The sequence below is a fragment of the Paenibacillus sp. FSL k6-2145 genome (assembly GCF_037976585.1).
Classification (GTDB): domain Bacteria; phylum Bacillota; class Bacilli; order Paenibacillales; family Paenibacillaceae; genus Paenibacillus.
This window is the reverse complement of the sequence record NZ_CP150267.1, coordinates 6,631,990-6,689,660: the sequence shown is the minus strand read 5'-3', so window position 1 is coordinate 6,689,660 and position 57,671 is coordinate 6,631,990. Positions and strand designations below refer to the sequence as shown.

53 protein-coding genes (2 of these 53 only partly in view) are annotated in these 57,671 nt (G+C 43.9%); 49 read left to right on the top strand and 4 right to left on the bottom strand.

Going from position 1 to position 57,671, the window contains the following annotated elements; all coding sequences use genetic code 11:
* The 4 genes from NZ043_RS29595 to NZ043_RS29580 form a co-directional block, all read left to right on the top strand.
* Nucleotides 1-465, top strand: partial view of a DUF2953 domain-containing protein gene (locus tag NZ043_RS29595; RefSeq protein ID WP_249913479.1) — the 3' portion only. 267 nt of this gene lie to the left of the window's left edge; only the last 465 of its 732 coding nucleotides appear in the window; its start codon lies off the left edge, out of view; the stop codon is at nucleotides 463-465.
* A gap of 147 nt (nucleotides 466-612) precedes the next feature.
* A complete protein-coding gene (gene ytfJ, locus NZ043_RS29590; RefSeq protein ID WP_036607830.1) occupies nucleotides 613-1,095 on the top strand; it encodes a GerW family sporulation protein in 483 nt (160 codons plus the stop codon).
* Between the two features lie 161 nt (nucleotides 1,096-1,256).
* Nucleotides 1,257-1,679, top strand: a complete 423-nt coding sequence (locus NZ043_RS29585; protein ID WP_133385391.1) for a phage holin family protein — start codon at nucleotides 1,257-1,259, stop codon at nucleotides 1,677-1,679.
* The gene (locus NZ043_RS29580) at nucleotides 1,679-2,446 is read left to right on the top strand and encodes an N-acetylmuramoyl-L-alanine amidase (protein ID WP_339309942.1); all 768 of its coding nucleotides are present in this window, start codon (nucleotides 1,679-1,681) and stop codon (nucleotides 2,444-2,446) included. Before NZ043_RS29585 ends, NZ043_RS29580 begins: the two co-directional genes overlap by 1 nt.
* 29 nt (nucleotides 2,447-2,475) lie before the next feature.
* Here the strand turns inward: NZ043_RS29580 and NZ043_RS29575 are convergent, their stop codons facing one another.
* The 4 genes from NZ043_RS29575 to NZ043_RS29560 form a co-directional block, all read right to left on the bottom strand.
* Entirely contained in the window at nucleotides 2,476-2,664 is a 189-nt protein-coding gene (locus NZ043_RS29575; protein WP_339309941.1) for a hypothetical protein, read from the bottom strand.
* A gap of 187 nt (nucleotides 2,665-2,851) precedes the next feature.
* Complete coding sequence (locus NZ043_RS29570) at nucleotides 2,852-3,079, bottom strand: hypothetical protein (protein ID WP_339309940.1); 228 nt, start codon at nucleotides 3,077-3,079, stop codon at nucleotides 2,852-2,854.
* A gap of 175 nt (nucleotides 3,080-3,254) precedes the next feature.
* A complete protein-coding gene (locus NZ043_RS29565) occupies nucleotides 3,255-3,524 on the bottom strand; it encodes a hypothetical protein (RefSeq protein WP_133385387.1) in 270 nt (89 codons plus the stop codon).
* A 183-nt stretch (nucleotides 3,525-3,707) separates the two neighbouring features.
* On the bottom strand, nucleotides 3,708-4,448 hold the full coding sequence (locus NZ043_RS29560) for a GT-D fold domain-containing glycosyltransferase (protein WP_339309939.1): 741 nt from the start codon (nucleotides 4,446-4,448) through the stop codon (nucleotides 3,708-3,710).
* A gap of 190 nt (nucleotides 4,449-4,638) precedes the next feature.
* Between NZ043_RS29560 and NZ043_RS29555 the strand changes: the two genes are divergently transcribed.
* From NZ043_RS29555 to NZ043_RS29335, 45 genes are all read left to right on the top strand, one after another.
* Nucleotides 4,639-5,298 (top strand): hypothetical protein, encoded by a 660-nt coding sequence (locus NZ043_RS29555; RefSeq protein ID WP_339309938.1) that lies wholly within the window; start codon nucleotides 4,639-4,641, stop codon nucleotides 5,296-5,298.
* Nucleotides 5,276-6,367 carry a glycosyltransferase gene (locus tag NZ043_RS29550; RefSeq protein WP_339309937.1) on the top strand — a complete coding sequence of 364 codons (1,092 nt, stop codon included), beginning with the start codon at nucleotides 5,276-5,278 and terminating at the stop codon, nucleotides 6,365-6,367. The genes NZ043_RS29555 and NZ043_RS29550 overlap by 23 nt, the downstream gene beginning before the upstream one ends.
* On the top strand, nucleotides 6,351-6,989 hold the full coding sequence (locus tag NZ043_RS29545) for a hypothetical protein (protein ID WP_339309936.1): 639 nt from the start codon (nucleotides 6,351-6,353) through the stop codon (nucleotides 6,987-6,989). The genes NZ043_RS29550 and NZ043_RS29545 overlap by 17 nt, the downstream gene beginning before the upstream one ends.
* Before the next feature lie 252 nt (nucleotides 6,990-7,241).
* Entirely contained in the window at nucleotides 7,242-8,063 is an 822-nt protein-coding gene (locus NZ043_RS29540) for a hypothetical protein (RefSeq protein WP_133385382.1), read from the top strand.
* Between the two features lie 128 nt (nucleotides 8,064-8,191).
* Nucleotides 8,192-8,671 (top strand): hypothetical protein, encoded by a 480-nt coding sequence (locus tag NZ043_RS29535; RefSeq protein WP_076331342.1) that lies wholly within the window; start codon nucleotides 8,192-8,194, stop codon nucleotides 8,669-8,671.
* A gap of 20 nt (nucleotides 8,672-8,691) precedes the next feature.
* Entirely contained in the window at nucleotides 8,692-9,024 is a 333-nt protein-coding gene (locus NZ043_RS29530; RefSeq protein WP_223199730.1) for a hypothetical protein, read from the top strand.
* 67 nt (nucleotides 9,025-9,091) lie between these two features.
* Nucleotides 9,092-12,913: a hypothetical protein gene (locus NZ043_RS29525; RefSeq protein WP_339309935.1), complete on the top strand. Its 3,822-nt coding sequence runs from the start codon at nucleotides 9,092-9,094 to the stop codon at nucleotides 12,911-12,913.
* Between the two features lie 23 nt (nucleotides 12,914-12,936).
* A complete protein-coding gene (locus NZ043_RS29520) occupies nucleotides 12,937-13,587 on the top strand; it encodes an S-layer homology domain-containing protein (protein ID WP_339309934.1) in 651 nt (216 codons plus the stop codon).
* Nucleotides 13,588-13,702: 115 nt separating this feature from the next.
* Nucleotides 13,703-15,040: a hypothetical protein gene (locus NZ043_RS29515; RefSeq protein WP_339309933.1), complete on the top strand. Its 1,338-nt coding sequence runs from the start codon at nucleotides 13,703-13,705 to the stop codon at nucleotides 15,038-15,040.
* Between the two features lie 15 nt (nucleotides 15,041-15,055).
* Nucleotides 15,056-18,196 carry a M23 family metallopeptidase gene (locus NZ043_RS29510; RefSeq protein WP_339309932.1) on the top strand — a complete coding sequence of 1,047 codons (3,141 nt, stop codon included), beginning with the start codon at nucleotides 15,056-15,058 and terminating at the stop codon, nucleotides 18,194-18,196.
* On the top strand, nucleotides 18,196-18,612 hold the full coding sequence (locus NZ043_RS29505) for a hypothetical protein (RefSeq protein ID WP_133385377.1): 417 nt from the start codon (nucleotides 18,196-18,198) through the stop codon (nucleotides 18,610-18,612). Before NZ043_RS29510 ends, NZ043_RS29505 begins: the two co-directional genes overlap by 1 nt.
* A gap of 18 nt (nucleotides 18,613-18,630) precedes the next feature.
* On the top strand, nucleotides 18,631-19,041 hold the full coding sequence (locus NZ043_RS29500) for a hypothetical protein (RefSeq protein ID WP_339309931.1): 411 nt from the start codon (nucleotides 18,631-18,633) through the stop codon (nucleotides 19,039-19,041).
* Between the two features lie 11 nt (nucleotides 19,042-19,052).
* Complete coding sequence (locus tag NZ043_RS29495; protein WP_339309930.1) at nucleotides 19,053-20,972, top strand: hypothetical protein; 1,920 nt, start codon at nucleotides 19,053-19,055, stop codon at nucleotides 20,970-20,972.
* 13 nt (nucleotides 20,973-20,985) lie between these two features.
* Complete coding sequence (locus tag NZ043_RS29490) at nucleotides 20,986-22,122, top strand: hypothetical protein (RefSeq protein WP_036607790.1); 1,137 nt, start codon at nucleotides 20,986-20,988, stop codon at nucleotides 22,120-22,122.
* 101 nt (nucleotides 22,123-22,223) lie between these two features.
* Entirely contained in the window at nucleotides 22,224-28,022 is a 5,799-nt protein-coding gene (locus NZ043_RS29485) for a hypothetical protein (RefSeq protein ID WP_339309929.1), read from the top strand.
* A 45-nt stretch (nucleotides 28,023-28,067) separates the two neighbouring features.
* The gene (locus tag NZ043_RS29480) at nucleotides 28,068-32,714 is read left to right on the top strand and encodes a hypothetical protein (RefSeq protein WP_339309928.1); all 4,647 of its coding nucleotides are present in this window, start codon (nucleotides 28,068-28,070) and stop codon (nucleotides 32,712-32,714) included.
* 16 nt (nucleotides 32,715-32,730) lie between these two features.
* Complete coding sequence (locus NZ043_RS29475; RefSeq protein ID WP_339309927.1) at nucleotides 32,731-33,864, top strand: hypothetical protein; 1,134 nt, start codon at nucleotides 32,731-32,733, stop codon at nucleotides 33,862-33,864.
* Between the two features lie 59 nt (nucleotides 33,865-33,923).
* Complete coding sequence (locus NZ043_RS29470; RefSeq protein ID WP_339309926.1) at nucleotides 33,924-35,690, top strand: hypothetical protein; 1,767 nt, start codon at nucleotides 33,924-33,926, stop codon at nucleotides 35,688-35,690.
* Between the two features lie 13 nt (nucleotides 35,691-35,703).
* Entirely contained in the window at nucleotides 35,704-36,033 is a 330-nt protein-coding gene (locus NZ043_RS29465) for a hypothetical protein (protein ID WP_339309925.1), read from the top strand.
* A 12-nt stretch (nucleotides 36,034-36,045) separates the two neighbouring features.
* Complete coding sequence (locus NZ043_RS29460) at nucleotides 36,046-37,104, top strand: hypothetical protein (RefSeq protein WP_133385369.1); 1,059 nt, start codon at nucleotides 36,046-36,048, stop codon at nucleotides 37,102-37,104.
* A 3-nt stretch (nucleotides 37,105-37,107) separates the two neighbouring features.
* A complete protein-coding gene (locus tag NZ043_RS29455; RefSeq protein ID WP_339309924.1) occupies nucleotides 37,108-38,061 on the top strand; it encodes a hypothetical protein in 954 nt (317 codons plus the stop codon).
* A gap of 16 nt (nucleotides 38,062-38,077) precedes the next feature.
* Nucleotides 38,078-38,869, top strand: coding sequence for a hypothetical protein (locus tag NZ043_RS29450; RefSeq protein WP_133385367.1), 792 nt, complete (start codon nucleotides 38,078-38,080; stop codon nucleotides 38,867-38,869).
* A gap of 14 nt (nucleotides 38,870-38,883) precedes the next feature.
* Nucleotides 38,884-39,444 carry a hypothetical protein gene (locus NZ043_RS29445; RefSeq protein WP_133385366.1) on the top strand — a complete coding sequence of 187 codons (561 nt, stop codon included), beginning with the start codon at nucleotides 38,884-38,886 and terminating at the stop codon, nucleotides 39,442-39,444.
* Nucleotides 39,441-39,836 (top strand): hypothetical protein, encoded by a 396-nt coding sequence (locus NZ043_RS29440; RefSeq protein ID WP_076331360.1) that lies wholly within the window; start codon nucleotides 39,441-39,443, stop codon nucleotides 39,834-39,836. Before NZ043_RS29445 ends, NZ043_RS29440 begins: the two co-directional genes overlap by 4 nt.
* A gap of 15 nt (nucleotides 39,837-39,851) precedes the next feature.
* Nucleotides 39,852-40,763 carry a hypothetical protein gene (locus tag NZ043_RS29435; RefSeq protein WP_133385365.1) on the top strand — a complete coding sequence of 304 codons (912 nt, stop codon included), beginning with the start codon at nucleotides 39,852-39,854 and terminating at the stop codon, nucleotides 40,761-40,763.
* A 157-nt stretch (nucleotides 40,764-40,920) separates the two neighbouring features.
* Nucleotides 40,921-41,244: a hypothetical protein gene (locus NZ043_RS29430; RefSeq protein WP_133385364.1), complete on the top strand. Its 324-nt coding sequence runs from the start codon at nucleotides 40,921-40,923 to the stop codon at nucleotides 41,242-41,244.
* Nucleotides 41,213-41,410 (top strand): hypothetical protein, encoded by a 198-nt coding sequence (locus NZ043_RS29425; protein ID WP_133385363.1) that lies wholly within the window; start codon nucleotides 41,213-41,215, stop codon nucleotides 41,408-41,410. The genes NZ043_RS29430 and NZ043_RS29425 overlap by 32 nt, the downstream gene beginning before the upstream one ends.
* Before the next feature lie 234 nt (nucleotides 41,411-41,644).
* Nucleotides 41,645-42,061: a Na-translocating system protein MpsC family protein gene (locus NZ043_RS29420; RefSeq protein ID WP_036607758.1), complete on the top strand. Its 417-nt coding sequence runs from the start codon at nucleotides 41,645-41,647 to the stop codon at nucleotides 42,059-42,061.
* 599 nt (nucleotides 42,062-42,660) lie between these two features.
* Nucleotides 42,661-43,227 carry a sigma-70 family RNA polymerase sigma factor gene (locus tag NZ043_RS29415; protein ID WP_133385362.1) on the top strand — a complete coding sequence of 189 codons (567 nt, stop codon included), beginning with the start codon at nucleotides 42,661-42,663 and terminating at the stop codon, nucleotides 43,225-43,227.
* Between the two features lie 135 nt (nucleotides 43,228-43,362).
* Nucleotides 43,363-43,749: a hypothetical protein gene (locus tag NZ043_RS29410; RefSeq protein WP_339309923.1), complete on the top strand. Its 387-nt coding sequence runs from the start codon at nucleotides 43,363-43,365 to the stop codon at nucleotides 43,747-43,749.
* Between the two features lie 78 nt (nucleotides 43,750-43,827).
* The gene (locus tag NZ043_RS29405; protein ID WP_339309922.1) at nucleotides 43,828-44,202 is read left to right on the top strand and encodes a hypothetical protein; all 375 of its coding nucleotides are present in this window, start codon (nucleotides 43,828-43,830) and stop codon (nucleotides 44,200-44,202) included.
* Nucleotides 44,199-44,414, top strand: coding sequence for a hypothetical protein (locus tag NZ043_RS29400; protein WP_339309921.1), 216 nt, complete (start codon nucleotides 44,199-44,201; stop codon nucleotides 44,412-44,414). Before NZ043_RS29405 ends, NZ043_RS29400 begins: the two co-directional genes overlap by 4 nt.
* 63 nt (nucleotides 44,415-44,477) lie before the next feature.
* Complete coding sequence (locus tag NZ043_RS29395; protein WP_339309920.1) at nucleotides 44,478-45,179, top strand: lytic transglycosylase domain-containing protein; 702 nt, start codon at nucleotides 44,478-44,480, stop codon at nucleotides 45,177-45,179.
* Nucleotides 45,180-45,245: 66 nt separating this feature from the next.
* On the top strand, nucleotides 45,246-46,049 hold the full coding sequence (locus NZ043_RS29390; protein ID WP_339309919.1) for a sigma-70 family RNA polymerase sigma factor: 804 nt from the start codon (nucleotides 45,246-45,248) through the stop codon (nucleotides 46,047-46,049).
* Between the two features lie 163 nt (nucleotides 46,050-46,212).
* Nucleotides 46,213-47,406 (top strand): D-alanyl-D-alanine carboxypeptidase family protein, encoded by a 1,194-nt coding sequence (locus tag NZ043_RS29385; RefSeq protein ID WP_339309918.1) that lies wholly within the window; start codon nucleotides 46,213-46,215, stop codon nucleotides 47,404-47,406.
* 31 nt (nucleotides 47,407-47,437) lie between these two features.
* On the top strand, nucleotides 47,438-48,064 hold the full coding sequence (locus tag NZ043_RS29380; RefSeq protein ID WP_133385355.1) for a nucleoside recognition domain-containing protein: 627 nt from the start codon (nucleotides 47,438-47,440) through the stop codon (nucleotides 48,062-48,064).
* 6 nt (nucleotides 48,065-48,070) lie between these two features.
* Nucleotides 48,071-48,604 (top strand): spore maturation protein, encoded by a 534-nt coding sequence (locus NZ043_RS29375; RefSeq protein WP_017687658.1) that lies wholly within the window; start codon nucleotides 48,071-48,073, stop codon nucleotides 48,602-48,604.
* Between the two features lie 63 nt (nucleotides 48,605-48,667).
* On the top strand, nucleotides 48,668-49,486 hold the full coding sequence (locus NZ043_RS29370) for a serine protease (protein ID WP_339309917.1): 819 nt from the start codon (nucleotides 48,668-48,670) through the stop codon (nucleotides 49,484-49,486).
* A gap of 196 nt (nucleotides 49,487-49,682) precedes the next feature.
* Nucleotides 49,683-50,432, top strand: a complete 750-nt coding sequence (locus NZ043_RS29365) for a pseudouridine synthase (protein ID WP_062835222.1) — start codon at nucleotides 49,683-49,685, stop codon at nucleotides 50,430-50,432.
* A 134-nt stretch (nucleotides 50,433-50,566) separates the two neighbouring features.
* On the top strand, nucleotides 50,567-51,094 hold the full coding sequence (locus NZ043_RS29360) for a redoxin family protein (RefSeq protein WP_017687661.1): 528 nt from the start codon (nucleotides 50,567-50,569) through the stop codon (nucleotides 51,092-51,094).
* 14 nt (nucleotides 51,095-51,108) lie between these two features.
* On the top strand, nucleotides 51,109-52,782 hold the full coding sequence (locus NZ043_RS29355; RefSeq protein ID WP_133385353.1) for a cytochrome c biogenesis protein ResB: 1,674 nt from the start codon (nucleotides 51,109-51,111) through the stop codon (nucleotides 52,780-52,782).
* The gene (gene ccsA / locus NZ043_RS29350) at nucleotides 52,779-54,041 is read left to right on the top strand and encodes a cytochrome c biogenesis protein CcsA (protein ID WP_091028901.1); all 1,263 of its coding nucleotides are present in this window, start codon (nucleotides 52,779-52,781) and stop codon (nucleotides 54,039-54,041) included. Before NZ043_RS29355 ends, ccsA begins: the two co-directional genes overlap by 4 nt.
* 138 nt (nucleotides 54,042-54,179) lie before the next feature.
* Nucleotides 54,180-54,896, top strand: coding sequence for a response regulator transcription factor (locus tag NZ043_RS29345; RefSeq protein WP_017687664.1), 717 nt, complete (start codon nucleotides 54,180-54,182; stop codon nucleotides 54,894-54,896).
* A gap of 55 nt (nucleotides 54,897-54,951) precedes the next feature.
* Entirely contained in the window at nucleotides 54,952-56,349 is a 1,398-nt protein-coding gene (locus tag NZ043_RS29340) for an ATP-binding protein (RefSeq protein ID WP_240768053.1), read from the top strand.
* Between the two features lie 196 nt (nucleotides 56,350-56,545).
* A protein-coding gene (locus NZ043_RS29335) for a collagen-like repeat preface domain-containing protein (RefSeq protein ID WP_339309916.1) crosses the window boundary here: on the top strand, nucleotides 56,546-57,671 show its 5' end (the start). 3,998 nt of this gene lie beyond the right edge of the window; the window shows 1,126 of its 5,124 coding nt (coding positions 1-1,126); its start codon is at nucleotides 56,546-56,548; the stop codon falls past the right edge of the window.

Sequence of the window (57,671 nt, the reverse complement as noted above, 5' to 3'; positions counted from 1 at the left end):
AACAAACGTAAAGTCAAGAAGTGGACTAAAGATGTGAAAATTATGCTTAGGGCAACGGACGCGCTCAAGCTGTGGCTTAAGCAAACACTCACACGCGTACATATGACCCAACTGTCCTGGGCAACCCACATCGGCGTTGGTGATGCAGCATATACAGCGGTGCTGACGGGCTGGGTGTGGAGCATCAAGTCCATTATTATTGGTTTTCTCACCTATCAGATCCGCTTTGATGAAACACCCGTGCTTCAGGTTATGCCGGTATGGTCCGATGAAATGGAATTTAGAACGGAACTTGATTTCAGAGCGAAAATTCGGATTACAGCCGTTCTGATCGCTGGAGTTACACTACTCACCCGTGTGCTTCAAGTTGAAGGCGGATGGCGGATGTGGTTCAAGCTTCTTCAGGAACAGCGCCGCAGGCATAAGGAGAAACAAAAGAATAAGCTTAGTGGGACAACAGTATAAAAACCCATCATAGTCGGTCTGTTTTTGGGAATGTAAGGTTGGGGTTTGGTGAGTGTATTTAAAATGCTTATTACATAAGTCCCTTCAAGTTTGGGGATGATATGGTTAGATCAAACCTAGCTTACATTGAAACTGGAGGGAATTTAAATGTCAGATCATCCAATTCAAGGCTTAATGGAAACCGCAATGGAAAATATAAAGGCCATGGTGGATGTCAATACAATTGTTGGCGATGCAGTTGAGACACCAGATGGTACCGTGATTCTGCCAATCAGTAAGGTGGGATTCGGATTTGCTGCCGGTGGTAGTGATTTTCACGTTAATGGAGAAAGTAGTGGCAAAAGTGGTGCTACGGGTACCTCTGCAGAACATGCGAGTTCAGCTAAAGTTGCTTCTCCGTTTGGTGGCGGTAGTGGCGGCGGTGTATCCATACGTCCTATTGCGTTCCTGGTGGTAGGTAAACAGGGGGTACACATTGTACCACTTGATAACTCCACACATCTGTTTGAGAAACTCATTGACTCCACCCCTTATGTTCTGGACCGAATTCAAGGCATGTTCCAACGGAATACAACACCAACGAATACTACAGGTGTACCGGTTACACCAGATCCATCAACGTATAGCTGAATCATTTCGTCATGATCCCTCCCGCATCCAAGCGTGAGGGATTTTTGCTGTTTGTATAGCGAAGGGTGAGTGTTTTTTCGGAGGTTTCCGTATTACATGAGACTTATGTCTGTGATCCGCCTAACCTAGACATGAAATAGGTTATTGAAGGGGGAACGTTAATGCACAGAGACACCGTTTTTATGGTTTTGTTTGGCTGGCTGCTATCGGCAGTCGTGTATTTGGTAGGAGGAATTGATCACCTGTTTATTGCCGTGACCATCTTTGTGGGGCTGGATTACATCACAGGGGTGCTGTCTGCATGGTATAGGAAGGAATTATCCAGCAGGGTTGGATGGTGGGGGCTTGCTCGTAAGTCATTGACATTTGTTTTTGTCATTATTGCACATCAACTGGATATGGTTGCAGGCAATTCAAATGATTTTATGCGAGATGCAATGTTAATGTTCATTATCGGTACGGAAGGAATCAGTATATTGGAGAACCTGGGGAAACTGGGCCTGCCTGTACCGAAGTTTATCACTTCAGCTCTCTTTAAGCTTCGAGGCAATGAAGATCAAGTTGAAGACGAGGGGAAGATGTAATGTTACAGATCATCAAGGATTACATACCTGTGAATAAATACAGCCGAGCTGGACTGAAATTAAAAGCAAAACGTGGGATTGTGATGCATTATACGGCTTCTCCTGGGGCACCCGCCAAGAACATTAGCAAGTACTTTGCAAGTCTGGCACAGCAAGATTCCAATAAAGCAGTGAATGGTCGTTATGCAAGTGCACATTTCTCGGTAGATCGAACTTCGATATATAACAGTCTCCCGGATGATGAATTAGCTTATCACTGCGGGAGTGCAACATACACGAAGGAAGCTCTGGCCAAACTTGGGACATATCCGAACAATAGTACAGTGGGCATTGAGATGTGCATTGAAAAAGATGGCAGTATCCATGAAGATACATTCAATAACGTTGTAGACCTCGCGGTATACCTAATCAGGGAACGGGGCTTTCCACCCGTCTTCTTCACACACAAAGAAGTGGTTGGATGGAAGGAATGCCCACTGCCATGGATTAAACAACCAGGTGAATATGAAAGATTTAAGCAAGCAGTACATATAAAATTAAACCCACTACAAGAAGTAGCAGTCACGGAGGATGATGATATGAATACGGTTCTGGATTATGCACAATGGGCTTGGAATGAACTTGATCAGTTCATTGGAGATGCCTACAACGACAAGGTGATTGAAGATTGGGCATGGGTAGAGAAGGTACGCAAGAAGAAGTTAACCTATGGAGAATTGTTGTTACTGAAGGTTTTAATTGATGAGCGCAGACGTAAAAAGTCCTAACCGCGAGAGCAGTGCATATTGATTAGGAGCTAAGGATGCCTGCTGGTTAACCAGGAGTTAAAGTGTGCCGGATCTTTCAAAAAATAAAAATGTTGTATAATCACGATATGATCAGGATACTCAAGTTCATATTGGGTCTGAATCGAGGATTCATCGATGACTCCAATAACCGCGAGTTGATTTTTTTCGATCACATGGGGTGTTGTGGGTGAGCTCATACAACCATCCTTTCGTTTATTAAGTCAGAGTCAACAGGGGCGATGGAGATGTCCATGGTCCCTAGATGACCTATACGAGGCAGGATGGGGAAGGTTAAGCTGATCCGGTTCAAAACGGGTTCAAACTTCTTAAATATAAAAAAGCAGAACCCCACGTCGAATGTGATGTGGGGTTCTGCTTTTTTAACTACTCTTTTGAGAAAGTGTCCAGGGCCTCATCTGAAAGATGGAGTTCTGCAAAAGCCCTGCATATCTTTTGGAAAGATCTAATCGTATTTGTCTCGTACAACATCTCAATGGGATCAAGGCCCAACATAACAAGCGAATCCACAAGTTCTGTCTGATCTACTTCCGCATGGTGGAGCGCTTCAAGCATGGTTTCAATAACTACTAAAAATAAAATGGCTTTATTCACTGTCTCGATTGGTGTCCCCTCCTTCGTAATACTACTAGAATAAGCGGAGGAGGACGGAAAATAACGAGAAAGTCCAATTTCTCAGTGATGAATCTATTCAATCTAAAAGTGTGGAGAGAATATTTGGTTGATGTAAATTAAAATCTGATGATAAGCTCTCTCCTTGTATGTAAGATTAAGCTTTTTCGTTTACTTCGTGGATAATGGAATCAATTAATTCATCATCAATCAGAGTGCTAGCTTTTTCGAGTGCCAACAGAATACCTTGCGGTTGTTCAAAAAAGACTGTTGAGAGAATAGGGGCAACCTCATCTAGATTAATCTTCTCAGCTTTGACCATACTGATCAAGGCAACTACGATCTCATGTCCCTCCACGTTACCTTCCATAAATCTTGTTCTTAGATGAGTTGCTACTATTTCGGTCTTTGACTGCGAGTACGCCATTACATTTCCCTCCAACGGTTTGAATATCTTAGCAGAGCTCCTCTTCATGCAAGTTTAAACCAGGTTAGATTAGGAGTTATCTTAACAATAATAAGGCAGATAGTTTAAATTATCAACAGCCACTAAGGAGATAAAATTCGATTAGAATAACAGTTTTATCCAGTAAAAAAGACCCGGAGAGGGTCATTTTTTGGGTCTGCCTTCCCAATAATCAGGAAATCCGTTGTAATCCCATGCGTTCAGATTTTCACTGTCGGCTTGAATGGCAACATCTGCTCCGGAACCAAAGTCAACACCTACGGTCTGCAGTTCTTTGGCCTTAATAACCAGTACCTTACCGGGTGCACCTGCACACACCAGAGTAAGCTTCCACGGTGTCTGTTGGTAGATATGTTCCATTTGTTTGGATGCTGTGCTCACATGAGACCACGAGGGGCAGTCCACCGTTCCCACGATGCTTGTCCACCCGTATCTCCGCTCCAGAACTTCTCGATATTGCTCGGCCTTGGCTCCGCAGATCAGAATAGGCATGGTCTTGAAAGTTTCATAGAATAACTTGAATCGGGCGATGTAATTATTCTCAAAAGCATAGAAGGTCTCCTTGGGTTCAACTTTGTAATATGCAAGGCACATATCGAATAACGGTTTGAAATACCAGTGATCTGTCTGGGTCAGATGTCCGACGTAATCCGCTTTTCGCAGGCAGTGTACAATAATTTCTCTCGCACTTGCATTGGGTAAGGTTATCCCGCAATAGGTAGGATCGTTCAACCAGCCGTAATGAGACTTGATGAAATCCATAGTCAGAACGGTATCGTGGGCCAGAATGGTGTTGGAAGCATCCCCAAATCGAACAGAAGCATGGGCTTCTCCATCAGAGGCCATTTGGAACCAGTTGTGGATTAATTCTACACTCCCCAGCATGCAGGTCACCTTCTTCCGATGTGTGAATAATGGTTTCTTTGGTATACATATTCATCAACTCCTTCTGTACTAGAATAGGAAAAATGTTTCGTTCTCTCTCTTCTTTTGAGGAATCACTCCTTTTTTGTTCCACGTGCGAAGGTTATTGAGGAACAGTCTAGACTATGTAAAAAGGGAGAGGGGATGGACTGTGAAAAACGTATTTATAGGTAGCCCTGTGCGAAACCGGGCTTGGATTATGGAACGGCACTTGCAATCACTTGAGCAACAAGCAGTGCAGAAGCATTATATGTACATCCTGAATGATAGTGAAGATCAGACGGAGCATATCCTTGATTGTCATCAGATTCCTTATCTTACTCATAATCTGGGGAGAACATATGGTCATATACGTGGACAATATTCCTATCACAACCTGGCGTTGTTGAGGAATATGCTCCTGGATGAGTTTCTAAAATCGGACTGTGATTATCTGTTCTCGATTGATACGGATATCCTCGTTCCTGAGCATAGCCTGCAGCAGTTAATGGATAATGACAAGGATGTATGCGCCATGCTTATACGGAATCATCCAAAGTTGAAGGCTCATAATGCCATGATCGGCGGAAAACATATACCTGAATTCAAAGCGGGTTTGTTCCCGGTAGAACTGACAGGTGCCGTATATTTGATTAAGCGTGAAGTGATCGAAGCAGGGGTTCGATATGGTTCCCATCCAACAGGTGAAGATGCACCATTTTGTGAGCAGGCTAGAAGATTGGGGTTTGAACTGTTTGTAGATACTCGGTTGCGTCCCGTTCATGCCTATGCGGAAGGAGTGGAGTTGATTGCTCAATTGGCTGCTTCGTAGAAAACAACGAGAAAATCCGGTTTTTGAAAGTATAGAAATGACCATTGTCTACCCGCCCGCACTTGACTGGAACCTCTTGTTCCAACGTCCTCAGCAATTGATGACCGCCTTCTCTAATATTCCAGGTATACGGGCTATCTTTATCAATGAAGAAACGTACAGAAAGCAGAGCCGCCCGATTGAAAAGTTAAATGAGGATTTGTTCCTTGTGCAAAAAGGAGTGAACTACGATCACCTGATCAAAGGAAAGAAGGTACTCTGGTTCTCGAATCCAGGTCAGTACAATTATTCGGATGGACGGAAGTTTGATTTTACCGTATTTGATTACCTTGATAATTCGGCTGATGAGTTTGCTGTGTGGAAATCCTACATCCCAAAATGTTTTGACCGTGCAGATCTTATTGCGACGACTGCCAAGGTGATGTACGAGGCACATAAACATGACGGCAAACCAATCTTTATGTGCCCTAACGGGGCAGATTACCAACATTTTGAGAAAGCGCGGGCCATTCTGCCCAAACCGGCGGACTTCCCCGATGTTCATGATGGGCAAAAGATTGTGGGTTTCCACGGGGCAATGGCATCGTGGGTAGATTATTCGCTGATTACCGCTATTGCAGATAAAGGTTATCGTGTTGTTTTGATTGGAAACAATGCCCTCTATCAAAAAAATATTGTGCATCCCAATGTGACTTGTCTTCCGCACAAAGATTATAAAGTACTTCCCGCCTACATTGCTCAATTCGATGTCTGTATCGTGCCATTCAAGCTGACAGAGATGATCCGGGGCTGCGATCCGATCAAGTATTATGAATATTTGTCTGCGGGCAAACCTGTGTTGACAACGCGTATGGAGGAAATTGTTCATAAGTACAGCGATGTAACTTACTTTATGAATCAGCATAATTGCGGGGTGATGTTGGAGAAAGCGATTCGTGAGAATAGTGCTTCCAAAATTGCGGCAAGAGTAAGGGTGGCTAAGTCTAATAGCTGGGATGGCAGGGCAATGGATGCCGTAAAGATGATTAATCAGGTCATAGGAGGTATGAGAAATGAAAAAGATATTTAAACGAATGTTTGGTAACCAATCGACAACACCGACAATTGAGCTTGAAGAAATAGAGATTGACGCGACGGAGTTCAATGTTACGACCTACACCCCAAACACGGATACTACGATTGTATATCTGCCTGCGATCGATTTCCATAGTGAACGATTCGGGCGTCGACCACAACGGCTGTTAAAAGCACTCGCGGAAGTAGGCTACAATGTAATATATATCAACTCCAGTGATGAGTTCTATCAGGTAGATGCCTTGGAGTATCCATATCCGGAGATTCCAAACTTTGTTGTAGCCCGTGTGGGCCATAATGTCCGTACGCTGTTTCAAGGTGATCGCGTGATCTATTGGGTGAACGATAGCCGGCTGGCAAGTTCTGTCGAGACAGCCTATCCTGATCTGGTTGTATTTGATTCGTTGACCGATCCGGATCAGTACGAGAAGCACAAACACAAGATGGAAGCTGTTGCTGACGTTGTCTTCATTACACCTGAGAGAATCTATGAGCATGGCAAATACTGCTCACATGTTCATCTGGTTACTGCCGATGAATTTGAGATCAAGGAACGTGCGGAACAGGTAGCGCAAATTATTGATGCTTTGCCAAACAGAACGGCCCCTCTAATGTAGGGGTCTTTTCTTTGATCGTATATAGGCCTTTTCCTTTTGCAAAGATGACGGGGCCAATCGTGCTTCAATATATTTCGTTTACATTATCGTTAGGGATTGAAGATAGCGTTCTACACTATAAAAAGCAGAGACGGTGAATAGCCAGACGGATTAAAGAAGGATCTCCCGATCATCAAGTCCTTTAACCTGATCCCGGCTTAAGCAAGTCTCCGTAGCTAAAAATACATACTATCCTAAGGAGTGGACTGTTCAATGGCTAAAAAAATGATTATCAAAGGTGTAGGTACGTTTATGGCTAAACGCCTTCCAAAAGATCCGATGGGCGAAATTGAGGTAGTTACCCTGGGTACCCTGCAAGATCTGAAAATTGACCTTAACGTGGAGCTTGAGGACATCTTTGGTGGTGACGGTTTGTTCGCCATTGATGTACTGGTGAAGTCCAAATCGATTGAAGTGTCGGCAACAGATGCCAAATTCGATCTGGATGCGATCCAGCTGATGATGGGTTCAACGGTACAAGAGCAAGTGAAGTCTTATGTATGGGTGCTGAATGAGCAGTCTACAGTGGCTGCAGGCGTATCCAATTCTGGCTTTGCTGAAGCCAAGCCAAAATATGCAAGTAAAATCTATGGAAGCAACGGTGGCATCACGGTTCGCCTCAAAGATTCCAACACATTGCTGAAACAACTCACTTCCAAAGGAACGGCCGTGGAACCGAATGCGTTCTTCTACGACGAAGCAAATGGTGTAGTCATCCTGAATGCGGTCCATATCGATAAGGAGATTGTGCTGAACTACAAACGTGAAGAAACTGTAGACATGGTTGACCTGTTGGTTGACGAAGTACCATTCCCAATCTCTGTCGTTCATCACGGTACGTTCCAGCAAAAAGATGGTTCGTATGCAGGTGTTGAAACCGAGCTGTACATGTGCCGTGCAAAAGGGACATTCAGTATCAATGCCCAGCGCGCTGCCGCTTCTGCATCTGCAATCTCCTTGCAGATTCTTGATCCGGAACGTGCTGACGGAAAAATCGGCAGTATCAAACGTTTCAGCGCACCAAGCAAGATCTAATATCTAAATAAGGTTGATTGCTCCTGGCAAGGTATCAAACGGCATCTGTGTCCTCCCCTTCACAGAGCCTTGCCTTGCCAGGTTTTTTATTATATGGGGGAGAATGTCCTGGGGAGGTCTTTAAATTCATGGAAACAGAACAAGAAAAAGCCGAGCGTGAGCTTGCGGAAAAGCTGAATGAGGAAGCGGCGAAACGAATCAAAGATGATCCGGAAAACAAACGGGTGACTCCGGAGGAAGTGGAGGCTGCTGAGCGTGCATTCTTTGAAGATGATGAGATTATTACGCTGAGGGATCGACGGAAATATCGTATTCCGCCATGTAACCTGAAGGATGCCCGCCGTCTGATGAAGTTGCTGAAAACGGTGAATATCGATGCCATTATTCTTAACTTCATTCCGACTGAGAATGATGAACTGGATGAAAAGCGGCAGCAGGATTTATTTGATGTATTGGCAATGGCATTCAAAAACTATCCACATATCGTGACCAAAGATGAGCATGGTGAGTATATCATCAATCGAGAATATCTGGATGAGTACCTTGATCTGAACACAGCTCGCAAAGTCATTGATATGCTCATTGGACTCAATGGTTTAAAAAAGTAGAACGCACCGAGGGGGAGTCTTTGGAGGGAACCGAAATCCGTGATACGGAAACACAGGAGCCCGTTCACTGGGGAGAAATCTTCTTCACCCTCCATAAACACTGTGGGCTGAACAAGTGGGAGATTTGGGAGTACACACTCCCTCAGGTTGCGGAGCTGTGCAAGTCAGCCGAGAAATATATTCAATTTGAGGTTGAACTTATGACAGCACCTCTTCGCATGTTCGGTGGCGGTGGGGGCGAGGAAGTTGAAGAAGATGGGACCGTCAGACGTAAAAGAACCTTCAATGACGAGGATTACACAGAGATATCAGAAGATGATATCGGTATGCTTGCACAAGCGCTCGGAGGATAAGAGAGAGACATCCCGTTTTGCCTAAATGAAGGTAGAACGGGATTTATGCATAAAGGCGGTGATTCTTTTGACTGAAACAGAAGGACAAGGAGATAAACATTCCTTAACACAAGAAATATTAACAGATAAGGAACAATTAACTGGACAAAATACAGCGCTGAAAGGAAGCTACCTTTCTGGTGTTAATACATTGGTTAGACGTGTAGAGACAGTCAGAAGTGATATGCAGTCGCAAATGATTGAAACACTGACTGCCGATTTGGAGCACTTTTATCGTGGAGCGTTCAGTCAAATGAAGGATGTGTCTGCAGCTGGCTCACAGGGGTTGTTAGACTCCGTGATGAATACGATGAAATATATTTCAGCAGGTGAAACCCAGGGGTATTCATCAACATTACTCAAGAAATCCCTTGACTCGTCGCAGCAGATGGATCAACAGATAAGCCGGGCCGACCAAAATTTGGAGCTTAGATCGTCTGGGACAACGAATGACAGTGGGCAATATACACAAACCGGAACGGTCAAAAATCTGCAACGAATTGCACTGCAACATGGTATGGATCAGGAAGATGTAGGTCTTGCCTATCGCATTGGTTCTCGTAATTATGATCATTCATCTGAAGCTGTGGCGTTTGCTGAAGAAGTAGCCAAGCTGCATTCAGTGGGCAATATGGATGTAGAACAGACGGCAACAGGTCTGGAATCTGTTACTCCGACATGGGGAAGCAGTAGCTTTAATCTGTCCCAAGTCACAGACATGATGATCAGAGCTTCAACGCTGTTGGATGTTGGCATTCAGGACTTGATGGATATGATGCGTCAGACCCTTCCAATGGTAGGGAACCCCGATGGAACGCTTGCACAAGAGGATGTATTAGCCAACTGGATTAGCAAGGCTGGATTGTTGGTTCAGTCAAAAGGAGATCATCCTCAGCAGGGCTTTGCATCGAATCGAGTTAGATTCGATCTTCTTGCTGAACAAGTGAAGGCTACGGATGCAAACGCGTCGGTCCATCAGCGCACTGGTAGTAGAGACAACCTTCAATTCCGACAACGAGAGATCGAAATCGCTTTTCAGATTGCAACGCATGAGGCGATACAAGGGTTGAAAGAGGAATTTGCCGAGCTGGGCGATTATCTTATCGCAGTCATGCGGTTAATTGGAGATCGTACGGGTGGCATTGTTGATCATATGGAATTGCTTAACCGAATTATGGATGAAGTCGGAGTTCAGGTTGCGTGGGATAAGTTCGGTGAAGTGATGAATGAAGGCGATCAGAAGCGATACAGTGCTACGAATGCGGATCCAGGGAAAGTCGAAAATATGGGGAGCGATGTTCCCGAGCCACTTCGAGTCACGGATGTGCAACGTGCTGGTGTAGCGCAGGAAATGGGCAGACAGCAGAGTCGTCTGCAGACTCTGGAACATCGCAGAACAGAAATTCAAAGTAGGGCCGCCTCCAAGCAAGATGATGTACTTCAGGCACGGACTAACCGAGATAATAAACATAATATGTACAATCAGGCTATACAAGATGGGGATACAGCGGCTTCTTCCATTCATGCAGAAGAACGTGACGAAGCTGAGAAGCGAGTCAAAACGTATAGTCGAGAACTTCTTCTGTTGCGAGAAGAAATGCATTCACTCGATATTCAGATTACAAAGACGAAGCGAAGTCTTGAGTTTCTAGGCCGAGAACTGGATGACACGAGTAGAGCATTGATGCAACTTGAACACCAAGCTAGAGTTTTGATGATGGCGATGGATGATATGGACCTGGATGCAGTTGAACTACGAAACAAGTTGTATTTCCTTAATGCAGAGTTTACATACGGTTCAACGGATGTTCAGCGCTACGAATCCGAGATCCAGAAGCTGCGTAAACAGTCAACTCTGTTGAATGATGTTCTCTCCACATTGAGAACCGAAGTCAATGAGTTAAATGCTTCTTTTAGACAAGGCATGATCGATGCTACAGCATACATATCCAAACTGAAGGAACTTGAACAGGTTCAGCTCGCAAGTATGATGAATGGTTCAGGAGGATTACTAGTTGTTCCAGGTGCAGGAAACGGTGGATCTCCTGTGAAGGATGACAAGGAAGAATCCAAAAACAAAACCTTTGTAGCTCGTCATGAAGATCTGATCAAAGATGTCATGAAAGACGCGATAATGGATGAATTCAATCCGGGGGGCGACTCGAAAAAAGGGAGTAAAAATACACCCAAAAGAGGCCTTCTTTCTAGGTTTAAGGATATGAAAGACACAGGTAATCGCAAAGCATTTTTTGACAGCAATGCCCCAATGCGTAATAAAGATGGAAATATTCTTCGAGATAGACAAGGTAATTCGATTACTCAGCGTGACATCAATGCGGAGCAAGCTGCCCGTGGGATTAAAACACCCGGAAAATTTTCGAAATTAGTCAAATCCGGCGGGAGAATATTGAGGCCTTTAAAAGCTGTACCAGCACTTGGGTTAGCGATGACCGCTATGGATGTCGTCTCTGGTCTTGTCGATCCATTGAACAATATGGGTAAGTCAGAAGCGGAGAAGCAGAGTATTCGCGCAACCAATAAAGAAGAGTTGGCCAAAGATTTCAAGGATATGGAGCAGTCATCTTTTGTAGGGAAAGTGTGGAAAGGGTTAAACCTGGGGATGGATGCCGCTGTGTCCGGCACAATGAGTTCAATATTCGGAAACAATGCTACCAATAACAAGTTCGGGGATTACTGGAAGGGATTTAAGGCGGTATGGAGTGAAGACGGCGGAGATGCAGTTGAGAAGAAACTGGGCAAGGAATACAACTACAAGCAGGAGAAAAAAGAAGCCCAGATTCAAATGGATAAAGAGTCTGGAAAACCGCCTGGGGACAACAAACAACAACAACCGCAGATACAATACATTCAACCTCAAATGCAGTATATTCCTGCTGTGGGCGGAATAGGTACCATTGCTAACGGCTATACGCCTCAGCCACAGAGCAATGGTATTGATGAAATGATCGCCAAAATTAATCGGCAGCTTAACAAGTCGACAAGTGATAACGAAACCAATTACCAAGTCACTCGATCCCGTCTATTGATTAGTGGTGTTCGCGAAGATTCTGGTCAGATGCGCGCGCTAATGGAGAAATATTTGCAAGAGAATATCAAGTTCTTCGATAAGGCTATTGCAAGTTTACAGAAGACGTACGACAAGATGGCTGAAGGTAAGGATAAAGATGAACTGGGCCTAGAGATCAATGAGAAGAAACAGCAGAAGGCACAATCAGAGCTTGAACTGAATGGTGTCAAAAACAGCCAAATTGATGAGCTTAGACGCAAGATGAATGATCAGTTTGAGTTGACGCAGTTGGATTATGATAAACGAATGTATGATCTCCTGGCGGCTAATGGAGGTAAGGAAGATGCACCAGAATTAATTGCATTGAACAAATCGCGTGCATCTGAAATGAACTCACAAATAAGTTCGATCAAGCAAGATTGGAAGAATCTGTTGAATAGTGGTGTGTTTAAACCGGGCTCGGATGAATATATGCAGATTTTTAAACAAATCCAGGCATTGGGTGTAGAACAGTCCAAAAATTTGTATGAAATTAGCAAAAAAATGGATAAACCGATTTCTTCATTCAACATTCCAGCAGGTCTTAAGGTCATGGATTACTTTGACTACATGACGACGAACAATACGCATAAAAGTGTGATGGTTGGCTCGGGGGATGTTACGGTTCATGTGAACATCGATAATATGACAGGCAGCACAAAAGATGTGGAGAGACTTACATCTACGTTGGACAAGACACTACGGCAGAACAGTCCTGGTCTGGTTAACCGGATGGCTAGTAATGTAGGTGCAAGAATGGGAAGCAATCATATCCCCAGATAAAATAGGTTAGGAGGGCATCTGATATGACTCAGCAAAATCCGTTTGGCTTAGTTAATGACCGGTATAAAAGGAAGCTGTTGGTAGATACAGGCATGAAATTCGAGCCAGTAAACGGAAGAATTATTGATCCGTACTCTTCACCTTCGCCCAATCCGCAAGTGAGGGAAATTAAAATGATTAATGCTCCCTCGCATTTTCATCAGATGGGCGTATCTTCGTACAAGGCCATCATTAACATCCTGTTTAAAGATAAGCAATCCTATCACGACTACGCGATGTACGTAGGCTGGACACACAAATTTTATGATGAGAAGGGTAATATCTATGTTGGTGTTGTAGAGTCCATCAAAGTCGACCCTATTTTCTACCATCAGGATACGATGGATAAAGATCAGAAGGGGTACAAGGTCGAATTGACCATGACCCTGATCAAAAAAGATGGATATGACCGTAAGAGTGCAATACAGTTTCAGGATTTACAGACGACAGAAGGCAAGGACCACTGGGCAAGAGATTCTATTGAACGCTTGGCTGATTTGGGACTGACGGTTGTAACACAATTGGATGGCACACCCATTCTATTTTTCAGACCGGAAAACTTTATAACCAGAGCAGAGTTTGTTACTTTCCTGATGCGTACTAAACGTTTGCTGGAACGAACAATTCGAGAGTAGGGTGACCTACTCTCTTTTCTGTCTATTCTAAAGATAGGAGGTGTTTATCATACGAAAATGGGTTGATGTAAACGAAGGGGACTGGTTCTATAACGATGTTATGGAAGCCACGAATATGGTTTTGGAAGATGGTGAAGTCTTTGTGGCCGGGATCAACTATAACAAGTTTGAGGAAGGCAAGCCTTTTGTATATGAAGAAATCAAAGGGAAAGCGGGGCAAACCTCATTTAGTCTGCCCGTGCTGATTAAACCAACAGATGACAATCCACTGTATGTGTTTATTGATGGTGTTCAGACCATCTACCAAACGGTTGAAACCAATAGTAAGGGATTAACCGATGTAGAGTTGTATACCGGTGTGACAGCAGGACAGGTGGTGTCCTTCTGTAGTTATGGAGAACCGCTGCTGGACAGTGCTTGGAAAAGGCCACCCGTGTCCTGGACTGGAGATTTGCCCAGAGCTGTACTTAGCGCAGCGACGACCTATTTCTACGATCCATTTAGTCGTAATCATCAGGAATATTTGTATGCAGCAGGCCAACCACTTCGCAGACTCAGTATTCCTTCCGAGGTATGGGCAGACACCATGGGAGACGCAGAGGCGGTAACCAAAATTGCAACAAAGGCTATTGGTTACCGAACGGATGTATATTGTGTCAGCCCGGGGGGATCGGTGTTTCTTCCTTTTAATCTGAACGGTGTTACCTGCAAGTTCAATTATTGGACGAAGAATAACAAGTTCATGAGTGAAAATATCAAAGCGACAACCCTCAAACCAGCATACAACAATTGTTTTTTTCCTAATGCCATTATACAGCGGGGAGAAGCGTTTCATCTGATTAATAAGTTACGCAAGGTGTTCTATGCCAGATTTACGGACATGGAAGCACCAACGACGGAGATTAATCAGCCTATTACGGCATTTCAAGGTCAACGGGTTTTTAGACTTAACGGCAATTATCCGGCAGGTAAAAAGAAACTTAAAGTTACAGTGAAATTTAAAGACGAAAAAAAAGATAAAGACCAAGAAACACCGGCTTATTCGGAAATTGACAACCACACGGTTGTTTTTAATCAACCTTTGTCAGAGGGCGACGAAGTGACGTTCTATTATCTCAAAGATGTGAGCGAGAGGTTCGCAGACGTTGGCAAAGATTCGGCCATATATTATCGGGACAAAAAGGAGCGGGTAGAGCAGTCCAAAGACGCTTTCTGGAAAATAGCCGTCTCGGAAATGGAAGACGAAACATTTGCGAACAATGATCCACTAATTAATGGCATTCCTATCAAGAAAAAGGTGGATGGTGCAGCGGAAGTCACTGATATGGGAAGACCTGTAGGTGGTACGGACGAGGAAGAGATATGGTTCCTTGGAAATTCCGCTATGACACGGGCTGAAGCCGCAGCTTTCCTGGACCGATTCATGAAATGGACCATCGAGCGATTCAAGTAAGGGGGAGATTACAATATGATTCCAATTTCGGATGAGGTTATGAATGTGCTGTCCCAACGTCTGAAGCTGGGGGAAGGAGCGCTTCCCAATATCCGTGTCGAAGTAGATCGGCTGGCATTTATCCCGGGACGGACAGAAGAGTTCAGGCATATCGTAACCGAGCAGGTACCCATCATCAGTACAGAATCCGTTTGGGTGGATGAGTCGAGTAATGGTATATATAACGGTTCGACTCAAGCGAATGCTCAGGAGATTTTTTTTCCGGTTAAGGGTAAAACGATTGATAGTATTACAGTTACAGATAATTTTGGCTCTCCTCGTGATAAAGGTACCAGAATTCATAAAGGTATTGATTTGTTTGATGAGATTGGAACGCCGATATTGGCTGCATGGGCTGGAAAGGTTGTTCAAATATCCTATAGTAAAACAAAGGGTGCTGGTAATGCCGTAAATATAAGACATGCAAACGGAGTAATCACCAAGTATTTTCATTTAAAAGAGATACTCTGTTCGGTGGATGATGAAGTAGCTCAAGGGGCTGTCATTGGAACACTAGGCAATACGGGTGGCGTATATACCGGTGGTCATAAGGTGTCTGCGGCTGAACGTGCGGTGGGCAAGGGACGACATCTACATTTTGAAATTTGGGAAGGAGTCAATCCAACAACGAGAACTGGAGAAGGTGGTAAGGCAGTTAATCCTCAATTGTATTTCAAGGGACAGCGCAAGTTGCACGGAAATGCGAAAACAACATTTACTGATGTAAAGCCGGTTCAGGTCGAAGGATATCCCGGAGAGATCAAACTGAATGAGAAGTTCGACAAACGAAACTGGTATGAGAAAAACGTTTATACAACCGGATTGAAATTTTCGGATTATGCCAAGATTGAATCGGGCTGGACTATGTTTGATTCAGGAGGCAAGTTGCTGTATACGTTTGAAGGCAAAGCCGCCGTAGCTGAATTTGAGATTAACGTGACAAAACTGAGTATGCCCACGCAAGGGCTGCTTAGTATTGGAATGGGGACTAATTTTAGTGATGCGGAAGGGGATTCTTTCGCCGTGGTGATCGATGGTAAAACGTATGCCTATGTGAATAAGTTTAACGGGGCATATGATCTGACCAAACTGACGGAATTGAATAATATTGTGATCCCTGCAAAAGCCAAGAGTATCAAGATTAAGGTGACGTATGGGGGCAAACAAAACTCCACTGTCCCAACCGGGTCTGTTCCTGCTTCGAGTAAGAAGTATAAAAAGTTCGCCATTGATTATATTCGCATACAAGAGTTGTCGCCTGCTCCGTTGAAGAATCAAAAGAGTGAAGAAGGGCTCGATCCATCTAAAGGATATTATCAAACGAACAGCTACACAGATTTTATCAATAATAAAAGGATAGAAACGGATGTTATTCAGGTTGGATCTTTTGTCTATATGGACACCCAGGTTCTTCCAAATATCATTAGCGCCGAAATCGATGATCAGTTTGATTCTGAAGCCCGGGAAGCACGGCTGACCATCTCCAATCCAAGAGGATTCTTCTCTCCGGATTATAATCCTGCTCATTTTCCCGAGCTTGGGGGTGTGCCGTCTCCATGGTCTTATTTTGCAAACGGGTTCCATGTTGGGGTTCTGAGTGAAAATACACCGATACGCATATATATGGGATATGGTCAGCACATGATGCGGGTATTTACGGGACTAATTGACAAGGTGGACATCAATGGCGAAGGCTCAACGCTGGAGATTACGGCCCGAGATATGTACAAGCGCATTATCGAGAAAGTCATTTCCGAGAAAAAAGCCTATCCAGAGGTAGAAGAGATTGATAATGTGCCAGATCCGGTGCCGCCTGCAGCAGTTGGCACGGACCGGACATCATCTATCATTCAGGCTGCACAGGCCCAAGCTGCAGCGTATGGCGTACCTGATCATAAGTTTTTGCTTGCGATATGCAGGCACGAGACCGTTCTCGGAACACAAGGGAAGGGTAAAGATGAGAACGGCAGCTTTATTCTTGGATATGGCTGTCCTAGTGAGGGACCGTGTACTGAGAAATACGCAGGTATTCAGGAGCAAATGAAGCGCGGAGCAGAACGGATGTCCAAGGCGCTGGCTTCCAAAGGGAAAAAAGTGAGTTCCAAGGCGGATGTGCTTTATTTCCATAATGGTGGAGACATTGCTCCCATGACCTGGAGTCAGGATCGGGAGAATTGGGTGGACAAGGTATGGACCTATTATCAGGAGATGCTCGCAGACCCGGCAAGCTGGACTATTACAGCAACCTCCACTCCGGCAGTTACACCAACACCCGCTCAGCCTGTAGAATTTGAAAAGCCGGCTTGGGTCAAATCAACCGTTGTACTAGATCTGGTTAAACATGCGGGTATGGTGGGTTGGCGGGCAACCAGTGAGGATCGCTCTTATCCTGACTACGTGATTGACGAGACCTATCTGGTTGAGGTGAATCAGAAGACGGGCAGGGTCATTGTTCCTGTACCTGGTCAGGAAGGTGAGTTTGAAGTCAAGGATGCAAGCACAGTGCTGACACCGAACGGATGGCTTAATCCATTTATTGAGGAGTATGGCAAGACGTTTGAGCAATGGTCTGCCAAAGTTACGGAAGCTGTTCAGGAGGTGATCTCGGAGATTCCGTATCGAAGCTACTGTGACCGTTATGGTACGTACCGACTGGAGCGCTTGAATTATGACAAACCGGTCGTGGCAGAGTTTTCCGAGAATGACAATCTGATCTCCATAACCAAATCTACAGACTGGTCCAGAGGAAGAAGTCACATCGTTGTTATCGACTCGAATGATAGTCAGAGCAGTTTCGTAGACAAGGAGATTTTGCTCGAACTCAAAGGAGAAATCCGAACCATGGTGCTGGCCGTTCCTTGGGCGAAAACGGTTGAAGCCAAAAGGCAAGTAGCAGAGCGAGCTTTTTTTGATATGAAACGTATGTGCCGTACGCTACAGGTGTCCATTCCTGCGAATCCTTCAATTGATCTGCTCGACAACGTCATTGTGACGGATAAAACGACCACCACACGAGCTGTATATACGATTAAAAGTATTAAAACCAGTTATTCGGTCGACCGTGGCATGTTACAGGTCATTGATATGATGTGGGCAAGAAAGGGAGTGATGGTGTAATGGCCGGCATTGTGAATGAAAATATTGTATTTCCCGTGCTGGATCTAATCCACCGGGAGCTTCGCAAATATAGCAGTATCTCCAATTCAAATGTTTCTCCTCTTGAAGGTGAGCCTTCCGTTACATTATATCGGGAGCACATGCAGGACCCGGACAGAGTGACAGGGGCAGACCTCTTGTATGAATCGGCATGGAAGGTTTCGATCTGGATGAAGTTTGGCTCAGAGGATGAGGAAGACTTTCCTTCCGGGGTGGGCTATTCCCACCCGGATTATGATTATTACAAGTATTTCAGGTTAACGCAGGTGACGGCCCGTACATATGATCCGAGTGGAGAGCCGATGTTCACTTACAATATTGGTCTAAATTATGATGACGAAGGACGCTTAACTGGAACGAGCGTAAGTCGTATATAACATGTAGGAGGTGGTTCCATGGCATTTAATGTATCTTACATCGCGGGTGGCGTCATCGACAAAGTGCGCGAGCTGCCGTACCCACACTTCAGTAAAAAGACGATCCCGTTCATTCGGGGACAGATGTTGGACATTCCGGCGTCCAAGACCACCAAGTCTGATACATTCACCTTGGCGTATGACACAGAGTTCCTGAGCATTGCGTTTGCTGCGAGCCACTACTGTGTCGGCGATTACTGGGAGCTGATGATCGGGACGGAGAAGGTATGTCGTACCATCTATACGAAGGAACTTCCCGAATCAGTTTCTATGGGTAACAGTTTCGGAATTGTCTACCCGATTCCGGCGGGAACGCCCATCACGTTTGACTTCTACAACGCGGTGGCTGAAGCCAAGTCGGTCTGGTACAACATCAAATTTTTGAGATAAGGAGGGTGACGATGGCACTGCAAAAACCGCAGACGAACTTTGCCGCTTATATTGACGGAGAGTCGGAAGCACAAAAACTAATCAACACACTGGCCGATGAAATCGTAGGTGCTGATATTCCCAAAGTAGAGGGCGGGATTGACGCCAATCGCTGGGAGAAAGTCTATGAGGCAGAGCAAGATTACTGGGTAACCTATACCCCTAAAACTCGGCCTAATATCCAAGGGAAGTACCTTCATACGGATGGTAACTTGTATGATGTGGTTAAAATTCCTGACTACAGTAAACTTAAGTTTAAAGATGGAACACCAGCTGTTGAAGATGATGGTTTCCTTTATGAAGTGAGTTCGGTATATTGGGATCAAATTGTCGAAGGTGGTAGTCGTCCCACAGTTAGAGAAAAGGATTACGGTAATTACAAGACCGGCAGAAAGATTCAAGTTGTTCAGTTTTCTTATACGGATAAGACAGGAGCTAATATTTTTGTAGACGTTCCTAATCAGCTAGCTACATTGGTAACAGATCTCACTAAACCTGATGGTGTTACTGCCTACATTGTAAAGCAGAAGCAAACGCTTAGTACAGGTGACGTAGTTTACTTGGACGACTGGAATGAATTTGAGTTAGTTACGGAGCTTCCTGATGACTGGAACTACAGTCTTAAGACGGCATATCAGTGGGAATACGTTAGGTATTTTGACTATTACGGTAGTTGGACTTCTTTGAAGTCTAGTATTGTGGAACCTGGTAAATCAAAATACACGTTTACTGAGCGTTATTATACTGCTGATCCCGTTCATGATGTGCCTTCTAGAGTAGTGATTAAAGGTACGCCAACTGTACCAACTGGAATTCCTGTGCGAGAGTACTCTGTAATGTTGGAACAACCAACTAATGATTGGAACTATATAAATATTTATTATGGTGAAGAGTTTGAAGGTATAAACACAAGTGGAGATTCAACGACCACATACAGAGGAGCTTGTGACCCAACTACGGTTAAACCGGGGTTAACACCTACAGTTATAGATCAAGCCAAGGCACAAGCCATTTACGAGATGTGGAACACAGATACGATTGTCAAAACATTCATCCCACCGTCCACGAAGTGGAAGCTGGATTATGACGGCAAGACAGAGATCGTAAGCCCGGCAGCTCGCTTTTTCCACGGACGACATTCTACAACATCATGGTTGCCTAACAAAAAACGCAGACCGGATTACCTGGTAGCTTACACTTTATCGGTAAATAATGATCGAGTAGTTCTTGTTCTGGAAGGTGATCCTTCACCGAATATTCATAGTTATTACCGCAGTTTTGGATACATAGGCAAGATCGTTCCGTTCAATGATTACGACCATGGAGGCAACTTTGGTGTCACTGTAGGTATGGGTGATCTGCGAACAGATATGACAGGTTATACGAAAAATGATATTCTCACGGATCTTAATCCGGATACCTATGCCAAATACGGTGAGTACACTTCAAATGGTATGGACTCCATGTCCATGTTGAAGACACGCAGTAATGTCTTGTTCCAGCGGTATTATCCGGCATTTATTTCGCATCTTCCGAACTATCCTTCTGTGGGTAAACTCCCCCCGGGCCTCTCGAAATTGATTGTAGATACGGATGGGTTCCAGAAATCTCTTTGGACAGGAAAGTATCACGCAAGCCCAATCTACCTTGTGCATCAGGCAGAAGGATATCGGGGTTATATGGACGGTGTAGTTGCGATATACGACCATAATTTGGTCAATCGCGATGAATTAATCGTAGATACAGAAATTCTGAAAGATCCTTCCAAACCTGCGTTGGGTACGTGGACAGAGGTTTACAAGTTTTTCAGTATCAAGAGTCCGTTGAATCTATTCAAGCATTCCCCATCACCAGATGTAATTACGATTGCATTTTTGAAAGAGATAAAATAAGGAGGATTACATAATGGCAAATTTTAAATATGTAGAAACAATCACTACTTCACAGGACGTGTTAACAAAACTGAAAGAGGAAGTTACAGGGTTTAAGAGTTTCCCATTTGAATCCACTGCAGGCGAGTCTCAGGAACAAAATCTGTGGGAAGTATTTTACGAAGAAAAGGACAGTAGTGACCGTATTCAGGAACTTATTCTTCGCGGGATCATGACCATTGGAACACAAGCAACACCGATTACTAAACATTTCTATGTAAGTTTCATTAATCATGCTCTGGTACCACGCGTCGTTGCACCAGTTCCAGCCTATGAGGAGCATAGTACGTTGACTGTTCAGCTGCTTGAAGGATTGGAAGGCAGCGAACCAACTACACTACCAGTTACCACTCGCCCTACATTCAAGCTAACAGGACATCCGGTACTCTACCAATGGGCACTGGAAAACTATACACCAACAGATCGGAATAAAGAAAAACCTGTATACATGTATGTGAATGTCATGAACAATCGTTTGGCGATGGTTCTCGTTGCGGACCCAGCTGTAAACTTCCTTGATTACAAAAAATCCTTCCTGTATGCAGGTGCATTGAAACCGTTCAAATACAACCTGAATGATGTAGACGGAAACGTAATGTTGACAGCCGGAGCAGTAATCGAAGAACCGGATATCTCGCAGATTGCCACAACAGGAACGTATTACTATGGTCAATATACTTCTGCAGGTAACAACACACTTCAGATGTTGAAAACCAAATCGGGTATTGAATTCCAGCAGCACTATCCTTCCTTTATCACGCAAGCTCCACCGAAAGGTAAAGCTTATCAAGATCCTGAATTGGGGGATACGGGTTTGGAATTGGAGCCTCAAGGCTTCCAGGCATCCAAGTGGACATCCAAATATCACTTGTCTCCGATCTACGTGGTTCATCCTTACGAGGGTTACCGCGGTCAATTCGATAACTGCATCGCGGTTACGAAGCATAATATCCTTCACCTGGATGAGTTAATTATTGATGTGGAAGGCAAGTCTTGGGACCAAGAGGTGTATCGTTATTTCGATACCGATACGGCACAGAATTTTATGAATCTGTCTGCCAACCAACGCATGGGTGTAGCTATTCTGAAGGAAGTCCGTTATACGGCGTAAGTTAAACTGAATCAAAGCTGAGTCGTATAGATTCAGTGAGAGGGAACTTTCTGAGACTCCACTCAGGGGTTCCCTTTTTTTAGTTGGAAGGGGGCAGTGACGTGAGTCAAGTAGTCAACAAGTTTGATTTCACCGTTATAGATTACACGACAACTCAGTACGGTTACCTGTTTACAGTCGGAACTACAGGAAGCAGGCCTGAGGAATATCGATTTATATATATGCCTTACAGCCGGTATCCAAGTGTCCTGATGCTTGATTTTTACATGGCAAGATCGATCTCACATGGATTTAATCATCAACTTGTGGAAGCGATTCGCAAGGATCTGGAAGGAGAAGAACGATTTATTGTCCTAAGTGATGCTAAACAGGATAAAGAAGGACTTTTACACAGTTCCATGGAAGGATCGAGCTCAGCTACCAAGCAAGGCGATGTCATGGAATTTTCGTTTGAAATGGAGCGATCTGCTTTAATTGAAGCTTTGGAGATGGATCATCAAGATGAGGGCCACAGGCCCGGAGGTTTAAAGGACTCAATCATTCCTGAAGACATGTCAGAGGGCTGGCGCGTAGATAACGATAAAGAGCTAAAGATTGTCCGTAATTTGGGTTTAACTCGTAACTTTGTGAAGAACTTGGATAAGCTGGAGCCTGGAAAAATCAGTTTCAGGGTTAGTGAATTTGGGATGATCGCGGATTATGCAGATAGTGCAGAGCAAGATAGCAGTTCTGAACTGGTGATTAAACAATGGATACACTCCGTTCGAAACGATAAACCGGATATGGATGTGGCAGAGGTTTTCGAAAAAGTGGAGAAGATCATTGGACGATCCACACAGAACGAATTTTTGTTAGAAGCCATTCAAGACCACTTCAGAAGTACAGAACTTGAGAGAAGCCTTCAGTCTCGGAAAGTAAGCAAACAAGATGTGGAAATTCTATATCAGGACCTGCTAGGTTTACGTGATGATCATAAAGAAACATTTGCTGAACAAGCTGCCATGATTGGGAAAAGGGTAGATGATCATCAGCAATTGTCCGTTCTCTCGGATATCTCGACTGCTTATATTCGTCGATTTCAGGAAATAAAGTATTTGCACCTTGATCGCACGTTGCCGTTAGCTCATAGAGTGTATAACACTTCACAATTGACACTCATACAGACACTGAGAACAGCTATCCGAGCAACTACGTTTGCTGGAACGACTACAGGCAAAATTGTTCAAGCAATCAGAGACATCAAAGAGAATATGTTTCTTTCGCAACTGAATCAGGCTACGCGGGTAATTGAGAATGAAATGACAACTCATGAGAATGTACTTGCCAAACTGAAGGATCGTCAGTACCCGACTGTTCTACATACCGAAATGAGAAGTACGCGAGAAGTAGACAAGCCACTATACTTTCATGATGATCTCAGTCAAAGCAGCCGTGACCAATATCGAAATGCACTAGTCTTTCGTCCAGGTGATGCCCTTTGGTATCCGCTCCAAGCTCACAGAATGATAGACAAACATCCGGCAACTACAGCATCCGGTATCATTTTGGCATCCAGAAATATAGGGACTATATCGGATGTGGAAAGGCAATTTCCTTGGGCTGTTCGGGATCAAGCGGAAGATATGAACGTCATGGGTGATCTGACTACGGGGCAAAGAGTTTATGTGGAGAAAACGTATATTGAACACGAGCGTCCTAAGGCACAACGGATTTATGTGGTTCATAGTGAGTTAGACCGTCATGCAGAACAGGCTTATCGTGAAAGTATGGAGCACGGTTTTGTTTTCAGAGATTTGCAGGAGAGCAGAAGGATCAGTAAGGTTCCTGGGTATGTAGAAAGGGAAAGTAGGCTAGGCAAACGAGTGGCTGCAGAGGCTCTTGAAATACTCAATAAGCAATCACTTGGTGAAAGGGAAAGCAAGTTCGATAGCTATATTGAGGACAAGTTCCATACTGCAAAAACAGAAAAAAGGAATTTGTTCATCCCGAACAGCGAGGAAGGCGCAGAAAGAGAAGCATCCTTTGAAAGTTATACGGCTGGTTCAACAACGGCAGAAAGAGCCTTGGCTCATGATTTGTGGTTACCTGAGTCTGAGGACCATTTGGCTGATAAAGAATTATTACGTTCTACCATGCTCGAAAAGCTAAATTCGTATGGAAAGAACGACGAACAGAAGCATGTACATCTGACAGAGAAACCACTTGTATCACATAGAGACCGTAAAAAGTTACATCTGGAAACGACCCTGAAAGCCATCCGAGATCGTAGTCGACCAACCATGATTCGGGATGAGCTTTTGGACAAATTGGTTGGTGGAGGATGGTTGGGGAATAAAGCATACCCTGGATATCTGGACGAGGAATTTATCCTAGGGGAGATCTTGGAGAACAGCCCGGCAGTCATCCTGGAAATGATGATGGAAGCTGTGAATAATGCAGACGCTTCGGTTTATTTTGATGAACCGTTTTTGGCTGGGGTTAGAGAGCGGGTAGATGCGTTAATCGATTGTGGGATCTTAACAGCTGATAAAGAAGGAAGCAGATCAGGCATCATTTCCTTTAATTTCGAAGGTGCGAAGGAATCTCAGCTTGGTGATATAGGGACGGAACTCTCAGAAGCATCCAAAGATTTGAGCATAACAGTACTTGAGGATGAATCTCGATCGGCTGAACTGAACAGACGTAATTCTACTCTAGAGACAGACGTTTTCGAGGGAGTGAAAGTAAAGGAAGATCAGCATGGCGAAATTACAGAAGTCATTTACGGCGCCGATTTTAATGCAAGACCGGCTATTATTGAGTTTGAAGATTCATTAGGTTACCTGAATCCTGGAGGGGGATTATTCCCGGATGACCCAGCGTATGAAGGAAGTCAAGTTGAACGCAGAGGACAAACCTTTGATGAGTACGGGATAGGCGCAAAATATAAACGGGACGGAATGGCTCTTGACCATCATATCGTGAGTTCCAACATGAACCGTGAGAGTGTGATTCATACCGAATTTAATATGGGCGGGGTTTCCCGGTATCGATATGGAATAATTGATGATGAATACACCATGGGTGGCACGAACTTGCGCCAGATGCTTTTGAACAGCGAATATGCTATTGGAACGTCAAAGACTCGTGAGGGATACTCGTATGATCAACAACTTATGGCTACTAATCCAATAAGAGAAGGTTTAATCAGTGGTGAGTACTCCATAGGCACAGCCAAGATCAGACAGTTGTATTTGAATGAGAGCTATTCTATTGGCATGATTGAACCACGTCAGGCAGCAATTGATATAGATTACTCACTGGCGACTTTGGAATGGAGATCTGCGCTGCTCAGCGAGGATTATTCCATAAGCAGCTCGAAATATCGAGATGGAATAGCTGAGATTGGATATACGCTTGGTTCATCGTGGGCAAGAGAAAGTGCAATGGATATTGAGTTTATTGCAGGTACGCGGCAAGCATGGGAATCCACGTTGGTAAATATTACTTCTGAAGCGATTAGGGTAGATCGATATGGATCGGTGCAAGATGAGATGTCTCTAGCCACTACTGTAATGAAATCTGCGAATCTTGACGATATGCTGACGGCCCATTCAATCATGCGCAAAGGACAATTGAACGTTGAAATCATTTCGGATAACATGAACAGATTATCTCTCATGCTTGAAGATAACCATTCTACAAGAATCGTGAAAGAGGCATCAGTCCATGAGATTGAGAGTGAAATTGTCAAGTTACGCTTAAGTGAATTGCATGGTGAGGGTTGGTACGGTGGTAAAAATATCAGAGATACTGAATTGGTCGAACTGATCTATGATTCGATAAAGAGTAAAAAGGATTCGGCACTGGATCATGATGTGATCATTGCCTACAAGCTTACTCATGACGCTTACCTTCATGAGACAACTGATAGCACGATTGAAAAGATTGCTAATCTTGAAGAACAACTTATAGCGGATAAACCGCAAAATGGTTATCTTGACCTCACGCTACCACTAGGCGGTATAAATCTGAAATATGCAGATGTTCCAGTGGAATCCGTGGGTGGGACGGGGCTCAGTTATGGAGATATACCTGTAGAGATTGTTGGCGGAACGAATCTGAAGTACGGTGATGTTCCAGTTGAGATTGTTGGTGGAACAAACTTGAAGTACGGAACAACAGAGATTGTACTCTCAGCGGACAAACCCCAGTACGGCAATATGGAAGAGAATCTGCTCGCTGACAAACCGCAATATGGATATTTGGAAGAGAACATGTATGGCCTGAAAAATGCCAAAGATTCCACTATTGATGAGCAAATTCATGCGTTTAAAAACGGTAAAGAAGTCGATTTGATCCAAACGCTTGAGTTAAATAAAGAGGATAGATCAGCATTCTTGCATGACAACCTTTTGGGGGTAAAAGCTGAAAGATGGGCGCATACCCATGAGACGATCAATGATGTAATGAAGCTGCGAAATGGATCGTTGGATCAGGATATGTTCTACGGAAATAAAGAATTTAATGAATCCAATTTGGACACGGAAATGGTTGGCTTCCAATATAAACAGATAGACCTGATCCAAAGCGAATATGCTTACCTTAAAACGAGAGACGTTCATATCGAAGATAACTCGTTCATGAGCTCCAGAAGTTCTTATGACGCGTATAACCATCAATTGGATTCTGGAATGAACTTGTTAAGAAGCACGACTCTCGATTCGGAGCAATTCGCAGCGGAGAAAATAGATCGATATGGTCATTCACATGAAATGGAAAGTGGCGTTGGGGGTGAGCGAGCCGGTGAGCATTTCGATGGGATATACGGGACCACACTCCAGAGGTTTGCATTCTCAGGTGACGAGTTAAGTTACGGAAATAGTCTACCATACACAAGTTACGTTGATAATGACGGCGAGAGCTTTGGCAGTAAGTTAATAGACCCGGGTTATCTCAGTGAAGATGATTTTAAAGGGATAACTGAGGAACATGAATCCAGCATAGAAAGAGAGTGGCCGACTGGAACAACGAACGCCAGGTTGTCTGAAATTGAAGATCCTGATTCTCTAATGGCTTCATTTGAAGAACGCTGTTCTCAAGTCATCACAGGTTTTATTTTCGCTGAAAGACCTGAGAAACGAGCAGAGTATCTGGAACAGTTGCACGCGTTCCTTCCCGAGAGAACAGCTCATCTTATGGAAATGTATCACGAAGCCAAGATGGAACCGCGTGAGAGCTTCACACTGACTGATCATCCGGTGGCTGAACGTGAAACCGCTGATGCTTACATTCCGATGATGGACACCATGGCACAGGGTCTCATATTCGATTACTCGGAAGATCTGCTCGATCGAGGGATGGATCCTGAAGATTGGGAAGGTGGTTTGGGTGTGCCGGAGGACTATGATCCGAATGATCCATTTAATGTGTACTATCCGTATTCCAAGGATATGGATGCGCTGGAATTATCCCAGTCTGACGATTGGACTAAATTCGGTCAAGGCGATTGGGATCGGGATCCATTGCTTGGAAAGTTTTATTCCAAGGCGGATACGAAGGACATCAGCGGATGGTACCGAAATAATTTCCTGGCTGAGACGTATAAGTTCTCAATTGATTTCAAGGTGGATGCAAGTACGGATGGGAATGGTGCAGGGATTATTTTCAAATACTTCGATGAAAATAATTATTGGATGTTTATGGTTCACGGAGGAGATAGCGATAACAGTCTGGATATGAGAACGCCGATGCAGCTATATAAAATCGTTGCTGGCAATCCAACTGCAGTGGGTTCTCCGATGCAACCCTTTAAGTGGGAGAAGGATAAATGGTATACATTGTCCGTGTCGGTCATGAAAAATAAACTCCAGATCTACACAGATTCGAAATTGCAATATGATCTGACGGGCACCGATTAACTCGGTGCTCTTTTTGTCGTATAGAGAGATTGGGAGGTGATTGGTATGGGTCATACATTTGGTTTGTTCTCCAAATCACAGAAAGGTGTATTGTTCGCCAATATGAGAGCGAAGATTGCGGACGAAAGTTACGGCAACCCCAATAACCCTGCGTATTTACCGCAGAGTCCCAATGCACCGAGAAGTGAAACGGACCGGCATGGCGAAGAAAATAATCCTATTCTGGGTGATCCAGGTTACGGTCAGATAGGACGATGGCAGACGGTTCAATTGGATGCACTGGAAAATAGTATTGATCAAATCATTGAGCAATATCTGAAAGATAAGTCGTGGTATGCGAGTGTACGATGCCGTGAAGCACTGTGGAATATATATCGCAGGATTGAATGGTGGGTAGAACAGCAGCAGCCTCCAGATAAAACACAATATCAGCGGGTACTGCAGATGATTAAAGATTGTATTCACAAGATTCTTGAAAATGCTCAGAAGCCTGGCGGTAGTCATCATGGTGTGTCATTGCCCGTCTGTCCGGCACCCTACTACCATCATTTTAGTGGGAATTACTTTAATCATTTTGATGCAACCGTATATGAGATCCCGCTCTTTTCAATGAAAAAGGACGTCCCGTTCTCAAATAAATTCCCTGATTTCTTCAGATATGTATCATCGACGGAGGATCAGGAATGGGTAGCTGTCCACTCCGTAGGCAAAAATGAACAATCTGGTTCAGAGATGATCTTAAAACTGGATTTAGGGCTTCTGGAGATTGGCAACTCATCCAAAATAACATTTAACTGGCGTGTGAAGCGGTATGGACAGATCAGGTTCAAGTACCTGGCTAGCGCCAAGCGCGGTAATGGCATGCTGTTCTATATTAATGGGCAGCAAGTTGGGGGCGAATGGAGCGAGAATAGCGGCTGGCAGGAAGCTGCATTTACGTTGCAGCCAGGACAGATGTACAAGTTCGACTGGCTGATCCGTAAAATGAGACCTGAAGTGTGGCAGAACAATGGCATCTATATCAAGGATGTTGAAGTTGTTGAGATTGTGGATACACGCAAGCCGCCTGCTCCGAAAGATTACGATCTGGATGGTGAGGACGTATATGAGTATGGTAACTGGGTTGTAAGATCACCACAAAGTGTGGCACAGGCTCATTTTAAAGGACAGTTCATTACGGATGATTTGCGTAAGAAAACCATGACGATGGATCTGGACAACGAATGTGATGGTACGGTTTCATTTGCATACAAAATGGGTGTGGATGAAGAGCCGTATCCCGATCATGATTATCAGTTGTTTTTTGATGATACAATGCTTGAACGCACTCAGCGTGGGGATGGAGATCATGGCAGTTATGCTACATCAGTACATGGTGTGGAGTGGAGACTGAATGGGGAATATTCAGAAACGGAGACTAACCAGGCTAAAATTGAATATGAGATTGTTGCAGGGCCGGATACGACGGTGGACTTGAGAGGTGCGCTCGAAGTAACTTGTCCTCCACGAGAAATTGATCATTGGGAACCGTTTCACTATGGACAAGGCATTGGGAAGTATGAATGGTATATATCGGGAAATCCAAGTTGGGTGAATCAAGGGAATGTGCTTCGTCTGGATGAACCGAAGCAGGGAGATATGATTGCTCAAACCATAATAACTTTGCCGGATGAGGGATGGTTCATATTCAGCTATAAGCATCAGCTACGGCCTACTGAAGCGTTTGAGGTTACTGTAAATGGTATGTCTGTTCATTATACAACGACGAATGGTAATGGCGAACAAGTACGCATTCCTTTGCAAGCTGGAAACAACGTAATCCAATTTCGAATCAGAGATAGTTTAACGGAGGAACCCTTTAAATATCAGTTGGACAAGTTGTTTACCTATGGCAATAACACAGGTAATACATATCGCACAACGTCTCCGCTAGGATCATATGTTGATGTGACACGTGGATGGGATGTAACCGATGCTGGAGCAACCACGGAAACGAATAACGACACAATTACATATCGTTCCGAGTTAAATCCAGGAGCGAAGCTGACGATTAAAGAACACATGCGAATCTATCCTGCGATGGACTATAATTATGATCCGGAAACGGGCGCGAATCGAGATGAAATGGTTTTTTATGAGCTGTTTAATGAAGAAGACAAAATTAGTTCAAGATTAAGATTTACAGGAAGCTGGCAATGGAAGGAGCTAATTGCTGGTGATGGTGTGATGTGGGCTCAAGGACACAACCAGGAATTCAGCTGCGAACTCGAAGCTCAGCTAAATAAGCCCGGTTATATATTCTGGCAGTATGGTGGAGATTTCGATCCCGGAGAGAAATTGGAGCTTCAAGTAGATGGCGTTACAGTCTGGACAGGGAATCAGTCCAATGGAAACGATGGAACAAACTGTATGTATCCAGTTTCCTCAGGCAGTCACCGTTTTCGCTGGATTTACCGGGATGGTAAGGCATATGTGCCTAGCGACGGTAACCCAGGTGGATCTGGCAGCGGATCTGCAAATCCAGGCGGAAACGGTACCGGAAATGGTCCGTCAAATGGTTCGACTACAAGTCCATTTGGAGAAGTATGTTTTCAAAGTGGAATGAAAAATCATGATATTCAGTATGGACAAAATTCTTATTCAGGACGGTCTGAACAGACGAGTCTGTGGGGATGGAAAAATGAAGGAGCAGCTTATGACGGTAGTCATAGACTTCTGGATGAAGGTAAATATATTACCCGGGATTTTTATGCTCCTCACATTGGTAAAATTGATTATGTTGAGACACTAAAGGTATATCCTATAAAGAAATTAAACAACACGGGTTTACGACCCATTCGAACTTCGGACATGATGAGAGAGTATTATGCAGAACCAGGTACCATCTATCAAAATAAAGAAATTAATTATTACGGATTAAATGTGAAAAGTCTATCTCCTGGGGATCCGAAAACGGAGTTTGATAGTCCACATACCAAAATGATTTATAAACGTTTTTACTGTGAAGGCGAATTTAGCATTGATTTTAGATATATTTGTTATCTGAAAGATGGGGATCAACAAAAAGCAAGATTTAGAGTTTACTTTTATCCTGAATCTGGTACAAAACGAATAATATTAAATGAAAAAAATAACAGGGGTAAGAATAACGGGAAAGTAAATTACAAAAACATAAGTGCTTCAGACTGGAACACAGCAGCGAACTTTTCTGAAACAGTCCCTAATTTGAAAGCAGGATATTACTATATCTGTATTGGCATTACGGATACTTCTGATGACAGTGATCAAGATAAAGATGGGTTTCTCTACCATGCTTCCATTAAGAATCTATCCATTAAAACAAAAGATTCTGCCGGATTGAACGGCGGCAATCTGGTTTATCCTAACAGAACGGATAGTGAGACGTATGTATTAGTTGATTTGATCGATAAAACTGCAGGTTCAACGCTTTACTCCTATCGTTACCCAGCAAGTAATGGACAGATACAGACATACAATATGGATTTTACTCCTTATACAATACCTGGTAAGGCATACACAGTTCAATACAGTTTGCATAAAGCATCAGGTGCAGCTGACGGTAGTGGCTTGGATGCTGGAGGATTTACACTTAGTGGAGGACGTTTTAGAGAAACTTGGAATGCGTACTGTACAGATTCACAGGGACGTTTGTATTTGGAAGGACAATCACCACATCCTGGGGAGGATACATGGAATCCACCTGGCCCAGGCACGACTGCACCAGATGGTGGCAGTCATGCCTGGCTCGACGTTATTCGATTGTACGAGAATAGAGACCCGGCTTGTCAAGGAACCAAAATTGTCATTGAAACTTATGAGGACGGTCAACTATTAATTCCACCACGACCAGTGACAAATCAAGATGATCAGATTATCTCCATTGAAGTCGAGAATACATCAGATCAGAAGAAAAACTACGAGGTTCGCGTTCGATTCGAGCAGGGATGCCCTGGAGATGGCGCCATGATTTGGGGCGGATCGATGCAACTTGACGATATTAGCAAATTAGATCCATCCTGGGCAGAAGTGACCCACTTCGAAGTTTGGAATAACAAACCGATCTGGATGGGCGGCTGCGATAACAGTAATATGCGCGTGAAAATTACACGTGAGGACGGAAAGGTGTTATGGGATGAAAAGTATTACGGGGATGGATATCATGGCTTCGAACTGAATGATCTGGCTCCCAAACCTTATAGCAAATATAAAGTGGAGATTACAACAGATCAGAAGGGACAGATCAGCGACTGGACAGGAAAAAGATATCTAACCACCTTCCGGCTGCATGACTTCAAAGCCTACGAACGATGGGTATGGGTACCTGAACCGTTTGATTGTCAGCTGGATTTCTTCATTGACGATGAGTTGATCAAAACATTCACCCAAGAGGGTGGATACTATACATTTTCACATCCAGTGCCCAAAGGCAAACATGAATTCAAATGGGTGTTCACGTCACTTCAGGAAGTGGGTACGCGTAGTTACGAATATGCTAATCTGGACTGGATGGAACTGACCAACTGGATATGTGATGACGTCTATGTCATTCCTTACTGCGAAGGCGGTGGGGGAGACAAGTGTGTTGAAGCACTTATTAAATGCTTGCTGGAAGTTTGGAAAGCAAGGCCTAAGATGTGTGTAATCGGTAAACGCATCTGGTTATTCACGTAAAGAAAGGAGGTTCTATATGGGTGTTGCGAGATTGAAAGAGTCAGGCAGGATTTATGAGGATGCGTTCGTAAGCTCCAACTTGGATTCCAAATGGGAAGTACTCCCTAACGATGCTACTCGCTATCAAGCGGGTAGTGGCAGCCTGGTGCTCAAACATGGTCAAGATCCGCTGTATATGTTCTATAAACCTCTGACAGATATGAAGCAATTCGTCATGGATGTGAAGAACAGTTACAATCCCGATACAGAGGGATGTTACGGTGGGATTATTGTTTTTGTAGACGAACATAATTACATGGAGATTGAAGAGTTTCTGGATGTGTCTTTGCCAACGCCTTTGTTAAAGACCTACCCTTGGATTCGTTTGATTCGAGATTACAACTATTATACGGCGTATTGGTCAGATGATGGCTTGATTTGGAACATCATTGGTTCTGTAGAACTGGCGGGAGCTCCCCAAATTGGTCTCTATTTGAAGGGTGAAGGGGAGCACCCCATGCATGTTCAGTATATTCGAATTAACAAAGGAACATCTATTGCCGTAGACAATCTAACCAAAGGAACCGTGGTTGATCTAATCGATCAAAGTGGTGTTGTACTTGAGTCCCGGGTATGCCGATCTGAAGAAACGGTTGTACATTTTAACATGGATCCATATCCATATCCGTTTGAGGGCAATTTCGGGATTAGGCTTCCGGATGGAAATCGGTTTCAGGCCATGGATTCTATAAAGTTATACAAGGGAGACCTAATGTATTTTGAGGTTACACCAGATTTATATTACAAAGAGTCGAATCCTGAAACAGGAGAAGATTTCGATGTGCTTCTTTATCCCAACACGGATCGGTTTCTAGGCTATTTAACGGCAGGTGGTTCTGCTACACAAGAAGTTCGAATGTTTGCCAAGAACCCCATGATATCAGGAGACTTTAAAAATGTAACCTTTGCGCTCACAAGCGGAACGGATAAAGTGCAGATTGCGCCCGATGTTGATGGCATTCCTGGTTCCTTCAGTTACTCGATTACCGCGTTTACCATTTTGCCAGGAGCATCCTATCGATTCTGGCTGCGAATGGAAAGAGAGGAATCTCAAGACAGGTATGCTTCTCAGGTTAAATTTTCGCTACAGATGTATTCGACATACATATGACTTAATAGTATTGAAGTAATTACGTATAGATCATGTAAGGCATGAATGGAGGTGGTCAAATGTCAGTAAGAATTAACCAGTCTCATCGATCATCCGCCAAGAGTCATAAGGAATTAAGGGATATTGGGGCGCATACGCATGATGAGATTGATTCCTATCTTGTAGAGTTGGATGAAGCAAGAGGGTCTGCTCTCAGTCTAGGTGAACGGATCACTGTCGTAGAAGAGTCTGCAAGTGATAGCCGAGATGCAGTAAAAGATCATGAACAGAGGATAGGCGATGTCGAGACTAAGGTTATTTCAAACAGCTCACGATTGGATGATGTTCAGCAGGATATTCTCACAGGAAGAGCAGATATTAATACCCTTTCCAAGAGTCAGGATGACCATGAGAAAAGATTAAGCCTCGCTGAGACGGAAATAAAAGAAGCACGTGGAGCAGAGGCATCCATAGATCATCGATTTGACACGTTGGAGAAAGCGATTGAAGTTGTAGCGAAGCAACCCATTCAGGATCTCAGTGTTACCAACCCCACGTATCTAGATACTAATAACAGTGTTCAAGTTACGATTAATGCAGGACGAGCCAGTATCAATAAGGTAATTGTGGATCAGTTTACTCAGACATTTAGCATTCCAGCCATTCTGGCAAATACGACATATTATATTTTTCTTCATGAAAATGGGGAGTACTCTTACAGTTCAGATCAAGAAGAACCCAAGGATGCCATGATCATTGGTGGACTCGATGTCGGAGTTTCTCCAACAACTTCACTCACGGCTTTGGATTTCAGATATTTCTTAACAAAGGGTTCTATTGAAAATGACATGTCTGTATTGGGAATTCGTGTAGATGATCTGGAAAAAACCGTTGGTGAGCAAACCGTAACAATTGCTTCACATCATACGGCGATCGAAGCGATGGAAGCTCAATTAGAAGCAACTGCTGAAGAGGTTGTGGTTTCAAGAGAAGATAAAAACGGAGTCGTCTATGATGCTCTCAAGGACAGGCTCGACAACATGCAGAGTCGTCTTGAACTCGCTGAGAGTCGAGGCACCATGGAGCATCAATCCGTATTCCATTTCACTTCTGCTCCTAACAGCAGGTTGTCGACGACTAGAGATTTTCAAGTGCCCCGATATGTGATTGGTTCAAATTCGGCAGAGGTATTTCTGGATGGAATACGCATGGATGCAGGAGACGATTACATTGAATATAACGATACACTTATACGATTTACTTTTGATGTACCCAAGGAAGCCCGAGTAACGGTCATTGGTCGTGGGTCAATTATTAACACCACTTCGGTAACCGAATATACCTATTATCCAGATGGAAAAGTACATACGGAGAAGATTGATGGAGGGATTAACCGCACCATTGAGCACTTCTATAGCCCGGATGGAAATCTGGAACGACAAGAGGTTACCGAGAGTAACGGGCAGATTAAGTCCATTGAGTATCAGCGTGACATTACGGGTAAAGTATTGCGTGAAATCAACAATGGTGCAGAGTATTATGTGCTTCAAGGAGGCGCTACCTACGATGACACAGACATCAGGAGGAGGCTTGTGTTTCTTGAAGGAAGTACACTTGAGCTTGATGTCATGTATAACTACTTCTCTAATGGTGACATCGAGTCAGAAGAAGTGTTCTCCGTAGAATTGACACCGCAGCTATTGAAGAAAACATCGTTCACTTACAATGCAGATGGTACCGTTAAGACCGAGACCTTGATCTATGACGGCCAGGGAGTTCAGAAGGCATTTGAATACTATGCTAGCGGTAACATCAAACAAGTAAAAATCAGAAAGGTTGTGATTTGAGATGACGAGGACCGTGCAGGATGTGAAATTTGCTCTACATACCATTATGGATAAATTAGTGGGCAATCACCCGGAGCCATACAGTACAGAGGAAATTGAAATTCTGATCTTTGCTTTTGAGAGCAATATTCTGTTTGATAATGTGGCTCATAAATTTCTGCCTTCACTTCAAAAAATTATTGAGTTCCCGTCATTAGACTCTTTAGATATGAGGGAAAGTAATAGGGGAGATACTGATCTGAAAGACGAAGTTCAATTAAGAAACACAATGGTAAAGACAATTCTCATAACAGTAATTAAAGAAAATATATTCAGAGAAATAAGCATCCGATTCGGAAGTTAAGGAGGATATAAAGTGTCTGAAAACATACTGCTGGGACCTTTACGAAGATATGAATTTTATTCATATTGCTCCAATTTTATATCTGAGTTGTACAAGACTGTAACTCAAGAATTATATGGAGATATTCATTGGGAATGGTCATATTATAACAACAATGATTTTGCCATACCGAGAAGTTGGAACTCAACAGGACGCACGGCTGCAAACCAAGGAACGATTACGGCCAAAAATGTAAAAGATCCTAGTATGTTCTTTACGATTAGTATGAATTTCTCTCGATTCTACACGACCTATGATTACGTTGATTACACTAGAAGTTATGTGTGGCGAGTAGGCCTACGTAATAATGGGGCAGATGTTAAACCAGATTTATACACCAATGTTGGTCATATGACAGAGATACCTTTGAATACTTGCATTCAGGATGGTGGAACACGAACTCATAATGCGGTTAATACTTTTTACAAATGGAATCTGTTTATTACTGATACATATATCTTCTTCTATGGAGAACCACAAGGTGGAAATCAGGCTTATCCCGTAAGACTGTATATGGGAAGGTTGAGAGCGCTTGAGCAAGAAGATCCGCTTATTGCAAATGACTTTGTTGGAATATTCGGTCACTATCCCTCTGGATTAAATAATGATGAGGATGAGCTTATGTATAGAGCCGGCCGAGGTTATGTACGTTCATCACGAAACGGACAACCTAATGCTCAGTATCATTTTGCTACAAGTTCTCAGGTTCCATCACCAGGTGTAGGGGGGAGATTTTTTATATCTCCATTTTATGTATGGCATGAAAACGAAGGCATAAGAGGAGAATTTTACGGAGTGAAAACAGCTGTTCTGAGGGATTCTAGCATGTATCCAGATGGCTCAATTCTCGATCTTGGAGACGAAAGATATTATGTCTTTCACGCCTTGTCACAACAAAATCCTTCTACTTACCAAGGATGGGTTTCAACTGCAGGAGGAGTATTCTCAGGCCAACCCTACTTCTTCGATTCCCCCTTACTTCTCGGTGGTGGGCAGCGGGTGCTGCTATTCGAAATTGAGAAGGAGGTGTAGTGCATGACCATGATTCGTAGACACGAGTTTACCAGTACGCTAAGCTTGTTTACTTCAACGCTTGTTAACACCTTGAAGGATGCACTCGATCCTTACTGGGATACCATACATACGGCCGAAACAACCTATGCCAACTGGGGAAATGCGCTGCTTACCAATAAAAAAAATACATCCATGCGGTTTACCATGTGTGTGATTGCACACGCCAGGGGAGTCAATATTCGCTGGGGACTGAAGAACCTGGGAAGCAATGTGGCATCACCAGACCTATTCGTAAATCCGCCCGTGGACACAGATAAATTCATGACGGAAACGCCATTTTTGTGTCATAACGTACAGTACAATGTGAACTATAAGTGGTCTGTAATTACGAATGAGGATATCCTGTTTATCCATGGAGAGAGTCTGAACTATCCGGAACGAGCTTACCCAGTACGAATATTCTTAGGCAAATGCCAGCCCTTAGAGCAAGAAGACCCGGCGATTGCCAATAAATTTTATGGCGTTTTCCCACACATGCCTTTATCCGCTTCGGATAACAACACATCAGATCAATACGATACACCGAGAGGTGTCGTGATGACTTCACGGAATGGAACGGAGTATGCACTGTACAATTTTGGAACAGAGTCGATTCCTTCTCCAGGCGTGGGTTCCAGATACTATGTTACGCCTTTCATGGTCTACCATCCATCTGAAGGAGCTAGGGGCGAATTCAAGGGTATGCGTTCCATTGTATTTAAAAACAGTGCGCAGCACCCGGACGGATCGATCCTCGATCTTGGCAATGATGGCAAGTACTACGTGTTTCATGTCAAAGATCAGGATTATCCGAATACTGACTATGGACGTTATTACTACAATTCGAACCAAGTTCCTGTGTATTCAAGGCCGAAGTTCTTCCATGGTGCGAGACTGCTTGGTGGCGGGCAAAGAGCGTTACTTTTCCAAATATAGGAGGTGTTTATGAGGGATGGCTAATTTCACAGGCAAAGTTAAGATGAATGAATTATTCGCGAATATTGTTCAAGGCTTTAAAACGATTGCGGGATCTCCCTGGTCTGTTTTTTACGAGACAGCGAGTGTGATCGTGCTGAAATCGGTGGGCACAACGGGCTCAGATAAACTGTTCTTCAGACTTGAGGTTGGAAACACGAAGGGAACAACGGGAAACACATTGACCGTTAGTGTGGCTGAAGATGTGATGGCAACAGATGGTAGTATACCTTTGGGAAGAGCCGAAGTAAAAAAGGACTTCCTATGTCATACGAGTGCCGTTGATACGAATCTATTAATCGATTACCAAGTTTCAGTTCAACCCAACCGTATTATTATTTATTTGCAGGGGGATGTGAACTCGGTTACCGGTATATCCAATCTGGGTTACTTCGGAATTCTGAACAGGTATGCCACAGAGACGGATTCCTCAAGTTTGAGTGTAGGTCTCAGCTACAACGGGGATAACGGGATCAGGACGTTGCGTGATAAAGATAAACAGATGGTGAATAACATTTATGATGCTTACTCTGCCATGCTTCCTGTTAATCCAGGCTGGGGGTCTCTTTATCACCTTGCTCCGGTAATTATGTGTAATGGTGTGGAAGGCCCAAGAGGCGAGCTTATTGACATCTATGCGGTACCTTCTGCCGGAGTTTCTCATGGAGATGAGATCAAAGTCGGCACCAAAACATATAAGGTATATTCTCTGTCGATTGGTGGACAGAGCTTCTTATCAGGAGCTACGGTTGCTGTCCTGATGAATTAAGGTGGTGAATGGACATGGCTATACATCAAGGGAAAGTTGTAGGGACCGCCGAGAGCGGTTCTCTTTTTACCCAGAGTAAGGCGGCAGTTTTCCATAGCATTGGATACGATCTTGATGCTGTTCCGTTAACCATTGAGGGTAAGGAAATGGTCTATACATTAGGAACGTTATCCACTACGGCTGAATTAATTGACATCTACCGTTGGGGTACATGGAGGATGCTGGACAACCATAATGATCTTTTGATTGGATACGTTACGGATAAATATATTTATGGGCCACGAACCAGAGTGGGAATTCCTAATGAAAAAAATATGATACTGAAGCATCAATTTTTGACCCAATCCAGTGGAGCAGGTTTAATTCGAGACACCATAAGAGGTTTAAAAACAAAACAAAATTTTGCGGGGCTTGATTGGTGCATTAAGGTCAAAATTCCTGTCCAGCAAGCGGGGTTAGTGGGGAAAACGTGGGGGGATTGGTCTTACAGCGGAAGTGGAAACACATCTGGCAATCATCTTCGTCCACGACGGTATCCGGATACGCATATTCCTAGAAGGAGGGAAGACTCTTGAACAGGACATGGAAACTGATGGAGGAGATGAGAAAAGTGCTATTGCCAGTATCGTTTGCCCAAAGAGTAGAGTATGTTGGCGGTGGGGCGAAGGCAATGATTGATATTCCCATGGAACATCCTCGATTCATGATCAAAACGATTAGGGTCATTCCGTCCAGAGAGACAAATGTGGAACTTCATGTATTGAACAGTGCGGGTCCGCATCCAGAGGTTCTCTATTTCAACAATGCCCAATACTCGACAGGGAATTTTATGGAAGGGATTTACGATATGATCGATTTGCCATATGAGGACGTAGATGGGACTTCAACACTTCACTTGTCGTTAAAAAATCTGGGTACAGATGTGGCCAACTTCGATATTGAGGTCGTTGGTTTGACTACGAGGTAGGAGGAGGACCAACATATGGATATTGTTTCATTCAGCAAAGCTGCCAAAGTAGAACGTGAAGTTAAACAAGCCAGGGACTCTTATCCCTCACTTGATGGCAGACTGGACGCGGTGTCAGTAGGGAACGTGGTCTCGGTCAGACTCAAAACAGAACTGCCCACCGTGGGTGAAGCAGGAAGATTATATCTAGTACGCCAAGATTCAAGCAATCAAAATGAATCAACGACCTATACATACAGCAGCGGGGAATATGTAAAGGTAGGTGGTGATCGAGTTTCGAATCATCCGGAGAATGGTACCATTAATCTTAATGGTACCAAAACGGTGATCTATAACCATCCTGTTACACACAGCGCTGATATGTTAACAGATGGAAGCCATAACGTTATCATGACGCTGGACGAACGCGAAAAATTGTCCAACATCGAGCGTGAGGCCAACCATTACACACATCCAGACACACACAGTGCTGATATGATCAGTGATGGAGAAACCCATGTTAGCATGACTTGGGGTGAACGAAAACGCCTGAATGTCATTGATCCGTGGGAATCAATCAGCGACTTGGTAGATTATACGGATGTGGTTACATACTTTGCTTTTGACATGCAGGGAAGAGTTATTCGACAAGTTGTTACAGACAATTACACCGAGCAGCTGGTTAGAGAACCTGTACTGACCCTACCAGCTTCTCCAGAAGGTTACGCGCAGGATGATTCCTTCTTGGTCATTTCCATTGGTGAGATATATCGATATGATGGTCTGGACTTCGTGCAGCTTCCTACTTTGGTTGATGTCATCTATCAGTATGATGAGGGAAGACTGGTGGCCAAGTCCATAACCAGGGTGGGAACAACACCTGTTCAAACCAACTTCCAATATATATATGACTCATACGGCAATCGCATAGCGGTTAAGAAATACTAATACGGAAGGATAGCATATGCTGTCCTTTTTTCCTTTTAACAACGAAATAATTTATGAAATCCACATCTACATATGAAGATTAGCATTAACAATTACCTGATCAAGGCGTATAGAGAAAGTAGTATGAGAACGTAATTATTCCGGGAGGTAGTGTACGATGAATATTGAACTTACTGCTCATTTCTATTTCAAGGGAAGTGGGAAAAAGAAAACGGTGAACTGGACGGAAGATAATCCAAGATTACAACAGAAAGAGAAAGATTCGGATAAGGTCGTACGCGAAATCCCGTTAACTGCGGATGAGGTTAAGCAAGAATATCGCCGACTATTCACCAAACACAAAAACGAGGGGAAATCGATCACGTTGGAAGATACAGACGATGTAGTTCATATCATTGATCTTACCGATGTGCGAAATATTGAATTGACCTCTAAGGAGGGGAATACAGATGCTGTACAGGCTGACCTTTGCAATGAATGATGAGGAAATTGTTACTACCGAGATGACCTCGGATAAGGAGGATCTGGTTGGAGCCACGGAAGAAGCGTTCGATTTGATCGAAAAAGACTATGGTGCCAATGTCGCTTTGAACCTGGTTGCGTTTAGTTTGCTCAAAATAGAGCTAACCAATGAAATGATAAATTAAGCGTTTACGCTATCTAATGTTAGCTTTTCAGCACCAAGTTTTAGTTTAATTGAATAATTATAAAATATAGTTAATAAAGTGATATACCCCAAGCCTAGTTCTGGGGTCTATTCCTTTTTCATGAAAAGTTGATAGTGACTTGATTTAATGCATCCATTGAAACTTGTCTTGTACAAGCAGTTTTGATTAAACTAGGTTGAATTCATATGTTCAAGGGCAGTAGAAGGGGTCAGGATGATTGGCAAGGAGGGATGGGACATTGAGATAAAAGACTTGGAAAGAGAGCTCGCAAAGTTGGCATCCAGAATAAGAAAAGATTTTACTGAGCGCGGGCCGGTAGATACCAGAGTCTCTATCATGAATCATTTTATCATCTTAAAGTTTACAGCAAAATTCACCAAGCCTGAAGCATTCATGCTGGAACATATGCAATCACACTCAAGTCAAATTTTCGCCGAATACAAGATGAAGCTAGCACATATGATGAGAGAAGATTTCAACCCCGTTTTCTCCTATATCAACATGGGTCTGAAGATCGAAGACATCGAAACAACATTTTTTGGTCATGATTTTGCAGAGCAGATTACAGTCTTCAAGATGAACAAGGATGTTGAAGTGCTGCTGAAAAATGATGAGATTAACATGCCTTAAGACCTATTAACTAACGTTTGAATACTGGACAGGTTCTTAGGAACTAATTTTTGTTGTTGACAATATCCTACATATTTCCTTATACTACCCTTATGGCGATCGAATAGATTAATAATCTTGACGAAGCCTATAACCTTGTTAAAGAACTTGAAGGCCATATCTTCGGTAATTGGGACGAAATAGATGTCAGACCAAGACCGACACATTCCACCATTTTGGTATTTTCCAGTGGTGCGCTCTGTGTTGGTCTTTTTGTTTGTAAAAAATGCTGCTTTACCTTTCACCGTATACTTCGTATATAGTCAGTAAAAGGCATATAAGCGAACGAAATAAATAAATGTTGCGAACATTAGTTCGTATTTGTTATTCTGAATGTAATAGGATGGGAATAGGGAGGCGGATCAAAGGGAGATTTCTTGATCGTTTGTATGTAATTAGGCTTATTAGCTTCAATTCTGTGTAAATAAGACTACATAAGGTATATGAGATTTCGGGAGCAATAACGGGAATGTAGAGTAAGATCATGCTGGATAACAAATAGATTGTGAAGAAAGAATACGAACTACTAATAATTAAATAGTTAATGGGGGAAATGTATAATGTCTGCTAAAACTGCTATGGGTTTTGATGATTTATTTGAGATTGGGGATATAGACATGTTCCTGAATAAAGCTCAGGAGAAGTGTCGTCACAAGCTTAGAGGGAAAACATTTGCCGGGATGGAGAAAGAAGATGTGACCCAGGAGATTATGATCAAATTAGTTAACTCCCTGGACAAGTATGATGCAGAAAAGGCCAAAATGTCGACGTTTGTTGATCATCTTATTGAAAATAAGATCAAGGATATGTACCGCAAGTGCATGTCTGAGAAAAATCTCAGTGTAGTTAATGCTGTACAGATCATGTGCACGGATCAGGGTGGTGGCGATGAATCAGAAGGCTCAGATATCGCATTAGCGCTTGGTCATGCTGGGTTTGCTTATGAGAATTTTGAGTTTGTAACAGATATTATGGAGAATATGAAACTGAACGAACGTGAGAAGCAAATCTTTAAACTTCGGACTTCAGGATATGAATTTGTAGAGATTGCAGGAATGCTAGGTGTATCCAAGGCACGTATATCCCAGTTATGGAAAGCGATTCGTGAGAAATACGAAGCATTGTAGTCATAAGTGGCAATTAATAGCCTAAGTTTGATGAAGATAGATTCAGTAGCCTACATAGAACAGAGAGAGCACCCTTAACTGGGTGCTTTTTTATGTCGTATAGAGAGATTAGTACAGAGAGAAAGGCGGAACAAGATGCTTAGTGTGGTGGTTTTAGGATTTTCTGTGGAACGTCTAGAGGGGTATTCGGATATCGCTTGGGCAAGTCATGATTCTTCGACAGCTTCTGATTTAAGCAACAGGGAGTATGCCTTGATCATTGAGAAAGTAGTGGTACAGGCTGATGCCGTCTTGGTTAATCTGGATATGGATCATTTGACTTCTACTGATATTGTGATCATGCATCATGCTTATATACATAAAAAACCGATCTTGGGTGTAGGTTTCAGGCCATTGGAGCCTGTCATCGAAGATTTTGTCTCCAAACGAGTGGCTGATCTGGACGTGGCTGTACACCATATGCGGAAGAACTATATGGTCCTAAGCAGCGGAACCAATACTTTATCTGCGGCTCCAATTTAACTGCCGCTCCGATAACACGTATAGAGAATGTAAGGGCAAGAATATTCGCTAGACTTTAACTAATGGAGGAATAATTCAATGACACATATGATCAAAGCAAAAGATGATAAATTAACGGAAGAAATCGTAGCCAGTATGATTGGAAAGTATATCCACGCGCCGACTAATATGCATGAAATCCAGACGCCAACTGGCGCAACAACAAAAGCGAACGTATGGTTTGCTGGTCGTGTAGCTGGTTACGAAAAAGCTGTTATTGGATTCAACTACGAAGAGGGTACCTTCCATGAAGAACTACAAACATTTTATAACGTTCATTTAACGGATGGTATGGGGTACATTCTGACAAGTGCTTACGAATTGGAGATTCATGAACTGACCGAAGAGGAGTTTAATCAACTTATTGAAGAGAAAAAGGAAGAGGAACAAGAAACATCTGGTGAAGAGCAATGAAGGTGTTAAACTACGCTTCGGATTTAGCTGTAAAAACGTTTGTGTCCGCTAGCGCTACAGGTGTGGAAGAATTAATCAACGCATGGATGTTATCCAAACCACACACGTTCGTTACCGGACTGGAGTTTATCTCCACTGTTGATCCATCCAGTAACACGTTGGAATTTGCAGCAATCATTGTATATCAGCCAAGTGAACAAGACCAATCTTAACTTATGTATGAGATTATTCCTTCTATAATATAGAGGCTTTCAGTAAGGAGGTGGGCGAATCTGTTGCTCACTGTAGAAAGAGTAATAAGTATTGTTATTGCTGTTGTGATATTAGCTTCGCAATACGGGAGTCTATCAGCATTGGGAAATTACAAACCGATTGACGAAGAAGTGCTTGACTCCAAGAGATTAAAGGGAGTAACACAAGAAGAGCAGTTAAAGCAAGTAAAGCCAACGAAGCAAGAAAAACAAGAAAAGAAAGAAAAACAACATAAACAAGTTAAATCGGTTGCTCCGGCGCACATACAAATGACGGATATGCTTGAGCAGTATATAAAACTCCACCATGAGAAAAGAGTGAGCCGGGCAAAACTGCTGAAATATGTGAGGTGGGTAGTTCGATATTCGAAGGATACGGATATCGATTCCGTCTGGATTCTGGCTATGATGTGGCAAGAGAGCCGGATGTTAGAGGAAAGTGTATCATCCCATGGAGCGATTGGTTTACTTCAGATTCTTCCTAGCACAGCGAAATCGTTTGGAGTGAGTAAACAGGAGCTACATAAGCCTGAAACGAATATCAGGACAAGCATTCTATACTTGGAATATCTTATAGATAAGTACGATGGAAATCTTCGTACAGCAACCATTGCGTACAATCAGGGAGAAGGCAATGTAGCTAAGGGAAAGGCTCGCTCCTGGTACTACGATCAAGTGAAGGAACATCATAACAAGATGCTTCAAATAATCAAAAAAGGTCAATAAACATCATTTAACAATAGAGTTTGAATACTATAAGATCGTTTATCAATTTTACATAGGGAGATCCAAATGGGAAAATTTCCAGAACATATTAGCACGAATTTGCAGGCAGACAAGAAGTATTACACAATGGATGACGTAGAAAATATTGAACGTTGTAAGCTCGATGAGCATTTCCTCGGGGATTGTATTCTGGTTAATGAGAACCTGATTTGGCACTCCGTTCATAAGTATATTGGAAAGCCCGAAATGATTATTAAAAATCATTGTGTAGAGAAGGATGATATTCTTCAACTGGGCCGTCTGGGATTCATCAAAGCGATTAGGGCATTTGATACGGGGCGGGGCGTGAAATTTAGTTCGTTTGCTGTCACTGCGATTGTTAGAGAAATCCGATGTTTTCTGAGAGATAGTGCAAGCATTATTCGTCCAACTCGCACAGCTACAGAATTAATTAACCGAATCAATCGACTTGAACACGATATGGGTTATCTGCCACCAGCACATGAAATCGCATTGCTGCTGGATGAGGAAGAAGAAAAGATCAATAAAGTACTTCAAGTGGGTAAAGGTGTGAAATACCTGGATGAGCCTGTAGGTGCTGATGATCAACAAACTCAATCCGTGACGTTGATGGATACCATCTATAGCGGGGAGAATATTGAAGAAGATATTCTGGACAAGTTATACGTTGATGCGGTTATTGATTCGGTCAAGCGCAAGCTTAGTGAGAAAGAAGTGACTGTACTGAAGCATCGTGTAGAAGGATTTAATCAAACCCAGACCGCAGATATGGAAGACATTAGCCAGATGAGGGTCTCTAGAATTATGCGAAAAGTAGCTAAAATGCTGGATAAAAAGGATCAGGCTTGATTGTCGTCTCAGCCCTTCATATCTTATATAATGTCTCATACATAACGTCCCTCCCGCATCGAAGCGGTGAGGGATTTTTGCTGTTTTTGCCCTATGGGACATACTCCAAGTTGTCCGAACATAAGATAGTACAAGATTCCAAGTGACCCGGAGGAATGAATTGATGCGAAAAATAACGAAAGTTCTTGCATGCATGCTTATCCCTGTCTTCTTGCTGTCTTCATTAGGGGTTACTCAAGCCCAGGCAACCATTCAAGGTCCGTCTACACATGCGCAAAGCGCTGCTCTCATTGATGTCACATCAGGACGGATCTTATACAGCAAGGATGGGGATAAGGAACTGCGAATTGCCAGTTTGACCAAAATCATGACGGCGATCGTAGCGATTGAACACAGCAAGCTGGATGAGAAAGTGAAAGTGTCTCCCACGGCATTTGCCAAAGAAGGATCGTCTCTCTATCTGAAGTTAGGTGAAGAGATGACACTCGAGAACATGTTGTACGGGCTAATGCTCCGTTCAGGCAATGACGCGGCCTCTGCAATAGCGGAACATGTAGGTGGTTCGGAAGAAGGTTTTGTTCTGTTAATGAACAAAAAGGCAGAGCAAATCGGTCTGTCACATTCCCACTTTATGAACCCTCATGGACTGGATGCAGAAGGTCATTATTCTACAGCCAATGACTTGGCCAGATTAACGGCATATGCGTTGCACAATCCGGTGTTCAAACGCATCGTAGCCACGGAGGACAAATCCGCACCGAACCCCAATGAAAGCTGGGAATACTCTTGGCACAACAAAAATAAAATGCTGCGGATGTACGAAGGTGCAGATGGAGTGAAAACCGGTTACACCAAGAAAGCTTTCAGATGTTTGGTCAGCTCGGCTACACGCAATGGACAGCAGCTCGCCGCGGTAACGTTGAACGACGGAAACGATTGGAACGATCATGCTCGGATGCTTGATTTCGGGTTTGAATACTTCCCCTTGGTAGAGATCGCGAAGCAAGAACAGCCTGTGCAAAATACAGATGTCGTTACGGGCCGGGGATTCTGGTATCCTCTGGCCGAGAGTGAGAAAAGTTCATTGACCAAAAAGTTGATTCTGCACGAGAATCGCGCCCAGTCGGAAACGAAAGTCGAAGGCAAGGAACAATCGACAGATCCTTCGTTCGGATTGGCAGGTCGCATTGATATGCAGCTTGACGGCAAACTTGTTGGCTCAATTCCGGTGTATCGCAAAGGCAGTTATATTCCTCCTGAACCGAAGACAGAAGATGCAACGCTGGGTGGAATCGGTGATGTCTCTTCCTGGGCAGCTGCATGGCGTGCCGTGTTAAGCCACCTGTTGTCTCCTTAGCTAAATCGCCATTGAAGGGAGGATATAATCCATGATTAATCTAATTTGGCTGCTCATGATTTTAATCGGATTTGCTTTTGCAGCCGTCAACGGCAATATCGAAGTGGTCACGCAAGCCGCTTTTGATGGGGCGGCAACGGGAGTCACGGTCTGTTTTGGACTGATTAGTGTGCTTGTGTTCTGGATGGGTATGATGAAAATGGCTGAGGATGCTGGCCTCTTGGCCCGGATTGCCAAGCTGCTCGGTCCGGTTGTGGGCTTCCTATTCCCCGATGTGCCCAAAAATCATCCGGCGATGGGTTATATTCTCTCCAATATGAGTGCGAATCTGCTGGGGCTAGGAAATGCGGCTACTCCGATGGGAATTAAAGCCATGCAACAACTGCAGGAGCTTAATCCGGACAAACAAACCGCTTCTCCTGCGATGTGCACCTTACTGGCTCTGAATACGGCTAGTATTACCATTATTCCGACAACGCTGATCGCCATCCGCTTAAACTATCATTCCGCCAATGCAACAGAGATTGTGGGAACAACATTGATGGCTACCATTATCGCTACACTTGCTGCTATAATCGCCGATCGCTGGTATCGGAACAGGGCTTTACACAAACCGCCGCGCGTACCGAAAAGTGGCAATCCCGGCATGAAAGGATGAGCACCTTTGTTAACCTTCATCAACTGGATCTCCGTCTGGGCCATCCCGGTTATTATCGCGTTTGTTCCATTATATGCGTTTACCAAAAAGGTCCCGGTTTACGAATCCTTTGTTGATGGGGCCAAGGATGGTTTCTCTACTGCAATCAGTATTATTCCGCATCTCGTGGGCATGATGGTCGCAATCAGCGTATTTCGTGCCTCGGGTGCACTGGATTTTGTGATTAGCCTGTTCGCTCCGCTGGTGTCCTGGATGGGTGTTCCAGGCGAAGTGTTGCCACTCGGAATACTGCGTCCTTTAACGGGGACAGGCTCTCTGGCGTTTACAACCGATCTGATCAAAACCCATGGCCCTGACTCCATGATCGGACGTATGGCATCTACGATTCAGGGGAGTACAGACACTACGTTATATGTGCTGACTGTTTATTTTGGGGCTGTAGGTATACGGAACGGTCGATATGCACTCAAAGTAGGGTTGTTTTCCGATGTCGTTGGTTTTATTGCTGCCCTTGCCATTTGTTTGCTCGTTTTTGGTTAAAAGATATCTCCTTTCCTTCCGATATATTAGATATGCTAGAATAATAGCGGAGGAGAGTGAGACATGCAGAAGAGTTGGAAACGAATGCTCCGTGTCGGAATGTCAGGTGTGCTTGCCCTTGCCATGCTTGCAGGGTCAACGGGGCTGGCGGCGGCTCAAGCCGTTCAGACGATACATTTTACAGGTTACTTCGACAAACAGCTGCGTGCACAAATGGCAGTCACAGCGGATTCTTTTCCAGTCGTGAATGTACGTTTGGTCAAGCAGCATGAACCCGATATGGTATATTATGATGTTGGTACCTCGATACTGATCTCAAAGGATGAAGTACTCACGAATTACCATGTCGTTCAGAGTTTTGCTGAATTGTCTGATGGTGATGAAGGTACACTGACTGTTGCGAGCCCGGGTTCCTTAGGTAAGCCTGTAAAGGCAAAGATTATTAAGACAGATCCGGTGACAGACATGGCGCTGTTGAAGCTGGACAAGGAAATAGACGCCCAACCGGTCACATTTGCAAATGCGAGGGATAACCAGGTTGTCTATACGATTGGATTCCCCAAAAATCCTGCTGGTGATCTTGTCATCCTGGATGAAGATTTTCCTTCAACCTACAATACGATAGCCAAAAGTCGAGTGTTCAGTTCCCAAGCTTCGGATGTTCCAGGCAAAAAGGGAATCGGCAGTATTGTGAAATCCATGGCACAGGGTAATTCAGGTGGCCCTGTTCTGGATCAGAACAACCGGGTTATTGGTATGATGACATTTGTGTATGGTGGACGTACCTATTATATTACTTCCAAAACATTGCAGTCTTTCATTAAAGACAGCGCTACGCCTGCCAAAAAACAGGTTGCAGTTGCCGGCAAAGTTTCCAATTAAATAGTTTGAGGAAAAGGCTTATCTTTACGCCATCTGTGTTCAACAGGTCGTGTAAAGGTAGGCTTTTTTTGCGTCAATCTCAAAGAGGAAGGTGGCCTAAAGTGGGTATTCGTATCGCCAGTTTGCAAAATCCTTGGATTATCCTTGTGATTTCCTTGCATGATGGGTATCATTAGTGTGAGGTGACATGACAAACATGGAAAGATTACAAAAAATTATCGCACAGGCAGGCATTGCATCCCGCCGCAAGAGCGAGGAACTAATCCTGTCCGGCAAAGTAGAAGTTAACGGGGAGGTCGTAACCGAACTGGGTACAAAAGCGAACCCCGAAGAGGATATGATTACGGTTAATGGAAAACCAATCCGCAGTGAGAAAAAAGTGTACTTGATGTTGAACAAGCCAAAAGGCGTAATCACAAGTGCATCTGACCCGGAAGGTCGGAAGATTGTATCCGACTACCTGAAAGGTGTTAAGGAACGTGTATATCCTGTGGGTCGTCTGGATTATGACACAGAGGGCTTATTGATCCTTACCAATGATGGTGAGTTCGCACATTTGTTGACGCATCCTAAACATCACGTACCCAAAACGTATCATGCAACGGTTAAAGGTGTGCCGCATGGTACAGCTCTGGAGAAATTAAAGACAGGCATTATGCTGGATGACGGCATGACTGCTCCTGCAGAGGTAGAGTACAAAGATGTGGATACAGCCGCTAATGAGTCGGTCATTTCCATTACGATCTATGAAGGACGTAACCGTCAGGTTAGACGCATGTTTGAGGCGATCAACCATCCGGTAACCCGTCTGAAACGGATTTCGTTTGGTGGTATTTTGCTACAAAACCTGAAACGTGGTCTGACACGTAATCTGACCAAAGAAGAAGTCAACAACCTGATTACCCTCGCACAATCAGAACCAGCCAAAAAAATGAAAAAAAGGTAATGTGAGGACACACAATTTTCATAAAACCGCCGCAGTTTTGTGACGAAATTCGCTATAATTGTTCATAGGATGTTCACAGTTGTCTTAGACCAATAAGATGCGAATGCTACAGTCACATAAAAGGGGAGCAGCACATGGGGAAATCAAGAAGAACGGTGCAAATCGTCATTTTGTTATTGATCCTGGTGTTGGGCGGATATGCGATTACCACATCGGTATCCGGCTCGAATGGCAAGCCAAAGGAAGGGGACAAGTCTCCTTCTTTTGAACTGCTGGGCCTGGATGGTCAAGTTCATACGTCTGATGAGTACAAAGGAAAAGCGATGGTGATCAATTTCTGGGGCACATGGTGTGAACCTTGTGTTAAAGAAATGCCTGCACTTCAGGCACAAGCTGACAAATGGAAGGACCAGGGAGTACAATTTGTCGGAATTAATGTTGGAGAAGACCAGATGACCGTGGATAATTTTGTACGGCAGGTTGGCGTTACGTTTCCAATCATGCTTGATCGGGAGAAAAACTCGGTTCGTGATTTTGGGATCTCTCCGATGCCAACAACATTCTTTGTATCCGACACGGGCAAAATCTCTACCATTCATATCGGTCAACTTGATTTGGACACACTTGACGCTCAAATTTCGCAACTGGCGAAGCAGCCCTGACAGGAGGTCTATTCGTGTTCCAAAATACCAAATGTGAGTGCGGACACCAGAATCCGGTAGGCACTGTACTATGTGAGGCATGTGGGAAACCGCTGCTGGAGTCTGAAGCTAAATCGGATGAAGTGTTGGAAATGCGTTATGATGGCATGGCGCGCCGTTCACAGCGCAGTAATCCCAATATCATTGACCGCATATGGAACTTTTTTTCTTCCGTTAAAATTGCCGTTTATATGATTGTTTTTACGCTGGTGGGTTCTATGCTTGGTACAATCTATCCGCAAGAAAGTACATTCTTGAATATTGATCCTTCCGTGTATTACAAAGAAACATACGGTCAGTTGGGTCACATCTATTATCTGTTGGGTTTATCTCATACATACGAATCCTGGTGGTTTATTCTACTGCTGGTGCTGATTGGGGCATCATTGGTGATATGCAGTCTGGATCGCGTCCTACCGCTCTACAAAGCACTGAATAAACAGAGAATACGTAAACATACGCAATTTTTGACAAGACAGCGTCTGGTGTACCAAGGTACCATCGAAGAGGCACCAGAAGACTGGGTTAAGAAAGCGGTTACGCCGTTGAAAAAGAAAGGATACCGCGTGCACACCCAGGGAGATGCATTACTCGCCGAGAAACAGCGATTCAGTCGATGGGGCCCATATGTCATCCATATTGGACTCATTATATTTTTGCTGGCGGTGCTCGCACGAGGACTTCCTGGTCTGAATCTGGACGAGCACGTTGCTTTTCCTGAAGGGGAGATCAAAAAGATCCCGAATACGTCGATGTATCTGAAAAATGAACAGTTTAATGTTGAATTCTACAGTGAGGAAGAAGTACCTGAGCAATTCCGTAACCTGAATAAGACCGTTCCCAAACTGTTTGAAACAAAAGTTGTTTTGTATGAATGTACAGCAGATTGTTCGGATCTCTCGAAGAAACCTCAGTTAGCTGAGGTGGCCAGACATGATGTACGCGTGAATCATCCATTGAATTATAACGGTCTGAAAGCATATCAGTTTGATTATGATCTAACACCCACCATTCGTTCCGTAACGCCTGATCTGGTCAATACAAAGACGGGTGAAGTATATGGGCCAATTAAGATTGATATGGTAGATACCCAAAGAACATTTGAAGCTGGTCTTTATAAGCTCACGGTAAAAGAAAAGTTTATGGACTTTGGATTGGATGAGAATGGTCAGCCCAAATCAAAATCGCCTTCACCTAATGCACCTGCTTTTCTCTTTCTCATCAAGGGACCGGATCTGCCCGAAGAGGGGATACAATATCTGTACTTTGCAAAGCAGATTGATAAACAACGGTTTCAACAGGATGCGATTAACCAACAGCTGATTGGAGCTGAGATTCCTTTACAGCTGGAAGTAGACAGCATGGACAAGGTCGATATTATTCAGTCCGTAAGTTATCTCAATATAAGAGTGGATAAGGCAATGCCTTTTGTGTGGGTAGGAGCCGGTATTGTTATGTTGGGTCTCGTCATGGGTTTTTATTGGCATCATCGCCGCATCTGGATTCGTTTTGATGATAAACAGCTCACATTGGGTGGACATACCAACAAAAACTGGTTTGGCTTCAGGCGTGAAGTTGCGGCCGTCTTGAAACAGATGAATCTGGAAGTGGAAGAGAAGTCGTTGGATAACGGGGGGAATCAGGCATGAGATTATTGGATTTCAGCAGCGACGCATTTATCGTATCTTTCTTTCTCTATTGTGCTGCATTCTTGTTATATGCTGTTGCAGTCATGGGCAAAAAATGGAGTAATCGTGATCCTCTGGACCATATGAATCGCTGGGGTAAAAGAGCTTTTATCGCTTCGACTGTCGCTTTAGCGGCACATATCGTATTTTTTGTAACCCGATGGGCTGGCGCAGGTCATATCCCAGTTAGTAACATGTATGAGTTTATGTCTTTTCTGTCCATGATGATCATGGTTGCATTTATTGTTGTATATGCCATATACCGCAAGTCATTACTGGGTTTGTTTGCGTTACCACTTACCATTATTATTATGGCGTACGCCGCTGTATTTCCTCAGGAGGTACAACCATTAATCCCGGCACTTCAGTCCATCTGGCTGAAAATTCACGTGACGTTGGCCGCGCTTGGTGAAGCATTCTTCGCCGTGGGTTTTGCCGCAGGGTTCATGTATTTGCTCCGTACTGTTGATTTCAGTGGTAAAGACAAATCTTCAAGACGTCAACGAGGATGGGTTGAATTCACTCTGGTTACGATCGTTGTAGTCATCGGATTCATCGGAACGGTATTTGCCTTTCGTACAGCTGGTTACGAGGCGGTTTTTGTACAGAAAACGGTCAGCATTGACACAGAGGTACAGGAAAATAGTACAATAGAGAAAGTGATTTATCGCATGCCTCCGATTTTTGCACCATATAATAGCGAAGTGGAGAGCATGACACCGTTTCTTGGCATGGAAAAACCTTTACTTGAGACGCCTTCCTGGATGAACGGGGTAAATGCCGGGCGCAAGCTGAATACGGTGGTTTGGTCACTTATTGTAGGTCTGATCCTGTATGGAATTGTACGACTTCTTGTGCGCAGACCACTTGGACAAGCGTTACAACCAATGATGGATGGAATCGATGCCGATGATCTGGATGAGATAAGTTATCGCGCGATTGCGATTGGTTTTCCGATATTTACGCTGGGAGCATTAATTTTTGCCATGATCTGGGCTCAGATTGCCTGGAGTCGCTTTTGGGGTTGGGACCCTAAAGAGGTGTGGGCATTGATTACATGGCTATATTATAGTGTGTATCTGCATTTGCGTTTATCCAGAGGTTGGCAAGGTCAGAAGTCTGCATGGCTTGCAGTTCTTGGCTTCCTGGTCGTCATGTTTACGCTAGTTGGGGTGAATTTGATCATTGCTGGATTACATTCTTACGCTGGAGCGGACTAGGACAGACTCGTAACTCAAAGGTTGAGTTTAGAAGCGGGAACACAAACGTACCTTTTTATTGAAGGGTATTCAAATATTGTTCGCCAGATCGAACATAATAGAAGTGATGAGGAGTTATTGCAAAGGGGCTGGAGAGGCATGGCTGAACATGAGAATCGAATACTGGTCGTGGATGACGAAGAGAGAATCCGCAGGCTTTTGAAAATGTATCTTGAAAAAGAAGGTTATGAAATCGATGAAGCTGAGGATGGGGAAACTGCGCTGCGTAAAGCAACAGCAGGGGACTACGGGCTGATTTTGCTTGATGTGATGTTGCCGGGTATGGATGGAGTTGAAGTGTGTACCCGTCTTCGTCAGGTGAAATCAACGCCGGTTTTGATGCTCACTGCAAAAGGTGAAGAGATCAACCGGGTTCAAGGCTTCGAAGTTGGCGCTGATGATTATGTTGTAAAACCATTCAGCCCGCGTGAAGTGATTTATCGTGTCAAAGCGATTTTGCGTCGATCTTCCGCGACTGCTTATCTCTCCAAGGAGAGTAATTCGAGTAACAACATCGTGTTCCCGCATCTGGTTATTGAGCATGATGCCCACCGGGTAACCGCTGGTGGCGAAGAGATTAGTCTTACACCAAAAGAATATGAATTACTGCACTACCTGGCAACATCTCCCGACAAAGTTTTCTCCAGAGAAGAATTGCTCAAGGATGTATGGAATTACGAATTCTTTGGCGATCTTCGTACCGTGGATACGCATGTGAAGCGTCTTCGCGAGAAACTTAACAAGGTATCGCCTGAATCGGCGGCCATGATTACGACGGTGTGGGGTGTGGGTTATAAACTGGAAGTACCGAAGTAGTTTTAGTTTCTGGAGATCACTGGTCGGGAAGTTATGGATCACTATTATCTGCCTTGTGGGTTGTGTACTTATAGCGCTGGGTCTTTTTTTGCTGCCCTACATTGATACAAACTTTGCAGAATCCGAATCCAGAGATATTAAGCGGTTGTTCACCTATATCTGTATAATCGGATTCAGTTTAACCACGTTTTTTGCATTGTTTCTATTCACCAAGATAACGCAGCCCATGCAGCAATTGATTCAGGCAGCCAATGCGATTCGCAAAGGGAACTACGGAACACGTCTCTCCCTGGTAACGAGTGATGAGATTGGTGAACTTGCCAACACATTTAATCATATGGCTGCCCAACTGGAAGATAATATTCGAAACCTTAACCATGAGAAGGAACATTTGGCGAGTGTGCTTCGAAGCATGACCGATGCGGTGGTTACATTTGATGGTGAAGGCAAAGTTATTCTGACGAATCCGCCTGGAGAAAAGATCATGCAGGCTTGGTATGATCTGGATTGGGCAAAAATGGACGAAGGAAAAGATCCTGAACAGTCCGACAAGTCCTCACGTGATGTACCTGAGCCCCTTCTTCCTTTGTTCAGAATGGTGATGGAGCAAGGTGGGGATCAGAACTCCAATGTCCACGTACAGCAAGGTGTCTGGTCTGTTCAGATGGCACCGTTGTATGCTGATAGTGTTGTCAGAGGGGCTGTGGCTGTCTTGAGAGATGTAACAGAAGAAGTGCGTCTGGAGAAAATGCGGCGTGATTTCGTGGCTAACGTATCTCATGAGATACGAACTCCGCTATCCATGATGCAAGGTTACAGTGAAGCCCTTCTGGACGGCATGGCAACCTCACCGGAAGAGAGCGAAGAACTGATCCAGGTCATTCATGATGAGTCACTGCGGATGGGCAGACTGGTTAAAGACTTGCTTGACCTTGCGCGGATGGAAGCTGGACATACGGACATGGTGATGAAGGAAGTTGACCTCGGAGAACTACTTGAACGTGTATATCGTAAGTTCTCGGTGCGTTCAAAAGAACAGGGAATTCAACTGCACTTTGAATTTGAACAACCAACCATTGAACTTCAACAGGCAGATGAGGATCGACTTGAGCAAGTATTTACGAATTTGCTGGATAATGCGTTCAGACATACGCCTACAGGCAAAAATGTAATGATCTCAGCCGAGCGTGTCACTTATCTTCGTGCTCCATTTGTCAGAGTTTCTGTGAAGGATCAGGGTGTAGGTATCCCTTCATCCGACTTGCCATTTATTTTCGAACGATTCTACAAAGCAGACAAGGCTCGTGTTCGTGGAGAAAGTGTAGGCACGGGGCTTGGTTTAGCGATTGTAAAAAATATTGTTGATGCGCATCAAGGCATGATTACCGTCAATAGTGTACTTGGCGAAGGAACCGAGTTTATTTTGCAATTTCCTTTGGATTCATCGAAATAGCCTGATTTCATACAAAAAGTGCGGAAACACCCTCTTATGGAGGGTGTTTTTTTGTTGAAGAGTACCGTTTAATCTTGTTCAACGTGGAACATGAATCGTCTTTTTATTTTGACTAAAAGGAGTGTCCAAGATAATTTTCCTTCCTATGTGACATAAGCTTGAAAAGCAAGCAAGATAGAGGAGGATTGAGCTAAGCATGTCCGATGATCGAAAAAGGGTCAATATCAAAGCTTTTCTGGAAGGCAGATCTTTTAAAGCGGGCTCTCCCTTTATTCCCATAACCACAAGAGAACTGGAGCAGTTTGAATCCATTTTGCGTTCCCTCGCTGTGACTATTCCAGCTGCAATCAGTCAGCCAACTTCAGCCAATATACTGGCATTGCAGAATGGATTACGCCAGTTACTTACGTTTGTAAATCAATCGGGATTTCGTGCCGGGGTAAAAGCAGAATTACAAGCTGTATTGGAATTAACGATTGCAGGCTCAGAGATTATTCCTGTTCCCCTAATTAATCTCGCAGGTAACTTGCAAAATTTACTAGATGATTTGTTAAGTGTGACGTTACTTCTGGAATTGCCGCCTGCTGAAAAAGATAAACTTGTGGGATTAATCCGTTCGATATCGTTATCCCTAAGTCGGGCGACGACGACTTTTGGAAACGGAGGGATTACCGGACCGGCTGGCCCACAGGGAGTGCCAGGAGTTCCTGGCGTACCAGGTGTTCCAGGAGTTCCTGGGGTGATAGGCCCTACGGGACCGGCAGGAGGAATTGGACCGATCGGCCCAATAGGTCCAGTAGGACCAGTTGGCCCACAGGGAGCACAAGGTCCGGCAGGGGCACCAGGTGTAGGTTTAAACAATATTACCGGATATGATCCTGCACTTGGACCGACATATGCTCAAGGTCAGGTAGTAAGCTACGAGGGTAGTCTTTATGTTGCCAACGTAAACGGTCCTCTGGGTACACCCGGAAGTTCTCCAGACTACACTCTTTTATTGTCGGGTGGAACGACTGGTGCAACGGGGGCAACCGGAGCTGGTTTAACGGGTGCTTTAGCATTTGATCCAGCGCTCGCCCCGGGTTATCCTGCAGGTCAGGTAGTTACTTATAACGGGAGCACCTATATTACAAGTGTAGCTGGTCCATTAGGAACACCCGGTACTTCATCGGATTACACATTAATTGCAGCAGCAGGGGCAACTGGAGCAACCGGGGTAGGCTTAACCGGAATAACATCTTTTGATCCAGCTCAGTCCCCGACATACCTAGCGGGTCAGGTCGTTACTTATAACGGCAGTACTTATATTACGAATGTTGTAA

Coding starts and splice junctions, on each gene's coding strand:
- NZ043_RS29470 (WP_339309926.1), top strand. CDS start 33,924: ATGTCAGTAAGAATTAACCAGTCTCATCGATCATCCGCCAAGAGTCAT.
- NZ043_RS29580 (WP_339309942.1), top strand. CDS start 1,679: ATGTTACAGATCATCAAGGATTACATACCTGTGAATAAATACAGCCGA.
- NZ043_RS29425 (WP_133385363.1), top strand. CDS start 41,213: ATGCTGTACAGGCTGACCTTTGCAATGAATGATGAGGAAATTGTTACT.
- NZ043_RS29500 (WP_339309931.1), top strand. CDS start 18,631: ATGGCATTTAATGTATCTTACATCGCGGGTGGCGTCATCGACAAAGTG.
- NZ043_RS29480 (WP_339309928.1), top strand. CDS start 28,068: ATGGGTCATACATTTGGTTTGTTCTCCAAATCACAGAAAGGTGTATTG.
- NZ043_RS29445 (WP_133385366.1), top strand. CDS start 38,884: ATGGCTATACATCAAGGGAAAGTTGTAGGGACCGCCGAGAGCGGTTCT.
- NZ043_RS29515 (WP_339309933.1), top strand. CDS start 13,703: ATGGTTTTGGAAGATGGTGAAGTCTTTGTGGCCGGGATCAACTATAAC.
- NZ043_RS29370 (WP_339309917.1), top strand. CDS start 48,668: ATGCAGAAGAGTTGGAAACGAATGCTCCGTGTCGGAATGTCAGGTGTG.
- NZ043_RS29575 (WP_339309941.1), bottom strand. CDS start 2,664: ATGAGCTCACCCACAACACCCCATGTGATCGAAAAAAATCAACTCGCG.
- NZ043_RS29565 (WP_133385387.1), bottom strand. CDS start 3,524: ATGGCGTACTCGCAGTCAAAGACCGAAATAGTAGCAACTCATCTAAGA.
- NZ043_RS29560 (WP_339309939.1), bottom strand. CDS start 4,448: ATGCTGGGGAGTGTAGAATTAATCCACAACTGGTTCCAAATGGCCTCT.
- NZ043_RS29385 (WP_339309918.1), top strand. CDS start 46,213: ATGCGAAAAATAACGAAAGTTCTTGCATGCATGCTTATCCCTGTCTTC.
- ccsA (WP_091028901.1), top strand. CDS start 52,779: ATGAGATTATTGGATTTCAGCAGCGACGCATTTATCGTATCTTTCTTT.
- NZ043_RS29410 (WP_339309923.1), top strand. CDS start 43,363: ATGCTTAGTGTGGTGGTTTTAGGATTTTCTGTGGAACGTCTAGAGGGG.
- NZ043_RS29455 (WP_339309924.1), top strand. CDS start 37,108: ATGACCATGATTCGTAGACACGAGTTTACCAGTACGCTAAGCTTGTTT.
- NZ043_RS29490 (WP_036607790.1), top strand. CDS start 20,986: ATGGCAAATTTTAAATATGTAGAAACAATCACTACTTCACAGGACGTG.
- NZ043_RS29415 (WP_133385362.1), top strand. CDS start 42,661: ATGTCTGCTAAAACTGCTATGGGTTTTGATGATTTATTTGAGATTGGG.
- NZ043_RS29360 (WP_017687661.1), top strand. CDS start 50,567: ATGGGGAAATCAAGAAGAACGGTGCAAATCGTCATTTTGTTATTGATC.
- NZ043_RS29505 (WP_133385377.1), top strand. CDS start 18,196: ATGGCCGGCATTGTGAATGAAAATATTGTATTTCCCGTGCTGGATCTA.
- NZ043_RS29540 (WP_133385382.1), top strand. CDS start 7,242: ATGGCTAAAAAAATGATTATCAAAGGTGTAGGTACGTTTATGGCTAAA.
- NZ043_RS29585 (WP_133385391.1), top strand. CDS start 1,257: ATGCACAGAGACACCGTTTTTATGGTTTTGTTTGGCTGGCTGCTATCG.
- NZ043_RS29535 (WP_076331342.1), top strand. CDS start 8,192: ATGGAAACAGAACAAGAAAAAGCCGAGCGTGAGCTTGCGGAAAAGCTG.
- NZ043_RS29380 (WP_133385355.1), top strand. CDS start 47,438: ATGATTAATCTAATTTGGCTGCTCATGATTTTAATCGGATTTGCTTTT.
- NZ043_RS29365 (WP_062835222.1), top strand. CDS start 49,683: ATGGAAAGATTACAAAAAATTATCGCACAGGCAGGCATTGCATCCCGC.
- NZ043_RS29345 (WP_017687664.1), top strand. CDS start 54,180: ATGGCTGAACATGAGAATCGAATACTGGTCGTGGATGACGAAGAGAGA.
- NZ043_RS29495 (WP_339309930.1), top strand. CDS start 19,053: ATGGCACTGCAAAAACCGCAGACGAACTTTGCCGCTTATATTGACGGA.
- NZ043_RS29545 (WP_339309936.1), top strand. CDS start 6,351: ATGAAAAAGATATTTAAACGAATGTTTGGTAACCAATCGACAACACCG.
- NZ043_RS29435 (WP_133385365.1), top strand. CDS start 39,852: ATGGATATTGTTTCATTCAGCAAAGCTGCCAAAGTAGAACGTGAAGTT.
- NZ043_RS29405 (WP_339309922.1), top strand. CDS start 43,828: ATGACACATATGATCAAAGCAAAAGATGATAAATTAACGGAAGAAATC.
- NZ043_RS29420 (WP_036607758.1), top strand. CDS start 41,645: ATGATTGGCAAGGAGGGATGGGACATTGAGATAAAAGACTTGGAAAGA.
- NZ043_RS29400 (WP_339309921.1), top strand. CDS start 44,199: ATGAAGGTGTTAAACTACGCTTCGGATTTAGCTGTAAAAACGTTTGTG.
- ytfJ (WP_036607830.1), top strand. CDS start 613: ATGTCAGATCATCCAATTCAAGGCTTAATGGAAACCGCAATGGAAAAT.
- NZ043_RS29510 (WP_339309932.1), top strand. CDS start 15,056: ATGATTCCAATTTCGGATGAGGTTATGAATGTGCTGTCCCAACGTCTG.
- NZ043_RS29430 (WP_133385364.1), top strand. CDS start 40,921: ATGAATATTGAACTTACTGCTCATTTCTATTTCAAGGGAAGTGGGAAA.
- NZ043_RS29450 (WP_133385367.1), top strand. CDS start 38,078: ATGGCTAATTTCACAGGCAAAGTTAAGATGAATGAATTATTCGCGAAT.
- NZ043_RS29475 (WP_339309927.1), top strand. CDS start 32,731: ATGGGTGTTGCGAGATTGAAAGAGTCAGGCAGGATTTATGAGGATGCG.
- NZ043_RS29520 (WP_339309934.1), top strand. CDS start 12,937: ATGACTCAGCAAAATCCGTTTGGCTTAGTTAATGACCGGTATAAAAGG.
- NZ043_RS29390 (WP_339309919.1), top strand. CDS start 45,246: ATGGGAAAATTTCCAGAACATATTAGCACGAATTTGCAGGCAGACAAG.